Annotated in this window: 53 protein-coding genes and 1 pseudogene (1 of these 54 running past the window's edge); 17 read left to right on the plus strand and 37 right to left on the minus strand. The window is 45.5% G+C overall.

Going from position 1 to position 57671, the window contains the following annotated elements; translation table 11 throughout:
- Positions 1-73 precede the first annotated feature (73 nt).
- The 3 genes from B2739_RS11600 to B2739_RS11610 form a co-directional block, all read right to left on the minus strand.
- Positions 74-1012: a DUF4380 domain-containing protein gene (locus tag B2739_RS11600; protein ID WP_331346019.1), complete on the minus strand. Its 939-nt coding sequence runs from the start codon at positions 1010-1012 to the stop codon at positions 74-76.
- A gap of 134 nt (positions 1013-1146) precedes the next feature.
- Positions 1147-2007 carry a thioredoxin gene (gene trxA, locus B2739_RS11605; RefSeq protein WP_414633227.1) on the minus strand — a complete coding sequence of 287 codons (861 nt, stop codon included), beginning with the start codon at positions 2005-2007 and terminating at the stop codon, positions 1147-1149.
- A 5-nt stretch (positions 2008-2012) separates the two neighbouring features.
- Positions 2013-2546, minus strand: a complete 534-nt coding sequence (locus B2739_RS11610; protein ID WP_331346020.1) for a YaeQ family protein — start codon at positions 2544-2546, stop codon at positions 2013-2015.
- Positions 2547-2622: 76 nt separating this feature from the next.
- On the opposite strand from B2739_RS11610, the gene B2739_RS11615 reads away from it, so the two are divergent.
- Positions 2623-3429 (plus strand): RluA family pseudouridine synthase, encoded by an 807-nt coding sequence (locus tag B2739_RS11615; protein WP_331346021.1) that lies wholly within the window; start codon positions 2623-2625, stop codon positions 3427-3429.
- Positions 3430-3538: 109 nt separating this feature from the next.
- Positions 3539-4780, plus strand: coding sequence for a DUF418 domain-containing protein (locus B2739_RS11620; RefSeq protein ID WP_331346022.1), 1242 nt, complete (start codon positions 3539-3541; stop codon positions 4778-4780).
- Positions 4781-4875: 95 nt separating this feature from the next.
- Here the strand turns inward: B2739_RS11620 and B2739_RS11625 are convergent, their stop codons facing one another.
- The 7 genes and pseudogenes from B2739_RS11625 to B2739_RS11655 form a co-directional block, all read right to left on the minus strand.
- Positions 4876-6549: a glycosyl hydrolase family 18 protein gene (locus tag B2739_RS11625; protein WP_331346023.1), complete on the minus strand. Its 1674-nt coding sequence runs from the start codon at positions 6547-6549 to the stop codon at positions 4876-4878.
- Positions 6550-6952: 403 nt separating this feature from the next.
- Positions 6953-8449, minus strand: coding sequence for a lysine--tRNA ligase (gene lysS, locus B2739_RS11630; RefSeq protein WP_331346024.1), 1497 nt, complete (start codon positions 8447-8449; stop codon positions 6953-6955).
- A gap of 49 nt (positions 8450-8498) precedes the next feature.
- Positions 8499-9594, minus strand: a protein-coding gene (prfB, locus tag B2739_RS11635; protein ID WP_331346025.1) for a peptide chain release factor 2 whose coding sequence is annotated in 2 segments (ribosomal slippage) — positions 8499-9521 and positions 9523-9594 — 1095 coding nt in all. Because the reading frame shifts where the segments join, the coding sequence is not laid out codon by codon here.
- A 150-nt stretch (positions 9595-9744) separates the two neighbouring features.
- A pseudogene (gene apbC, locus B2739_RS11640) lies at positions 9745-10605 on the minus strand (iron-sulfur cluster carrier protein ApbC); the annotation flags it as partial.
- A gap of 109 nt (positions 10606-10714) precedes the next feature.
- On the minus strand, positions 10715-13795 hold the full coding sequence (locus B2739_RS11645) for an efflux RND transporter permease subunit (RefSeq protein WP_331346027.1): 3081 nt from the start codon (positions 13793-13795) through the stop codon (positions 10715-10717).
- A gap of 103 nt (positions 13796-13898) precedes the next feature.
- Positions 13899-15023, minus strand: a complete 1125-nt coding sequence (locus B2739_RS11650) for an efflux RND transporter periplasmic adaptor subunit (protein WP_331346028.1) — start codon at positions 15021-15023, stop codon at positions 13899-13901.
- Positions 15024-15378: 355 nt separating this feature from the next.
- On the minus strand, positions 15379-15816 hold the full coding sequence (locus B2739_RS11655; RefSeq protein ID WP_331346029.1) for a hypothetical protein: 438 nt from the start codon (positions 15814-15816) through the stop codon (positions 15379-15381).
- A 184-nt stretch (positions 15817-16000) separates the two neighbouring features.
- Here B2739_RS11655 and B2739_RS11660 point away from each other — a divergent pair, with 184 nt between their 5' ends.
- From B2739_RS11660 to B2739_RS11690, 7 genes are all read left to right on the plus strand, one after another.
- Positions 16001-16438, plus strand: a complete 438-nt coding sequence (locus B2739_RS11660) for an NUDIX hydrolase (protein WP_331346030.1) — start codon at positions 16001-16003, stop codon at positions 16436-16438.
- A gap of 87 nt (positions 16439-16525) precedes the next feature.
- The gene (gene mnmA, locus B2739_RS11665; RefSeq protein ID WP_331346031.1) at positions 16526-17641 is read left to right on the plus strand and encodes a tRNA 2-thiouridine(34) synthase MnmA; all 1116 of its coding nucleotides are present in this window, start codon (positions 16526-16528) and stop codon (positions 17639-17641) included.
- Between the two features lie 59 nt (positions 17642-17700).
- Complete coding sequence (gene hflD / locus B2739_RS11670) at positions 17701-18324, plus strand: high frequency lysogenization protein HflD (RefSeq protein ID WP_331346032.1); 624 nt, start codon at positions 17701-17703, stop codon at positions 18322-18324.
- A gap of 73 nt (positions 18325-18397) precedes the next feature.
- Complete coding sequence (purB, locus tag B2739_RS11675; RefSeq protein ID WP_331346033.1) at positions 18398-19777, plus strand: adenylosuccinate lyase; 1380 nt, start codon at positions 18398-18400, stop codon at positions 19775-19777.
- Between the two features lie 148 nt (positions 19778-19925).
- The gene (locus B2739_RS11680) at positions 19926-21080 is read left to right on the plus strand and encodes a cupin domain-containing protein (RefSeq protein ID WP_331346034.1); all 1155 of its coding nucleotides are present in this window, start codon (positions 19926-19928) and stop codon (positions 21078-21080) included.
- Between the two features lie 11 nt (positions 21081-21091).
- Positions 21092-21610 (plus strand): GNAT family N-acetyltransferase, encoded by a 519-nt coding sequence (locus B2739_RS11685; protein ID WP_331346035.1) that lies wholly within the window; start codon positions 21092-21094, stop codon positions 21608-21610.
- Positions 21611-21624: 14 nt separating this feature from the next.
- Positions 21625-22125 carry a hypothetical protein gene (locus B2739_RS11690; RefSeq protein ID WP_331346036.1) on the plus strand — a complete coding sequence of 167 codons (501 nt, stop codon included), beginning with the start codon at positions 21625-21627 and terminating at the stop codon, positions 22123-22125.
- A gap of 105 nt (positions 22126-22230) precedes the next feature.
- Here B2739_RS11690 and B2739_RS11695 read toward each other — a convergent pair whose 3' ends face one another.
- Positions 22231-22587: a hypothetical protein gene (locus B2739_RS11695; RefSeq protein WP_331346120.1), complete on the minus strand. Its 357-nt coding sequence runs from the start codon at positions 22585-22587 to the stop codon at positions 22231-22233.
- Between B2739_RS11695 and B2739_RS11700 the strand changes: the two genes are divergently transcribed.
- Complete coding sequence (locus tag B2739_RS11700) at positions 22475-22939, plus strand: HU family DNA-binding protein (RefSeq protein ID WP_331346037.1); 465 nt, start codon at positions 22475-22477, stop codon at positions 22937-22939. The two genes, B2739_RS11695 and B2739_RS11700, sit on opposite strands and share 113 nt — an antisense overlap.
- A gap of 66 nt (positions 22940-23005) precedes the next feature.
- On the opposite strand, the gene B2739_RS11705 is transcribed toward B2739_RS11700, so the two are convergent.
- The gene (locus tag B2739_RS11705) at positions 23006-23428 is read right to left on the minus strand and encodes an HIT family protein (protein WP_331346038.1); all 423 of its coding nucleotides are present in this window, start codon (positions 23426-23428) and stop codon (positions 23006-23008) included.
- Between the two features lie 148 nt (positions 23429-23576).
- Here B2739_RS11705 and B2739_RS11710 point away from each other — a divergent pair, with 148 nt between their 5' ends.
- From B2739_RS11710 to B2739_RS11720, 3 genes are all read left to right on the plus strand, one after another.
- Positions 23577-25304 carry a proline--tRNA ligase gene (locus B2739_RS11710; RefSeq protein WP_331346039.1) on the plus strand — a complete coding sequence of 576 codons (1728 nt, stop codon included), beginning with the start codon at positions 23577-23579 and terminating at the stop codon, positions 25302-25304.
- Positions 25305-25766: 462 nt separating this feature from the next.
- Positions 25767-27155 carry a carbohydrate-binding protein gene (locus B2739_RS11715; protein WP_331346040.1) on the plus strand — a complete coding sequence of 463 codons (1389 nt, stop codon included), beginning with the start codon at positions 25767-25769 and terminating at the stop codon, positions 27153-27155.
- Positions 27156-27302: 147 nt separating this feature from the next.
- Positions 27303-28082, plus strand: coding sequence for a hypothetical protein (locus B2739_RS11720; protein ID WP_331346041.1), 780 nt, complete (start codon positions 27303-27305; stop codon positions 28080-28082).
- A 91-nt stretch (positions 28083-28173) separates the two neighbouring features.
- Here the strand turns inward: B2739_RS11720 and B2739_RS11725 are convergent, their stop codons facing one another.
- The 3 genes from B2739_RS11725 to msrB form a co-directional block, all read right to left on the minus strand.
- Complete coding sequence (locus B2739_RS11725) at positions 28174-31290, minus strand: efflux RND transporter permease subunit (RefSeq protein WP_331346042.1); 3117 nt, start codon at positions 31288-31290, stop codon at positions 28174-28176.
- A gap of 11 nt (positions 31291-31301) precedes the next feature.
- Positions 31302-32459 carry an efflux RND transporter periplasmic adaptor subunit gene (locus B2739_RS11730; protein WP_331346043.1) on the minus strand — a complete coding sequence of 386 codons (1158 nt, stop codon included), beginning with the start codon at positions 32457-32459 and terminating at the stop codon, positions 31302-31304.
- Positions 32460-32703: 244 nt separating this feature from the next.
- Positions 32704-33099 (minus strand): peptide-methionine (R)-S-oxide reductase MsrB, encoded by a 396-nt coding sequence (msrB, locus tag B2739_RS11735; protein ID WP_331346044.1) that lies wholly within the window; start codon positions 33097-33099, stop codon positions 32704-32706.
- A 96-nt stretch (positions 33100-33195) separates the two neighbouring features.
- Between msrB and B2739_RS11740 the strand changes: the two genes are divergently transcribed.
- Positions 33196-34410, plus strand: coding sequence for a pyridoxal phosphate-dependent aminotransferase (locus B2739_RS11740; RefSeq protein WP_331346045.1), 1215 nt, complete (start codon positions 33196-33198; stop codon positions 34408-34410).
- A 60-nt stretch (positions 34411-34470) separates the two neighbouring features.
- Here the strand turns inward: B2739_RS11740 and B2739_RS11745 are convergent, their stop codons facing one another.
- From B2739_RS11745 to pdxB, 3 genes are read right to left on the minus strand one after another with little or no spacing between them, the layout of a single operon-like run.
- Positions 34471-35418 (minus strand): class I SAM-dependent methyltransferase, encoded by a 948-nt coding sequence (locus B2739_RS11745; RefSeq protein ID WP_331346046.1) that lies wholly within the window; start codon positions 35416-35418, stop codon positions 34471-34473.
- Positions 35415-36557 (minus strand): ATP-NAD kinase family protein, encoded by a 1143-nt coding sequence (locus B2739_RS11750; protein WP_331346047.1) that lies wholly within the window; start codon positions 36555-36557, stop codon positions 35415-35417. Before B2739_RS11750 ends, B2739_RS11745 begins: the two co-directional genes overlap by 4 nt.
- Entirely contained in the window at positions 36550-37695 is a 1146-nt protein-coding gene (pdxB, locus tag B2739_RS11755; protein ID WP_331346048.1) for a 4-phosphoerythronate dehydrogenase PdxB, read from the minus strand. Before pdxB ends, B2739_RS11750 begins: the two co-directional genes overlap by 8 nt.
- Before the next feature lie 215 nt (positions 37696-37910).
- Here pdxB and B2739_RS11760 point away from each other — a divergent pair, with 215 nt between their 5' ends.
- Positions 37911-38612 (plus strand): hypothetical protein, encoded by a 702-nt coding sequence (locus B2739_RS11760; protein ID WP_331346049.1) that lies wholly within the window; start codon positions 37911-37913, stop codon positions 38610-38612.
- 90 nt (positions 38613-38702) lie between these two features.
- Here B2739_RS11760 and tusA read toward each other — a convergent pair whose 3' ends face one another.
- On the minus strand, positions 38703-38936 hold the full coding sequence (tusA, locus tag B2739_RS11765) for a sulfurtransferase TusA (RefSeq protein WP_331346050.1): 234 nt from the start codon (positions 38934-38936) through the stop codon (positions 38703-38705).
- 110 nt (positions 38937-39046) lie between these two features.
- Between tusA and B2739_RS11770 the strand changes: the two genes are divergently transcribed.
- Positions 39047-39448, plus strand: coding sequence for a hypothetical protein (locus tag B2739_RS11770; protein ID WP_331346051.1), 402 nt, complete (start codon positions 39047-39049; stop codon positions 39446-39448).
- 22 nt (positions 39449-39470) lie between these two features.
- Here the strand turns inward: B2739_RS11770 and rlmM are convergent, their stop codons facing one another.
- Both rlmM and B2739_RS11780 read right to left on the minus strand, forming a co-directional pair.
- Positions 39471-40535, minus strand: coding sequence for a 23S rRNA (cytidine(2498)-2'-O)-methyltransferase RlmM (gene rlmM / locus B2739_RS11775; protein ID WP_331346052.1), 1065 nt, complete (start codon positions 40533-40535; stop codon positions 39471-39473).
- Positions 40536-40577: 42 nt separating this feature from the next.
- Positions 40578-40817, minus strand: coding sequence for a YheU family protein (locus tag B2739_RS11780; RefSeq protein WP_331346053.1), 240 nt, complete (start codon positions 40815-40817; stop codon positions 40578-40580).
- A 143-nt stretch (positions 40818-40960) separates the two neighbouring features.
- Between B2739_RS11780 and B2739_RS11785 the strand changes: the two genes are divergently transcribed.
- Complete coding sequence (locus tag B2739_RS11785; protein WP_331346054.1) at positions 40961-41494, plus strand: glycine cleavage system protein R; 534 nt, start codon at positions 40961-40963, stop codon at positions 41492-41494.
- A gap of 82 nt (positions 41495-41576) precedes the next feature.
- Here the strand turns inward: B2739_RS11785 and B2739_RS11790 are convergent, their stop codons facing one another.
- The 16 genes from B2739_RS11790 to B2739_RS11865 all read right to left on the minus strand — a co-directional run.
- Complete coding sequence (locus B2739_RS11790; protein WP_049629557.1) at positions 41577-41987, minus strand: DUF2721 domain-containing protein; 411 nt, start codon at positions 41985-41987, stop codon at positions 41577-41579.
- A 30-nt stretch (positions 41988-42017) separates the two neighbouring features.
- Positions 42018-46001: a DUF6701 domain-containing protein gene (locus B2739_RS11795; protein WP_331346055.1), complete on the minus strand. Its 3984-nt coding sequence runs from the start codon at positions 45999-46001 to the stop codon at positions 42018-42020.
- Positions 46002-46427: an MSHA biogenesis protein MshP gene (locus B2739_RS11800; RefSeq protein WP_331346056.1), complete on the minus strand. Its 426-nt coding sequence runs from the start codon at positions 46425-46427 to the stop codon at positions 46002-46004.
- Between the two features lie 73 nt (positions 46428-46500).
- Complete coding sequence (locus B2739_RS11805; RefSeq protein ID WP_331346057.1) at positions 46501-47298, minus strand: type II secretion system protein; 798 nt, start codon at positions 47296-47298, stop codon at positions 46501-46503.
- The gene (locus B2739_RS11810) at positions 47298-47771 is read right to left on the minus strand and encodes an MSHA biogenesis protein MshD (protein WP_331346058.1); all 474 of its coding nucleotides are present in this window, start codon (positions 47769-47771) and stop codon (positions 47298-47300) included. Before B2739_RS11810 ends, B2739_RS11805 begins: the two co-directional genes overlap by 1 nt.
- Positions 47755-48183, minus strand: coding sequence for a type II secretion system protein (locus tag B2739_RS11815; RefSeq protein ID WP_331346059.1), 429 nt, complete (start codon positions 48181-48183; stop codon positions 47755-47757). Before B2739_RS11815 ends, B2739_RS11810 begins: the two co-directional genes overlap by 17 nt.
- A gap of 18 nt (positions 48184-48201) precedes the next feature.
- Positions 48202-48693 (minus strand): type II secretion system protein, encoded by a 492-nt coding sequence (locus B2739_RS11820; RefSeq protein WP_331346060.1) that lies wholly within the window; start codon positions 48691-48693, stop codon positions 48202-48204.
- Between the two features lie 144 nt (positions 48694-48837).
- Entirely contained in the window at positions 48838-49353 is a 516-nt protein-coding gene (locus tag B2739_RS11825; protein ID WP_331346061.1) for a hypothetical protein, read from the minus strand.
- A 7-nt stretch (positions 49354-49360) separates the two neighbouring features.
- The gene (locus B2739_RS11830; protein ID WP_331346062.1) at positions 49361-50581 is read right to left on the minus strand and encodes a type II secretion system F family protein; all 1221 of its coding nucleotides are present in this window, start codon (positions 50579-50581) and stop codon (positions 49361-49363) included.
- A gap of 36 nt (positions 50582-50617) precedes the next feature.
- A complete protein-coding gene (locus B2739_RS11835; protein ID WP_331346063.1) occupies positions 50618-52333 on the minus strand; it encodes a GspE/PulE family protein in 1716 nt (571 codons plus the stop codon).
- 31 nt (positions 52334-52364) lie between these two features.
- Entirely contained in the window at positions 52365-53645 is a 1281-nt protein-coding gene (locus B2739_RS11840) for a hypothetical protein (protein ID WP_331346064.1), read from the minus strand.
- The gene (locus B2739_RS11845; RefSeq protein WP_049629548.1) at positions 53645-54574 is read right to left on the minus strand and encodes an ExeA family protein; all 930 of its coding nucleotides are present in this window, start codon (positions 54572-54574) and stop codon (positions 53645-53647) included. The genes B2739_RS11840 and B2739_RS11845 overlap by 1 nt, the downstream gene beginning before the upstream one ends.
- Before the next feature lie 39 nt (positions 54575-54613).
- Positions 54614-56443, minus strand: coding sequence for a pilus (MSHA type) biogenesis protein MshL (mshL, locus tag B2739_RS11850; protein WP_331346065.1), 1830 nt, complete (start codon positions 56441-56443; stop codon positions 54614-54616).
- A 10-nt stretch (positions 56444-56453) separates the two neighbouring features.
- Positions 56454-56819 carry a hypothetical protein gene (locus B2739_RS11855; RefSeq protein ID WP_331346066.1) on the minus strand — a complete coding sequence of 122 codons (366 nt, stop codon included), beginning with the start codon at positions 56817-56819 and terminating at the stop codon, positions 56454-56456.
- Positions 56812-57510, minus strand: coding sequence for an MSHA biogenesis protein MshJ (locus B2739_RS11860; protein WP_331346067.1), 699 nt, complete (start codon positions 57508-57510; stop codon positions 56812-56814). Before B2739_RS11860 ends, B2739_RS11855 begins: the two co-directional genes overlap by 8 nt.
- Positions 57510-57671: the final stretch of an MSHA biogenesis protein MshI gene (locus tag B2739_RS11865; RefSeq protein ID WP_331346068.1), read on the minus strand. Its footprint extends 501 nt past the window's final position; the window shows 162 of its 663 coding nt (coding positions 502-663); its start codon lies off the right edge, out of view; the stop codon is at positions 57510-57512. Before B2739_RS11865 ends, B2739_RS11860 begins: the two co-directional genes overlap by 1 nt.

Consider the following 57671-nt stretch of genomic DNA (forward strand, 5'->3'; position numbering starts at 1 on the left):
AGGGTGGGGTTTGTCAGCAATCTGTCGCCGTTAAACGGCGATTTTTTATTTCATGTATGCACAAACAAATTCGTTACAACAATTCTCGTACATAAGTCGCTAATACCTGTGGATTAGGATTACCGGCAAGCTCTTCCGGCAACTTCTTCACATGCCAAATCACAGTCCAATCCAAAGACTCACCAGGTGCCAAGGACACCGAGGCTCCCTGTTGCTTCATCTCAATAAAAATATGCTCAACATGAGTAAATATCTCAACCTCACGCTCACCATCTGCGATAGCGGCTGGAGGGTTATCCGCAAATTCTTTTACCAATAGATAACCGTCATCAATATATGCCACCCATCCTTCTTTACCATCCTGCATGGCTTTGTGATGATCAGTACGGATTTTTTTTGCATCGTAGTCATACCAGGTCAGATCACCAATACTTTGCACATCCAACGGATAAAAAATCCCACTGATAACATCCGTCTCACCGCGAGGATAAAACAGACTACCCGATGGAGGTAAACGGGTGACTTCAAGAGGAGCAACATGCTTTGCTTTTGTGCTGTGATTGGTAATGCGATAGGTCACCGCAATACGATCAACGCCGCTGGGCAAATAGGTTTTGGTAAATTGATAGCCGGTTTTTGGATCAACCTCGCTGGTGAGGACAATACGATCATCATCAGCACTCAATTTATAAGGTTTGCTATCAAGAACATCTATGGGTGGCCAACCCCACTCAGTTTGAGGGCTTGACCAAAAGACAGTACCCCAATCGGTAATCCGATCAAGATCTGCAATTTGCACTAAAAGCTCATGACCATCATATTTGAGCGAAGAAACACGTCCAGCGACTTTGGGCATAATTTCCATACGGATTTTGCCCTGCTTGATATAAATCCGCGAACCGTCCTGTTTGCAAAACTCAGGCAACGAAGCCGCATCCTGACTGCTTTTGCCACATCCGGACAACATCATCACAATGGTCAGGAATGCGATCAGGGAATAGCGTTTACTCATTGTCTATCATAATCCTCTAGCAGCTTTACGCCGCCATTAAGGCCAAGCCCTTACGGGCGCTTGTTACGGCTTTTTTACAGATCCTCAAGTGTACCCACTTTTGTTCGCATCGACTATTTAACATCGGGTAAAGCCTAGTAAAGCAAGGTAAATAACTTGCGCTGATATTCAATTGCCAAAGGATCAGCCTTCCCTAATGCAGCAATAATGGACGTAAAAGTTTTGCGCGCCTCGCCCTCTGTAAAGCTGCGGTCTTTGCGCAACACTTCCAACAAATGTTCCAATGCAGGGCGATACTGGGACTCTTGGTGGTATTGCAATGCAAGTTGATAACGCACCGATAAATCATGGGGAGCCTTGATATAGGCAGCCTCAAGTGCCGCTAACTCCGGTGTTTTAGCCGCCTGTTTTTTCAGGATAATCTGCGCTATCAGCTGTTCATACCGTGCATCCCGATCGGCCATTTTGATGCTGGATAATAGCGTTTCTGCTTCATCAAACCGATTTAACTCGATATGGCACTGGGCAATCAGTAACGCGATTGCCGGTAACTGTTTTGATGCATCATAAGCCTGGCGCAACAATGGCAACGCCTCCGCAAACTGCGCCATCGCCATCAATTCCTGAGCTTGCTGAAGCGGTGCCTCCCAAGGCTTAGGCAAATATTTTGCCAACACTTCCCGTACCTGCACTTCAGGCAGCGCACCGGTAAAACCATCAACTGGCTGACCATTTTGCATAATCATTACTGTAGGCAAACTACGCACACCGAACTGTGAAGAAATCATTTGTTGGTCATCCGCATTGACTCTGGCAAGTAAAAACGCACCCGTATATTCAGTGGCAAGTTTTTCCAATATCGGCATTAAATTTTTACAGGGACCACACCATTCAGCCCAAAAATCAATCACAACAGGGCGCTGAAAAGACTCATCAATCAGATATTGTTGGGCGTTGTCCAGGGTGATATCGACAACCGCTAACGGCATAGTCATGTCATTTACTCCAGTTCACGCAAGCTGATCGTCACAGCAGTTGTTGCGTTTGAAACATAAGCGATAGATTCAGTAATAGTGACGCTGAGGTTCATCGTTTTATCAACCAGCGCGACCAACTGTTGCAACTCGTCAGGGGAAAAACAATGTATTTCCACTTTGGGTAATGCACCGATAGCAGCGGAATTGGTTTTCCACCATACGTCCATACCACGCCCATAGCTGAATACTTTTACTTTTTGCGCTTGGCTGGATGCTTTTTTCAAACGATCCGGGGATGGCTGCCCTACTTCGATCCATTCGAGAATAGTGCCGTTATCGTGTTTTAACCACAAATCCGGCTCATCCATAGAAGACAAGCCCTTGGTAAAGGTTAAATTTTCCGCGGCCCGGAAACAAAAGGCTAGAATACGCACCATCATACGTTCGATGGTTTCTGACGGATGCAAAGCGATTGTTAAATTAAAATCACTGAACACTGAGCGATCTACATCTGACAGTGTCAGATTCGCCTTATAAATAGTTGCTTTTTCAGCCACAGATACCTCACCTCAATACCCAGGTTTTTAGCCTGGCTTTTTAATCCAGCTTTACATGAGAACGCAGTTTACCAAAATGCCGAACACTTTTGATTTCACCACCACATCAAACCAAACCGCTGTGGATTTCCTTGCCGAAAAAACCGGACTGCCCAAAGCACGCATCAAAGATGCAATGAATAAAGGTGCTTGTTGGTGGAAAATAAAAGGCAAATTGCTGCGTTTACGCCGTGCCAGTAAAGATTTGCCCGCTGGCACCCGGATCCAGCTTTACTATGACGAACAAGTCCTCAGCCGTCTTCCCTCTGCAGGACAATTGATGCTTGATAAAGGCCGCTACAGCATTTGGTACAAACCTCATGGAATGCTGGCACAAGGGTCGCAATGGGGGGATCATTGCAGCTTACTGCGCTGGGTGGAGGTCGAATACAAACGCGAATGTTTTTTAATCCATCGCCTTGATGCTGATGCTGCGGGGCTGATGATGATTGCACACGATTCAAAAGCCGCCGCCCTACTCTCCCAATTATTTCAAAGCCGCGATTTAAAAAAATATTACTTTGCACAAGTCACAGGTGAACTCAAAACCGCACACTTACGCATTGATCAACCGCTGGACGGTAAAGAATCCATCAGTATCGTAAATACGCTTAGGGTGAACGACGATCACCTATCGACACTAGTGGAAGTATTAATTGAAACCGGGCGTAAACACCAAATACGCCGTCACCTATCGGGTATTGGCCACCCGATTGTAGGAGACCGTGTATACGGCACCCCAAGTAAAACCCCTTTGCAACTTCTTGCTTATAAAATTGAATTTCGCTGCCCAATCAGCAAACAACTGATCCAATTAGAACTCCCCAAGCACTTACATTTGTAACAAGACGTTGTTGTCAAAAAAATATAGGCTGAGCTGAATCCAATAATGGGATTATTGAATCAAAACTAACAATAACGACTCATCACTAATATTGATCAAAGGATTATCTATGAGCTTACCCTTCACTCCTGATTCAGATCGAATCATCACGCTGGATGTGCTCAGAGGGATTGCGCTATTTGGCATCCTCTACGCCCATATGATTTTTTGGTACGCCGGCGGCCCCCTGCCAGAAGAAACCTATCAACTTTATAAAGACATTGGCAGCGGCCTTGCCATTGGCACTTACATGATTTTTATCATCAGTAAATTTTTTGCCATCTTTTCATTTTTATTTGGCCTGAGTTTTTATATCCAAATAGACAAACTGGCACAACGTCACCAACCGATTGTCACGCGCTTTGCCTGGCGGCTCACCATACTGGGAGTAATTGGTATTTTGCATCACATTTTTTGGCGCGCCGATATTTTAACAATTTATGTTCCCCTTGGCTTTTTACTGTTGTTTTTCCGTAACCTTAGCAATAAAACGCTGCTTATTATTGGATCGCTTTTGGTATTGAATATCCCTACCAAATGCGCAGAATTAATTTCCATTGTGGTGCGCGATCAATTACAACTCATTCAAGAAGATCACAAAGCAGCGGGGGCTGCTTATTATGAAATCATCAAAAACGGCAGTTTCACCCAAATGCTTCAACACAATATCTATGCCGTATCGGAGAAATTTAATTATCAAATCAATAGCGGCCGCGGATTTATTACATTTGGTTTCTTTTTACTGGGAATGTTGGCTGGACGTATGCAGTGGTTTTCACATATAGAACAGCATCGCTCATTGTTCGTATCAGTACTAAAAAGAAGTGCCTGGGTATTGTTAATCGCTCTTTTGGTGGGCTTGGCATTTAGCGCAAGCAGTTTCATTCTGAAAGTAGATTTTGAAAAAGCACCGCTTGCAGGATGGGCAGGAGGTTTCATTTTGGAATTTTTTAATGCCAGCCTGACTCTCATTTATATCACCGGAATCAGCCTGTTAATGCTAAAACCAAAATGGGAAAGCCGTTTAAAACCATTAGCCAGCGTTGGAAAAATGGCATTAACTACTTACTTATCCCAATCGGTTATCGGCGTTTTCCTATTTTTTAATATAGGCTTTGGATTATTCACGCTCACAAGCCCAGGTCAAAATGCACTTTTATGCATTATTATTTTTACGCTACAAATTGTGATTTGCCGTTGGTGGCTGAAGCACTTTAATTACGGCCCGATAGAATGGCTCTGGCGATCCGCAACAGACCTAAAGTGGAAGCCATTAATGAAACAGCAATTACCCGGATTAAAGACTGAATAAACACAGTGCCGAACAATGATCTATACCCAATAAAAAATCCCCATCGATCAGTTCGATGGGGATTTTTTATTTACGCAACAATGAATTAACAGGCACTAGTTACATTGGTTATCCAATGCGCAAGCTCTGACAGCATTGGAGAAGGAATAGCCCGTAACATAATCTTCCCATGTGGACCACGCCATAATGCCGCGCAAATCCGGATAGGTTTTTGCTGGTTTATAACCAGAGCCGCAATCACCTGAGCGCAAGCAACGCATAGCTGCTTTTACAACCATTGGATTGGTATAACCACTACCGGCCGCGGTGGGTGCAGTCGATGCAGGTAATCCGATAATCACTTTGTTTGCGGGCAAGCCCAGATAGCTCACACCTGTGCTTCCAATTTGGAAACCTTCAATCAACGCCTCCGCCCATGCAACCAACCCATCTTGGGTTGCAGAGTTATAGAACTGTCCATTTTTACCTGGCATTGAACCAGTATTGTAATACTGCATTTGGATCCAACTGATGTCATCGCGCAATGCGTTGATTAATGGCAAGTAAACACCCCAGTTGTATTGACCTAACCAATTGCCTGGTAAATTCGCACCAATGGTGTGTGCTGTTTCTGGAGCCATAGTCAATAAGAAGTTGGAACCATAACGTGCTTTCAGGCGCTTGATTGCACGAACCAAATAATCAGCAGAATATTGCGGATTAGTGAGATTAATTTGTGCATTAGGATTAGTGTGCAGGCCTTTTTCGGTATCGATATCAATACCGTCCAAACCAAATTGGTCTTTGATCGCGATAAAGGAATTTACAAAATTGTCTTCCTGCGTTTGCGTGGTCAAAACAAATGTTGCGTTAGCGCCACCAATCGACAATAACACTTTTTTGCCTTGTGCTTTTGCTGCGGCAATTTGCTGAGCGGTTGGATTGTTTTGATATCCACCTTCATTACCCAAAAACAGCGAACCATCTGAATTGATACGCGGGAATGAAATATTTAATACAGTGTAGTTAGGAATTGAGGTCATTTCTTCCAGGGGCCAATGCCAGTTTTCCCAATAACCGACAAGATCCCTACCATTATTAGTAATTACAGAACTTGCACTGGATGATGACAGGCTGGAACGTGAAGAACTGGATGGCGCAATAGAAGAGCTTGAAGGTGTTACAGAAGAGCTGGAAACACTGGAAGCGCTGGCACCAGAACAGTTTCCACCCGCAGTCCATGCATCTTGCCAGTACATACCAGTCCCCGGAGCATAAGCCCAGGTTGCTGTCGATGTACACCACCCTGGAATTTTACACGTGTATGTTCCACCCGCATTTGTCACTACCGCACCCAAACTGTAATTGGTACCAGCCGCATACGTCGGACAAAAGCCAATTGAACTGCTTGACACTGAACTGGATGAACGACTTGAACATACAGAAGGATTACCTTCCGAACAGTTAACACCAGAACTGCTGACAGAAGAACGTGAGCTCGATGAGCGGGAACTGGGTGCAACACTTGAACTTGGAACAACACTTGATGCAGTGGTATCGCATACCCCATTGTCAGCCCAATGCTGCCATTGGCCTGACGAAGTTGTAGGGTCATTACCCTGTGTCCAGTAATTTGCAGTGTAAGCACGACCAGAATGTTGGACTTTATTGCCTTGGTTATAAACCGTATTACTTGCCCAGGAAGACAAACCAGCGCAGCTAACTGCCAGTACATCACTCGATATCAATGATGCTCCGACTAAAGCACCTGTGAGAAATAAAGATTTCATCGACGTTACCTATCCTTTCATTATCGTTAGTTGAGGAAATACACATTGGCGAATGCAGCCATAGCGTCATCATCTTTACCCCAGAAAATTCACCGCAATATCCCCCTTGCTGCACACTTCTTCATATCGAAAATGTCAACGTTGTCTATCATGTGGGCAAAACTACAGAGGATGCACACGGGAAAATAATGCATGTGATTTAAAATAAGATGATAAATGGAAAAGCTGGAAGAGCGCGCAAAAGACAACGTTGCCAGAGAATAAGTACATCTTTTGATCAAGGCAAGCACTTTGGATATAAAAACATGAAAATAATGTTTTTTAAGTTATTTTAAGCGCCATTGAGGTAAAACCCAGATAAAAAAATGCCCCGTTGTCCGGGGCATTTTTTTGAAGGCAGAGATTATTCAGGACGCATGTGAGGGAACAACAAAACATCCCTGATGGAAGGTGCATTAGCAAAAAGCATGATCAAACGGTCGATACCGATGCCCTCTCCTGCCGTTGGCGGCAAGCCATACTCAAGCGCGCGGACAAAGTCTGCATCGTAGTGCATAGCCTCGTCATCGCCCGCATCTTTCTCTCGCACCTGTTGCATGAAACGCTCAGCCTGGTCTTCTGCATCGTTCAACTCCGAGAACCCATTCGCCAATTCACGACCACCGATAAAAAACTCAAATCGATCAGTTACAGCAGGATTTTCATCGTTGCGGCGCGCCAAGGGCGACACTTCAATTGGATACTCAGTGATAAATGTTGGCTGATCCAATTTGTGCTCGACAGTTTCCTCGAAAATCTCGATATGGATTTTGCCAAGGCCATAAGAATCTTTTACTTCAATACCCAAATCTTTGGCGGCTTTAGTGGCGCCCTCCATAGTGCTCAATTGTTCGCGGGTAATTTGTGGATTGTAATGGAGAACCGAATCAAATACAGACATGCGAGTAAATGGTTTACCAAAATCGTATTCGCTGGTTTGGTATTTCAATACCGTTCCACCCGTCACTTCAATGCATAATTTACGCAACAAGTCTTCGGTCAAGTCCATCAAGTCTTTGTAATCTGCATAGGCTTGATAGAATTCCATCATAGTGAATTCAGGATTGTGACGAGTAGAAACACCTTCATTGCGGAAGTTACGGTTGATTTCAAATACACGCTCGAAACCACCGACAACCAAACGCTTCAAATATAATTCTGGCGCGATACGTAAAAACATCTCCATATCTAACGCATTGTGATGTGTAATAAATGGCTTAGCTGACGCACCGCCAGGAATAACATGCAGCATCGGTGTTTCAACTTCCATGAAACCACAACCGCTCATGTAATTGCGGATAAAACTGATGCACTGCGAACGCAAACGGAAAGTGTCACGCACTTCAGGGTTCACAATCAAATCAACATAACGTTGGCGGTAACGAATTTCCTGATCGCTCAAACCGTGGTATTTATCGGGCAACGGCCGCAGCGATTTGGTGAGTAGCTGGTACTCTTCAAGGTTTACATATAAGTCACCTTTACCCGATTTATGCAACGCACCTTTTACACCAACAATATCGCCAATGTCCCACAAGCCCCATGTATCTTTAATCACTTCTTGTGCAGCTTTATCAGCATATAACTGAATCGAACCATCACCATCTTGCAGCACCATAAATGGACCGCGCTTGGCCATAATACGCCCGGCAACACTCACCACGTGGTTTAATGCTTCCAACTCTTCTTTGGTTTTTTCACCAAAAGCAGCCTGCAAATCTACACTCTTATCAGCACGACGAAAATCATTCGGGAAGGCATTACCCTTCTCGCGAATGGCAGCCAACTTATGACGGCGCTCGGCAATCAGTTTGTTTTCATCCTGTGCTTCTACTTGTGGTGATTGGGTTTCGTTGCTCATAGTGTTCACTAAAGTTGAATTAAAAATATAAGATTAAGGCCAGTAAAAATTAAAGACCCGCTTTTAAACTTTCGACAATAAATTGATCCAAGTCGCCATCCAATACCGCTTGGGTATTAGAGGTCTGCACACCCGTACGCAGATCTTTGATGCGCGAATCATCTAATACGTAAGAACGAATTTGGCTGCCCCAGCCGATATCGGATTTGTTATCTTCCATCGCTTGTTTTTCGGCATTACGCTTTTGTATTTCCTGCTCGTACATTTTTGCACGTAGCATTTTATACGCTTTATCGCGGTTGGCATGTTGCGAGCGCTCGTTCTGGCACTGCACAACAATTCCTGTTGGAATGTGGGTGATACGAATCGCAGAATCCGTTTTGTTAACGTGTTGACCACCGGCACCGCTTGCACGGTATGTATCAATACGCAAATCAGCAGGATTGATTTCAATTTCAATGTTATCGTCGATTTCAGGCGATACAAAAACGGAACAAAAAGATGTGTGACGACGATTGCCAGAATCGAAAGGTGATTTACGCACTAAACGATGCACCCCTGTTTCTGTACGCAACCAGCCGAAAGCATATTCGCCTTCAAAATAAATCGTGGCACTTTTAATACCGGCAACATCGCCAGCAGAGACCTCTTCAAGTGTCACCTTGAAACCTTTGGCCTCACCCCAACGCAAATACATACGCAAGACAATTTCAGCCCAATCCTGAGCTTCTGTCCCACCGGAACCCGATTGAATATCAAGATAAGCATTATTGGGATCTGTCTCACCTGAGAACATGCGGCGAAACTCAAGTACAGCGAGTTGTTTCTCCAGACGGTCAAGCTCGGCTTGCACATCACTCACCATCGACTCATCATCTTCTTCAACTGCCATATCCAGCAATTCACGTGAGTCGGCAATTCCGCTATCCAACTCATCAATGGTCTTCACTACCATTTCAAGCGATGATCGTTCACGACCCAACGCTTGGGCGCGTTCAGGGTTTTCCCATACGCTAGCCTCAGCAAGATCAAGTTCGACTTCAGCCAGGCGCTCTTTTTTCAGATCGTAGTCAAAGATACCCCCTGAGCACATCGGTGCGCTCGGTGAGGTCTTTTAGGCTATTTAATAAAGGGTTAATTTCCATAAATCAGCGCAGTTTTCTCTGTAATTGGGGCTAAAAAGCCGGAAAAAGCGAGGCGCGCATTCTACATGAGATGACGCATCAGGCCAAACAGCCATAGGATGATAAATTTCTGCTGTTCAATGTTGTCAAATATTAATCGGTTGCCAGATATCAATCGTCAGAGATCTCAATATTCGGCATGGCCTGAGCGTGCTGCTGCACTTTTTCCATCAGTTTGCAGGCAATAGAGCGATACCTCTGACTAATAGCGGATTCAGGATCAGCAACAACCGAAGGTATCCCATCATCTGTACCTGTACGAATTGATAAATTCAGAGGTAATGCACCCAATAATTCCGACTGATAGCTACGGGCAATACGCTCCCCGCCGCCCTCACCAAAAATATGCTCTTCATGACCACAGTTAGAACACACATGAATCGCCATATTTTCAATCACACCCAGCACAGGCACATTCACTTTGCGAAACATTTCTATGGCCTTTTTAGCATCCAGCAATGCAATATCCTGCGGCGTAGTCACTATCACCGCGCCTGTTACCGGCACTTTTTGTGCAAGGGTTATTTGGATATCTCCTGTGCCCGGCGGCATATCGATAATTAGATAATCCAGATTATCCCAACGGGTCTGCATAAGTAGCTGCTGTAATGCGCCGGTCGCCATAGGGCCGCGCCACAACATGGGAGTATCTTCTGTAACCAGATAGCCCATCGAAATAGATTGAATGCCATGCGCCATAACAGGCAACATTTGTTGTTTACCTTGCTCACCAACTACATCCGGACGACGCTGCCCTACACCTAACATGTGCGGCTGGCTTGGACCATAAATATCCGCATCCAAAATACCAACACGCGCCCCTTCTGCCGCTAACGCCAAGGCCAAATTGACTGAGGTCGTTGATTTGCCTACACCGCCCTTGCCTGATGCAACGGCAATAATATGTTTTACATTCGGGATCGATTGGGAATGTGCCGTTTGAACCGTCGCCATTTTTAAACCTCTCACTTCACTTTCAATGCCAGAACACCCCACAAAAGAGATGCCAATTTGGATGAGACGCACCCTAACAAAAAAAGGGTGCCTGGTGGCACCCTTTTTTTGTTGCATCGCGTGTTGATTAAATGGCTTCGGCCATTTCCTCTTGCTCATCCCGATCGTGTTGATGGTCTTTGGCGAGCAACATATAAACTGAAGGCAATACAAACAAGGTAAAGAAGGTTCCGATTGTCATCCCCAAAACCAACACAATACCAATTGCATTACGTGCTTCGGCTCCTGCACCAGCGGCAAAAATCAGCGGCGTATGGCCAGCAATTGTTGCAACGCTGGTCATCATAACCGGACGTAAACGCAGCAGGGATGCCTCGCGGATAGCATCCAGCTTAGCCTTACCTTCTTCCTGTAATTTATTGGCAAATTCCACTACCAAAATACCATTACGTGCGATCAGTCCCATTAGCGTTACCAGCCCCACCTGAGAGTAAATATTAAGTGTGGTAGTGAACCCGTTGGTAAAAAATGGAATTGGCATTGGTATTTTCCAGAAGGTAAACAACAAAGCACCAAACATCGCCAGAGGTACCGAGCCAGCCAAAATAACCAATGGATCACGGAAACTGTTATATTGGGCAGCTAACACTAGGAAAATCATCAATATCGCCATCAAGAAAGCGGGTAAAAAAGTATTCCCTTCGCGGATCAATTGACGGGACTCACCAGTGTAATCAATCGTATAGCTCGTGGGTAATATTTTCCTCGCTTCAGATTCTACATACGCCAAAGTTTCACCCAAAGGCTTACCAGAAACACCACTGATTTTAACTGCATTTAATTGTTGCATGCGGTTGATCGTTCGCGGCTCCGTTGTATGACTGATACTGGCGACTTGATCCAAGCGAATCAACTGATTATCGGGTCCAGTGACATAAAGATTTGATAAATCATCAGGATTTAAACGCTCAGCACGCTTAACCTGCGGTATGACCTTGTAACTCTGCCCGGCCATATTAAAACGGTTAACATAGCCACCACCTAACAAGGTACCCACATCATTAGTGACTGTTTGCAAATCCAATCCGAGATCCGCGACCTTTTCACGATCAATACTTAATTTGTAGTCTGGTTGATCTACTTTCACATCCAGCGTTGAGAAATAAAACATACCAGACTTAGTCATGATCTCTTGTACTTTTAATGCATGGTCATAAATTTCTTTAATATCTGCAGTAGATGCAATCACAATTTCAAACGGAAATTGCCCACCACCAGGAAGCGCAGGAGGGGTGATTGGAAGAATTTTAACTCCTGCTATAGCCGACAACTTCTGCTGAACTTCAGGCATGATTTCAAATACATCTCGATCACGCTCTTCCCAAGGTTTTGTCACCATACCTGAGAATCCACCTGTCGGCAGTGTTAACTGAAAAGTAAAGTCCGTTTCTGGAACACTCATAAACGCTTCATTAACCTGCTTACCGTAGTGAGATGACTGGTCAACAGTAGAGTTGGCTTGAGCATCGACAATACCGAAGATCACACCCTGATCTTCGGTTGGAGCTAACTCCTTTGGTGACATACTGTAAAGTGGAAAACATGACACTGTGATGCCAATCCAAAAAATGTATATCCCAATGCGATTCTGCAAACTTGCTTGCAACTTATTGCCATACCAATCACGGAAACGTTCAAAGGGTTTTTCCAGAGGAGCTTTCAAACCTGTGTGAGGTTTCAGCATACGCGACCCCAACATGGGCGACAGAGTAATAGCAACAATTGCCGAAATTGTTACCGCCCCTGCAAGCGTAATAGCAAATTCTCTGAACAAGGAACCAATCAAACCACCCTGTAAACCAATCGGTACATACACTGAAGCCAAGGTCACTGTCATGGCCAGAATCGGCCCCGCTAATTCACGGGCAGATATAATTGCCGCAGCGAATGGTTTCATCCCATCCTGTATATGACGCTCGATGTTTTCCACCATAACGATAGCATCATCCACAACAAGGCCAACACACAACACGATGGACAACAGCGTCAGCAAATTCAATGAGAATCCGCATACTTGCATAATAAATAGCGCGCCTATCAGTGACAGCGGAATTGCCAGCACAGGAATAATCACAGAACGACTAAAGCCCAGGAACAAGAAAATAACAATGACGATGATCAATAAGGTTTCGGTCAGCGTTTTGATAACTTCATGGATAGCAGCATCAATATATTCTGTAGAGTCATAAGCTACCGTTCCCGATAATCCCGTAGGCAATTCGGCTTTGATTGCTTCCATCTCTTTATTTACTGCCTTCATGACATCGAGCGCGTTGGCGTTGGGCGCAACCCAAACCCCCATAAATACAGCAGTATCACCCGAGTAGTTAACAATGGTGTCGTAATTCTCCGCACCGAGTACGACGTCGGCGATATCACTTAAACGGATAATTCCATCGGCCGAATTGCGAATCACGAGCTGTTTAAATTCTTCCACACTTTTTAAATCCGTGTCTGCACGCAAATTCACTTGTGTGTAGGAACCACGCGTTTGACCGACAGCTGCTTGAACGTTATTCGCCGCCAAGGCGGCACGCACTTGCACGGGTGTTACATTTAATGCTGCCATACGCTCTGGTTTTAACCAGATGCGCATTGCGAAAGTCCTACCACCAAGCACATCCGCTTTTTGCACACCTGCAACAGCAGTTAAACGCGGCTGGATAGAACGCGTTAAAAAATCCGTAATCTGGTTCTGCTCCAGAATTTCTGAACTGAAGCTTATATACGCCGCCGCAAATTGAGAATCTGCTGCCTCAATACGAATGGCGGGCACCTCTGCTTCTGGCGGTAGATCTCCACGCACCTGGTTTACCTTGGCTGAAATTTCAGTCATGGCTTTCAGCGGATCATAATTCAAACGTAAATGTGCAGTAACGGTAGACATACCCATCGCACTTTGCGATTCGATGTAATCAATGCCGCCAGCTGAAGCAATTGCACGCTCAATTGGTGTTGTAATAAATCCGCGTACTAATTCCGCGTTTGCACCAACATATACGGTGTTAATAATGATTACAGAGATGTCACTACGGGGATATTGGCGCACAGTCAGGTTTGACCCTGCCTGTATCCCCAAAATCAAAATAAGCAGGCTGACAACAATAGAGACAACCGGACGCTTAATAAAAATATCGGTAAATTTCATAAGTTAGGCTCAATTGGCTTTGTGGCTTATGGAGTAAATCAATTTGATCAATATCTCCCCTCTACCGAGGGGAGAGTAAAAATCGAAACAGGGATTAGAAAAATTAACTATCTGATGGAGTAGGTTCAAGCTTGAACTCTGGTGTAGGCAACGTACTTACGGTAACCGCCTGACCATTCAACAATTTAAATGCGCCAGCACTGGCCACCACATCACCAGCTTTAATGCCATCTACAATTTCCACAAAATCACCACGTGCCTTACCCAAGCGGACAAATTGTTGGCGTGCCTTAAAGGTTCCTGCCTTTTCTCCTTCTTCGATGACAAAAACCGTATCACCGAAGGGAGCATAAATCACCGCTGTGCTAGGAACGGCTAATACATCCCGCGGGTCAGAGAGAGTGACTTGGGTTTCAACTGCCATACCTGGAATCAGCAGACTTTTTTCATTGTTGAGATACGACTGCACAATTGCATTGCGAGTAACTGGACTAATTTCTGCACCGATCGCGGTTATTTCTCCGCTGATTGTTGCATCAGAACCATCGCCCACACTCACCTCAACAGGTAAGCCACGGTTCATTTGAACCAGCCAAAATTGCGGGACAGGAAAATTCACTCGCACGCTGTTGGTTGCTTGCAGCGAAACAATTTCCGTACCCACTAATAAGTCTTCACCCAAATCTACTTTGCGGATACCTAGACGGCCATCAAACGGAGCTCGAACCACTTTTTTATCAAGCGTTGTTTTTAAATCCGCCACGTCTCCCTGAGCTGACTCCATTTGCTGCACAGCCATATCCAGCTCGCTTTGGGAAACCGTGTTGCGTTTACGCAACTCAACCAAACGTTCATGGTTAGATTTGGCCAAGCGCAAACGCGCCTCTGCTGCGCTCAACTGAGCCTGTTCATTGCCAGACTCCTGCACCAAAATTACCGTGCCTTTTTTGATCTGTTCGCCGGACTTAAAACGGATCTCTTTCACTTTGCCAGCCACTTCTGCTGCAATGACGATCCCCTCAGATGCCTCTACTGTACCCATCGCCCTGTATGTATTGGGCCATTGCTGAATTTCAGCAGTATATGTACTGACTGTCTCTGAGGGCGGCGGTGTGTTTTCGCCTGCATTTACCATAGCGACAATTTGGCCAGCTTTAATGCCGCCAATAACCAGCACTATTCCGAATAGGCTTGCAACTGCAATGCCGATTGATTTCACATTGTTCATAAAAGAAGAACCAATTAGAGGGGGAAATATCACTAACACGGAGCTACGCAATATCATGCGGGAGGGAGGCGATAAACCGTCGGTATCCCAACCAAAATTGCGGCTTTTTCAGCCGAAGATTTTTGCATAGCCATCACTAAAACCAAAACGAACAAGTGTCACAAAATGTAAAGCCCAAGCGTTCACTTTGGAGATCAAACAAAACCAGCCGACCATCTGGTCGGTTGGCGAATAATATTCTCTTTTTAACGATTTTCCAACGAATTGTTAGGTGCAGCACAAAGTGATGACATTCATCACTCGATGCTATTTTGCTGATTATTATGTCAACTAATGTCAGGAGACTTATGCGCTATTAACCTTCAATGGCATAGACCAGACGGGGCTCAGCGATACCCGAGCCTTCGCCAAATGCCGGGAGGGATGCAACCAAATACACATCTCCGGTGATGCATTTCAACAGCCCGCACATCACATCAAGGGATTTATCAGAAGCAACCTTTATGTCGCCTTCTATTAATAGAGTATTCGTTCGCTCCAAAATGGCCAGCCTGTCAGATTGAGCCCATACGCTCACCGACTGGATAGAGATACGAGGAATGGTAGTGGAAGATTTTTGCAAATTAATGTCTTTAAGGATAAGACGCCAAAACTGTGGCCCCGCATTAAATGCGGATGAAAATTCCATTTTTGACCCCAGAATACCTTCAGCCAACAACCTTCGTTCCAGAAGACGGGTTTTGTTAAAGCCAACGTAGTTTTCCGGATAAAAAATAAGTGATGTAGATGCCATATACGTCCCTGTCGTTGTTTTGATTAGTGATCCATCCTTAACTTTCAAGCCGGATTCAAACAAAGTATCTGCCAGAAATCAACGCACCAACTGCTGTTCTTTGAAGTAGGTCTGTTAGCATCTGCGCTTCTATTATTTTTATACTTCACTTTTATCTTTTACCCCATCTAAACAGGACTCAACTATGACTTGGGCACCCCACGTAACTGTCGCCACTATTACTGAACGCGACAATCGTTTTCTTATGGTCTATGAAGAGGCCGACGGCAAAAAAGTCTACAACCAGCCCGCAGGCCATTTAGACCCTAATGAGACATTAGCAGAGGCGGCGATCCGCGAAACGCTGGAGGAGACGGGCTGGACTGTGGAGTTGACCGGAGTGGTTGGCGTAAATTTGTATACCGCCCCCAGTAATGGCATTACTTACTTCCGCACCACTTTCATTGCACACCCCATTAGCCACGACCAAACCCGATCACTGGATACCGGTATTATCGAAGCAGTTTGGTTGAGCTACGATGAAATCCTTGCGATTAAGGATCAACTGCGAAGCCCAATGACCCTCCAAATCATTGAAGAATATCGCTCAGGACGACGTTTTCCGTTGAGCGTGGTCGGTTAGCGCCACACCCATTTTCCCACCAAGGTGGCAGTACGCTGCTCAGGCGGGTAAAATGCCCGCCTTTCCTTATTCCAGCAGTTGCTCCCTATGCCCGAAACAAATCTCCCCGCCAGTTCAGGCAAAAGAGTCATCGTCGGTATGTCCGGCGGTGTAGATTCATCCGTTTCCGCCCTACTTCTTAAACAGCAAGGCTACCAAGTCGAAGGCCTGTTCATGAAAAACTGGGATGAGGATGACGGTACCGAGTATTGCACGGCCAAGGCAGATCTTGCCGACGCCGAAATGGTCTGTGAACGCATCGGCATAAAGCTACACACTGCCAATTTCGCTGCCGAATACTGGGATAACGTGTTCGAACACTTTCTCGATGAATACAAAGCAGGCCGCACTCCCAACCCCGATATTCTGTGCAACCGCGAAATCAAGTTCAAAGTATTTATGGAATACGCGCGCATGCTGGGCGGCGAACTGATTGCCACCGGTCATTATGTCCGTCGCGCCGATATTGATGGCCATGCGCATCTGTTAAAAGGTTTGGATCCCAACAAAGACCAAAGCTATTTTCTGCATGCAGTAGGTGAAGCTGAGTTCGCAAAATCCCTGTTTCCGGTCGGCGAACTTGAAAAACCTGAAGTGCGCCGGATAGCAGAAGAACATGGCCTGATCACCCACAACAAAAAAGACAGCACCGGGATTTGTTTTATTGGGGAGCGCCGCTTTAAAGATTTTTTGCAGCAATACCTGCCCGCTCAACCCGGTGAGATACAAACGCCCGATGGCAAAGTCATTGGTGAGCATATGGGCTTGATGTATCACACGATTGGCCAACGCCAAGGGTTGGGCATCGGCGGCGTGAAAGGTGCCAATGAGGAGCCGTGGTTCGTTGCACAAAAAGATTTGGAACGAAATGTTTTAGTCGTTGTACAGGGCACCGATCACCCGTTGCTCTTCACAAATCACTTAATTGCCCAGCAAGCCCATTGGATTAATGGTACACCGCCCTCATCTGACTTCAGGTGCATGGCAAAAACCCGTTATCGTCAACCGGATCAAGCCTGCACCGTACAAGTCCAGGAAAACGGTTCGCTCGATGTACATTTCGACCAACCTCAACGCGCTGTCACACCCGGTCAATCTGTCGTCTTTTATAAAGAAGATATTTGTTTGGGCGGAGCCGTTATCGAATTGGCTGACAATCGCTAATCCACTAATTGTTTTTAATCACAGGCTAATCACCTGGATATTTACAAAGAGAGTTTCGCGTGAGTAAAAACTGGCAAGACATCACCATCGCCCTTGCGGGCATATTTCAGGCAACAGCAATGGTAGAGCAAGTTGCCAAAACCGGTTATGTACCACCAGACACTTTCAAGTGCAGTATTGAGAGTGTGCTGGACCTCAACCCTGAATCAACCTTGGCTGTCTATGGCGGCAATATTGAAAATCTACGCAGCGGGCTTGAAGTTATGCGCGAGTTACTTCGCCCGGGAGCGCAGAAATATCGAGAGACATTGCGCTATGGACTCGGTGTACTTCATTTGCAGAAAAAACTGGCTGGCCGCCCCGACATGCTGAAAGTCATTGGCAGCCGCTTGGAGCAAGCGAAACAACAGGCCCAACATTTTTCGCCAACACATGACAATGTTATTGCCAATTTAGGAACCCTCTACACCGAAACCTTAAGCACTTTCCAATTCCGCATTCAGGTCAATGGTGACTACAATTATTTACAACAGCAGCGTATCGCCAATCAAATACGCGCGCTTTTACTTGCAGCAGTACGTTCAGCAATTCTGTGGCGACAAGTAGGCGGTAATCGTTTGCAATTATTATTTTACCGCAAACATATCGCGCGACAGGTAGATGATCTTTTGCGTCGCATCTGATTTACCATCCATCGCAAACCTACAACACAGCAACCAGATTTATTTTCTTTTTTATTTTTTGCAGAGATCTACCATGGATAATTCATTTACCTCACTTAGCGCCCTCAATGCTGTTTCCCCGGTTGATGGCCGCTATGGCAGTAAAACTATTGCGTTGCGCAGCATTTTCAGCGAATTCGGTTTAATCCGTTTTCGTGTCGAAGTAGAAGTTCGCTGGTTGCAGCAATTGAGCAAGCATGCAGGCATTCCTGAAGTACCCGCATTCAGCTCTGCAACCAATGCATTACTGGATTCAATTATCACCAATTTCAACGAGGCTGATGCACAAGCCGTTAAAGATATTGAGCGCACCACCAACCACGACGTAAAAGCGGTTGAATATTTTTTGAAAAAAAAATTCAAAGACAACACTGAGCTGGAAGCCGTGTTGGAGTTTGTGCACTTTGCTTGCACTTCAGAGGATATTAATAACCTCTCCCACGCATTGATGCTGCGCGAAGGCCGCAAAGTATTTATTAATGATGCTGAAGCAATTATCGATGGCATTGTAAAACTCGCACACGATTACGCAGCAGATTCCATGTTATCGCGCACACACGGTCAAACCGCTTCACCCACTACTGTCGGTAAAGAAATGGCCAACGTAGCAGCACGCTTGCGTCGTCAATTAAAAACAGTTAAAGACGTTGAATTATTAGGGAAGATCAATGGTGCTGTCGGCAACTACAATGCCCACCTGTCTGCTTATCCACAAGTCGATTGGCAAACCAATGCCAAAGAGTTTGTTGAAAGCCTCGGATTGGCATGGAATCCTTATACAACCCAAATTGAGCCTCATGATTACATCGCCGAATTGTTTGATGCAATCGCACGCTTTAACACTATTGTGATCGACTTTAACCGCGACATTTGGGGCTACATCTCCCTTGGTTATTTCAAACAAAAAACGATTGTTGGCGAAGTAGGCTCATCGACCATGCCGCACAAAGTCAATCCGATTGATTTTGAAAACTCCGAAGGTAACCTCGGAATTGCAAATGCAATTTTCACTCACCTTGCGCAAAAATTACCGATTTCACGCTGGCAGCGCGATCTGACTGACTCCACTGTACTTCGCAATATGGGCGTTGGTTTTGGTTACGGCATGATTGCTTACGCATCTACCCTTAAAGGTATAAGCAAACTGGAAATTAACCGCACGCGCCTTGCAGAAGATCTGGATAATTCCTGGGAAGTATTGGCAGAACCTATCCAAACGATCATGCGTCGTTACAACGTGCCCGAGCCTTACGAAAAATTAAAAGCATTGACTCGCGGACAAGCAATTACCCGCGAAGTATTGGCCGCCTTTGTGGAAACTCTGGATATTCCGGAACATGCCAAACAAACTATGCGCGACCTCACCCCAGCCAATTACATCGGCAATGCGATAGATCAAGCCAAAGCAATCTGAATTGTGAAAAAATAAGGGCTCTATAGAGCCCTTATTTTTGAGATGTATTTTGTTTATCTTTATCCGACACCATCGTGAAATCTTGAGATGGTCGTGTTGGGGTTCGCAAGCTCACTCCAACCTACATATCACTTTCCAGGTATTGAAAATGACAACACCACTCACCCATCTTGGCGATATGCCCATCGAAGAATTCCTGCGCGATTATTGGCAAAAAAAACCACTGCTTATTCGCAATGCATTTCCCGGTTTTGAGTCACCAATCTCTCCAGATGAATTGGCAGGTCTGGCGCTGGAGGAAGAAGTTGAATCGCGTATCGTATTAGAAAATGGCACTACCCCCTGGGAATTGCGCAATGGCCCATTTGATGAAAAAACCTTTGAACAATTACCCGAAACAGAATGGACCTTATTGGTTCAAGCCGTCGATCAATGGGTACCAGAAGCCAATCAACTGCTGGATCATTTTCGTTTTATCCCAAATTGGCGACTGGATGATTTAATGATTAGCTACGCTCCAGATAAAGGTGGTGTTGGCCCACACTTTGACTACTACGATGTGTTTTTGCTGCAAGGTTTGGGCAAACGCCATTGGAAAATCGGCCAGATGTGCGACAGCAATTCACCGCGTGTTGAAGGCACACGCCTGAAAATTCTCAGCGAATTTCACACCACCGATGAGTGGGTATTGGAACCAGGCGACATGCTTTATATTCCCCCTGGCATTGCTCACTGGGGTAACGCGCAGGGAGACGATTGCATGACCTACTCTATCGGTTTTCGCGCGCCCAGCCATGCCGATATTATTTCCGAAATCGGTCAGGAAATTGCGCTGTCTGTTGAAGACGATTTGCGCTATACCGACCCCGATTTAACACTGCAAGATAACCCCGGGGAAATCAGCGCAAAAGCGATTGATCAAGTCCGCGATATTGTTCTTCAGCATCTCACCCAAGAAAAAATTGCGTTCTGGTTTGGGAAGTTTATGACCGAGCGCAAATACCTTGAGCACACGCAGGAAGAGCCGTTGGATATAGATGCCGATGAATGGCAGGCTGCACTGGCTGATGGTGAATTGCTTTGGCGTCATCCATCTGCACGACTTGCGTTTCACAGCGATGAAAAAGGCACCTTGCTGTTTGCTGATGGCGAAGCAATTTGCTGTTCGCGCCAACTGGCTGAGCTAGTATGTAAAGAGGTGGAAATTAGCTGGAACGATATCAAAGCACTGGTACAAGATGCCGTTGACCGTGCTGCGATTACCCAGCTGATCAATCAGGAAACCCTGTTAGTTGACGAATAGGGAAATCCAGGGTGGGTAACGCGTCCGCATACCCACCTATCCCTGAATATGGCCGTACGTTTATGCATGAAATAATAGTCACCGACTGGCATACACATTCAAGGGAACTGGCTGATATACGAATTGACGTTTTTATAAAAGAGCAACAAATAACAGCTGAAGATGAATGGGACGAGCTGGATGAAACCGCCACCCATTTTCTGGTTTACAAAGATTCCATCCCTATTGCCTGTGCCCGCCTGTTTATTGATGAACACAATGGACAACCGTGTTTCCATATAGGGCGTGTAGCTGTATTAAAATCATTTCGGAAACAGGGAATTGGGCATCAATTAATGGAGTTTATTGTGGCGCACTGCGTTAAAACAGCGCCTCACCCTATTCATTTAAATGCTCAACTTGAGCGCTGCACATTTTATCAGCATCTTGGCTTTATTGCACAAGGCGATATATTCATCGATGCAGGAATCCCACATGTCAGTATGTTTTTACACATACCTGCCCTGTTGACTCCTGAATCTTCATCGTAATAGGACGCTTGGATATGGCTGAACAATCTACTGTCAGTGATCAACTCTGGCTATTGGAAGGGATCGCGGATTTTCGCGAGCATAGCTTGAAAATTGTTGCACAAAGCAGGCGCAGCATTGCCATACTGACCTATGATGTGGACTCACAAGTCTATGGCACTAATGATTTTGTCCAGATGCTATCAACGTTTGTCCGTTCAAGCCGCAATGCCCAGGTACAAATTCTGGTAAAAGATACCAAAATAGCGATTGAGACAAGCCATCCACTGATACGTTTAGCACAACGCCTCTCATCCAAAATTATCGTGCGTAAAATGACCGTAGAGCCCAACAATAAAGAGATGGGTTTTCTACTCGCCGATAACGATAAATTGCTTTATAAAAACGATGATTTGTTACATCGCGGCTTTGCTAATTACGCCGCTATCCGTGAAGTTAAGCCATTACGTGAAGAGTTTAATTATCTATGGCAGTACGGTGAGCCGGAGCCAGAATTTCAGGTTCTGCATATCTAAGTATCAAATGCCACTTAAAAACGGTGGCGAAACTTCACAAGACGCAAAAAAAGCGTTTTTTCCCCGAAAGCCCCGCTGTTTTTTGTTGCCGATTGGTTTTTTATCCTATATATATAGCGTCAATCCGTATTTGAAGGTGTTTAAACCTGTAAATACAGGGGTTTTTCGATACTTAAGAAGTTCGTTAATGCTACATGCAGTATTGTCTGGATTTGCCAAACCCTGACGTCCGTGTTGGTTGCTGTTTATATTCTGCTGTTTGTATAAGTAATCTACATAAATTGTTACACGAGCATCTTTGTTTAAAAGATAAGCATACCCACTGTTAATTAAAAAGAAGGAATCCAAAATGGCCGCAAAAAAACCTGCCGCTCCTAAAGCTGCTGCTAAAAAAGCGCCTGCCGCTAAAGCTGCTCCGAAAGCCGTTGCAAAGAAAGCACCAGCACCAAAAGCTGCTGCCAAAAAAGCACCCGCTGCAAAAGCTGCACCTGCTGTTGTTAAACCAATTGCTGAACGTCAAAACAAAACTCAAATGTTGCAACAAATTTCCGATGCAACTGCACTGAACAAAAAACAAGTTCAGGCTGTACTGGATGAGCTGACTAACATCATCGAAGGCCACATCAAAAAGAAAGGTGTTGGTGAGTTCGTGCTGCCAGGCCTGCTAAAAATCACCACAGTGAAAAAGCCTGCCACCAAGGCACGTAAAGGTATCAATCCTTTCACTGGTGAAGAAGTGATGTTCAAAGCTAAACCAGCTAGCACTTCTGTAAAAGTGCGCCCACTGAAAAAGCTGAAAGAATTCGCTGTTTAACTGAACGGCAATTCATCTATATAAAAAACCCCGCGCTGCGGGGTTTTTTATGCGCAGTGATTTCATCTACAAGATCGTAAAACCCTCTCCCACCAACGCATTTTGTAACCGCTTGATGCGCTCTGAAAGCTCTTCCGGATCATAATCCTTTGCTGGTAATTTTCCCCATATCGGTTGCGGCCAAGCCGGATCATCGGTAAACCGTGCGATATGATGCACATGCAATTGACGAACAACATTCCCCAGTGCCGCGACGTTCATTTTGTCCGCATCAAACAAGCTCGTCATAACCTCTGACAAACGGCACGACTCGCGGATCAATTGCAGCTGCTCATCTTCAGTTAAATGGTGGATTTCGTAGATGTCCTCCCGCTTGGGCACCAGAATGCACCAAGGGTAATTGGCATCCCGGCTAAGCAGTAATAATGAAAGATCGAACTCACCAATGACGGTGGAATCCTGGGCGAGACGTGGATGTAATTCAAACATGGTTGTTATCCTTTTGGTTAACGCAAAGTTGCCAGTACTGGGACTCAAAAACACACAGGAAATTCACTTTCCCGATGCTATACCAATACTCTTAACCACCGTAGAATAGGCAGCTTTCAACCATTATAGCCACCAAGAAGTCATCACTATGCGTTCCAGCCGATTTTTAATTGCTACTCTCAAGGAAACACCCGCGGATGCGGAAGTTATCAGCCATAAATTGATGTTACGTGCGGGCATGATCCGCAAGATGGCCTCCGGCCTCTACAACTGGCTCCCGCTTGGTCTTCGCGTGTTGCGTAAAGTGGAAAAAATCGTGCGCGAGGAAATGGACAAATCCGGTGCACAGGAAGTGTTGATGCCCGTGGTACAACCTGCAGAATTGTGGGAAGAATCTGGCCGCTGGCAGCAATATGGCCCCGAACTATTGCGTATGAGTGATCGCCATGAGCGCCCTTTTTGCTTGGGACCAACCCATGAAGAAGTGATTACCGATTTGATCCGCAACGAAATCAAAAGCTACAAACAATTACCCGCTAATTTTTATCAAATCCAAACTAAATTCCGCGATGAAATTCGCCCGCGTTTTGGGGTAATGCGTTCACGTGAATTTATCATGAAAGATGCCTACTCCTTTCACACCAGCCACGAGTCCCTGCAACAAACTTACGATGTAATGCACGCTACCTATTGCAGCATTTTCACGCGCTTGGGCTTGCAGTTCCGTCCGGTACTGGCCGATACAGGCTCCATCGGTGGCGCATTCTCTCATGAGTTCCATGTGCTGGCCGAGAGCGGTGAAGATGACATTGCTTTCAGTAACGGTAGCGATTATGCAGCAAACATTGAAAAAGCAGAGGCATTGCCACCAACCACACCACGCCCTGCGCCACAGCATCTGATGCAAGAGGTCGCAACGCCTGGTAAACATTCTATTGATGATGTTGCTGAATTCCTGAAAGTGTCACCGCAACAAACGGTCAAAACCCTGATTGTGCTGGGCGAGGTACGCGCAGACAAAACCCAACCTCTGGTTGCATTAGTCCTGCGCGGCGATCACGAGCTCAATGAAATCAAGGCAGAAAAATTAACAGGTATTGCATCACCACTGACACTCGCTCCCGAGGCTCGTATCAAAGCAGAATTGGGTGTTGGCATAGGATCGATTGGCCCTGTCGGACTCACAATTCCTGTGATTGTTGACCACGCAGCGGCTCATCTTGCTGATTTCGTCTGCGGAGCAAACAAAGATGGTTTCCATTTAACCGGTGTTAATTGGGAGCGCGATGCACAAGCGCCATTGGTGGCAGATATCCGTAACGTTGTTACTGGGGACCCGAGCCCCTGTGGCAAAGGCTCATTGGAAATTAAACGCGGTATTGAAGTCGGTCATATTTTCCAATTGGGCACCAAATACTCTGAAGCCATGAAAGCCAGAGTGCTTGATGAAAATGGCAAAGAGCAAACCATGATTATGGGTTGTTATGGTATCGGTGTTACTCGCGTCGTCGCGTCTGCGATAGAACAAAACTTTGATGAAAACGGCATTATCTGGCCAGATTCAATTGCGCCTTTCCATGTAGCAATTGTGCCGATCAATATCGGTAAATCTGAAGTGGTAGCGAGTAAAAGCGAGGAGCTTTATGCCGAGTTGACAAAAGCCGGTTTCGACGTTTTGTTTATGGACGATGAAAAAGCGCGTCTGGGTGGAATGCTGGCTGATACAGACCTCATGGGCATCCCACATCGCATCGTGATCGGCGATCGCGGTCTCGAGGCGGGAACGATTGAATATAAAGGCCGCCGCGATGCAGAAAAACAGGAAATCGCCATTAACGATATCCTAGCCTTCTTGCGGAATCGTATTACGGTCTAATTCATCTGATTTCCCGCATCGATAAAAAGGCGATTACCGTGTGGTAATCGCCTTTTTATTTTTAAAAGAGCACCGCTCTTTTGCTCGCAAGTATAACTGCGGCTTGAAACTTGCCTCTTTTCCAAAAGTCGAACAACGCAACGCTTTAACGTTTCACATCTTCCATAAAAAATGGGACTGTCCTACTCAGGATAATTATCCAAACTTCACCGCTATAAAATTCCCACTTTACGCAAACCACTGGCACCCTTTAAAGCCTGTGACGCAGCCTGCAATTATCAAATTCACCGAATGATAACGTTGTCATCCGCTTGGTTAGCAACACTAATCGATTTGCCATAAACGAAATCGGCAGCTGTTGCCTGTTGTCCCTCGCACAACCGGCATCCAATCCTTGGGCGATTGGAATCGCCGTCTTTTCGCATTCAAAGACTCATCACACAATAATTAAGAGGAAATGCAATGAACCTTCATCGCGCCAAAAAAGCCGCCAAACACCTGCTTCTGGCAGGAATCACCAGCTGCACACTCAACACTACCGCACAGGCAGCTACTGTCGATTTGCTTGTGCTCTATGACAACTTCACCAAAAACTATTTTGGCGGCGATCCTCAAACCGCTATGAATAACTGGGTCAACCAAATCAATGCAGCCTACGCCGATAGCCAAATAGATGTGCAATTGCGTTTAGTGGGGGTACGTGAAATGGAACAAGCAGGCGCAGACATGGGCGCAGTGCTTGGCAATTTACGTGTTAATAACGCAGCGATTGCCTTACGCGACCAATTGGGAGCTGACTTTGTTACCCAGCTCCATCAAAAAGGGGCTTGCGGTGTTGGATATGTTGCGGTGGATAAAAACTGGACATGGAATGTCAGTGCTCCCGGGTGCGGCCCTATGGTGGTTGCGCATGAATTGGGGCATAACATGGGACTGAACCACTCACGCAAACAGGGAGATACTTCTGGTGCTCGTTTTCGCTACGGTGTTGGTTATGGTGTCGATAACGTATTCGTAGACATCATGGCCTATGAAGGCGTGTTTAACACAACGCGCGTCAATCGTTTCTCTAACCCCAACCTCACTTGTCGCGGACTTCCATGCGGAATACCTGTGGGTCAAGCAAATGAAGCTTATGGCGCACTCGCGATTCACAATGTCCGCGACGAAATCGCTGCATTCAGGCCAACTATGGGGTCATCTGGTCCAGTGCAAGTTTCACAACACTGTGATTACGGTGGTTACACCATTGGTCTTCCGGTAGGCCGCTATACATTGAGTCAACTACAAACGCGCGGAATTGCTAACGACGATATTTCATCACTGCGGGTACAAGCAGGCCACAGCGTCACTCTCTATCAGCACGACAACTTCACGGGTAATGCGTTGACCAAAACCGGCGATGATAATTGTCTTGTCAATGAAGGTTTTAATGATAGCGCCAGCTCAATTGTGATCGAAAGCACGGGAAATTTTAATACGCTGATCCAAGCAGAAAATTATTTCGCCAACAATGGCGTGCAAACTGAAACCACCACAGATACTGGTGGCGGGTTGAATGTTGGCTGGATCGAAACCAATGATTGGATGGCTTACAACAATGTTGTAATTCCAACATCTGGTACTTACACAATTGAGTACCGTGTTGCGAGCCCCAGTGGCGGAAGGCTCTCAGCCGATTTAAATGGTGGTGGCATTTTATTGGGGGAACTCGCTATTCCGGCAACGGGTGGTTGGCAAACCTGGACAACCATTTCCCACAACGTACAAATCAATGCAGGCACTTATAATTTTGGTGTTTTTGCCAAAGCCGGCGGCTGGAATATTAACTGGATACGCATCAAGCGTTAATGAATAGCGCACAGGAGCCTGCGATTAACTATGCAGAAACAGGCTCCTGTTCACCAATATTCATCTATTGAATTGCACTATAAAAATACTGCAATGTAAAAAATACTGCGATGTGAAAACACAATACTGATAACAACGGGATGTCTTATGAAAACCCAGCAGCGCTTATGGCTAAGAACAATCATGATCGGCACCGTGGTTATCGCCACTTTTTATTTTCTTACCAAACCCGAGCAAAAAATTGCGCCTGTAAAAGTTGAACCGTCATCGATAAAAAATGAAAATGCCATTTCCATCACTCAAGTTTCCAATACTTCGCCACACCATATGAGTTCTGAAAAAATCGGCAGCGAATCGATCAATCAACCAGATGTAAACACAGAGCTAAAAAAACGCTTAACTACAATGCATGCACGACGGCCTAATCAACACTTTAATTCTGAAGATGTTGCCGCAGCAGCTAAACGCACAACCACCTGGACTGCAACCGACACCATCCATCGTGAACTGCCCTTGGCAGAAGAAGAATTTAATGACGGCAGACAATTTATTGAGCTGGATAGTTTAAAAATTGAAACTTTGATGCCGGGAGATCAAGTCAACATGCGTGTCGATGAAAAATCCAACGAGTATAAAGTCACTATCGATAGGATTGAAAAACACGATTACAACAGTATTAGCTGGTATGGACATATTGAAGGCAATGATGGGCAACGCTATCAGGTGAGCTTTACACGAGGAGAACATTTAACGGTTGGCGGAATGGATACGCCTGATGGACACTTTGTTATTCAGGCTCACGGGAACAAAGGTTGGATTGCATCGAGTCAATTATTATTTAAGCAAGATACATCAGTGACCGATGCAATTCATCCTGCGGATGTTGATCCTAACTATCAAAATCAGCACAGTGACCACACGCATTAAACAACACGTCAGGTCTCATTCTTCATAGTAGGATGAGTGGAAATTCCAACATAATTAGGATTTCCACTCACCTGATTATGAATAAAAAATATTAGTCCTCATCACCCGCATAGCGCGCTTGCTCTTGCAACAATCTACGCTCTACATCACCTGGTGAACCTGTATTACGAGCCAATAAGCTATAAGCAACAGGCACTAAAAATAGCGTTAACACAGTAGCAACCAATACGCCGGAAATAACAACAATACCGATAACAAACCGTGTTTCTGCACCGGCACCCGATGAAATCACCAATGGTATAGCACCCGCTACCGCAGTCAGGCTAGTCATCAAAATGGGACGCAAACGTGCAGACGATGCCTCCAGTAACGCATCCGTAAATACCACTCCACGGTCACGCAACTGATTGGCAAACTCGACAATTAAAATTCCGTTTTTAGCAGCCAATCCAATCAACATAATCAAACCAATCTGGGAGTAGAGATTAAAACTACTATCAGACAAATATAGGCCTAACATCCCACCTAGAATTGCTAGTGGTACTGTCAGCATGATCACAAATGGATGAATATAACTTTCAAACTGCGCAGCCAATACCAGAAAAGTAATTAAAATCCCGAGCAGGAAAATAAACATTACCGAGCTGCCTGCGGATTGGAAATCACGTGAAAGCCCTTTGTAATCAACCATCGCTGTAGACGGCAAATGCTCACGCACAAGACCATTTAAATGTGCAAGCGCATCACCTAGTGCAAGGTTATCAGCAAGGTTAGCTTCAATAGTCAATGAACGCATACGATTGTAGCGATTCAAGCGACTCGCATCGGCCACTTCTTTTAATGTAACCAAATTGGACAAAGGAATTAATTCACCAGAGCGCTCGGAGCGAACGTACATATTTTGTAAACTGGTCGTGGTGCGTTGCTCATCCCGCTCCCCTTGCAAAATAACATCGTACTCTTCACCATCATCGATATAGGTTGTTGCACGGCGGGAACCTAACATCGCCTCAAGCGTACGACCGATGTTATTGACGCTCACACCCAAATCAGCGGCGCGATTGGTATCAATCATCACTTCAACTTGTGGCTTGGTTTCTTTGTAATCCCAATCGATACCTACCAAGCCAGGATTATTCTGCTCCAATTTTTCCAACAGAATATCGCGCCACTGCGCCAGTTCTTCGTAGGTGCCGCCACCCAATACAAACTGCACTGGTTTGGTCGCTTGTGAGCCAAAACCCTGACGCATCACCGGCGCTGCAGTCACGCCCGGTAAATCAGCAAGTTTCTGGCGGATCTCATCCATCACCACAAATGCTCCACGGCGTTCGCTCCAGTCATTCATCACGGCGATAATCATGCCGGAGTTAAAACTTTCAATTGCGCCAAAACCACGCGGAGCACGCACCATTAACCGGCTGATATCACCTTTGTCCACATATTGCATCATGCGGTTTTCAATTTCCGTCATGTATTCTTCCATATAAGCGTAACTGGCACCTTCGGGGCCATTTACCATGACAAAGAATGTTCCCCTGTCTTCACGCGGTGCATATTCAGACGGAATTTGCTGCGCAAGAAAAAAACATCCCAGCAATAATAATGAAAAGCTTGTAATGACCAACTTTGAGCGACGCAAACACGCGCGAATTCCATTTTGGTATTTCACGCGCAGGCGCAACATCCAGCGATTAATATGCTCAACAAAACTGTTTTTATTTTCATTGCGCACCAATACTTTTGAAGCAAGCATTGGCGATAGTGTTAACGCAATCAGCGATGAAAAGCCCACGGCAGCCGCCATCGTAATGGCAAACTCAGAGAACAATCTACCAACATCACCTTTCAAAAATACGATAGGCACAAAAATCGCAATCAACACCAAGGTGGTCGCGATCACGGCAAAACCAACTTCACGTGTACCATCAAAGGCAGCGAGCAGAGGCGATTTACCTTTCTCTTCAACGTGCCGGACAATATTTTCAAGCACGACAATCGCATCATCCACAACCAACCCAATGGCCAGCACCAACGCCAACAATGTCAGCATATTGACCGAAAACCCAAGCACAGCCAGAACAGTAAAAGTTGCAATAATTGAAACAGGCACAGCGACCGCAGGCACCAACATTGCGCGAATGCTGCCAAGAAATAAATAAATGACTAATACAACCAACGCAATCGCAATGCCCAAGGTGATATACACCTCGTGAATAGCGCGTTCAACAAATACCGAGCTATCGTAACTATCTTCCAGTTTCATGCCCTTAGGCAAAATTTCATTGATTTTATCGCGTTCCAGTTTTGCACCGCGCGCAACATCAATTGTATTAGCAGTGGATTGTTTAACAATTCCTATGCCCACCTGAGTGACACCATTACCGCGAAATAAGTTGCGATCTTCTTCAGTGCCTTTTTCTACTTTTGCAATATCACCCAATCGAATTAGATGCCCATCAGATCCGCGCTTGACGGCCAACTGATTAAATTGCTCCACTGTGCGATATGAACGCGCCATTCGCACAGTAAATTGCCGCTCAAGTGATTCAATACTGCCCGCTGGCAATTCAATATTTTCTGCGCGCAAAGCCGATTCAACATCATTTACGGTGAGATCCCGCGCAGCTAATTCGCGCCTGTCCAGCCAGATACGCATGGCATAGCGCTGCTCACCTCCGATGCGCACACGTGCAACACCATCAATTACCGAGAAGCGATCAATTAAATAACGCTGCGCGTAGTCGGACAGCTCCGGCATCGTCATATTTTCGCCAGCTAAATTAAACCAAAGAATGACATCTTCATCAGAGCTGACTTTTTGTACTTCGGGCGGTTCTGCTTCTATCGGTAAATTTCCCAGTGCACCATTGACGCGGTCACGAATATCATTCGCGGCAGAATCCATATCGTGGCCTGTATCAAATTGCACCACAATGTTGGATATTCCGTTTTCACTGGAAGACTCAATAAAACGAATGCCTTCAACACCGGATATACGATCTTCAATCACTTTGGTAATACGGGTTTCAACAATAGTCGCTGCTGCACCAGGATAGCTAGTGCGAATGGAAACAACGGGCGGATCTATATTGGGGTATTCACGCAAAGTCAGACGCTCAAATGCAACAAGACCAAACGCGATTAGCAAAATAGAAATAACCGATGCAAACACCGGTCGTTTGATGGACAAATCCGAGAGCATCATTGGTCATACCCTCAGTTATTTTCAGATGTAATCAAGTCAGACAAATGCTTTTCACCCTGAGCGTGTTCAGCAACGGGTTTTTCTTCTGCCATTACCGATACTTTTTGTCCCGGGCGGATTTTTTGCAATCCGTGTGTCACTACTTTATCCCCAACAGCCAAACCTTTCAGCACTTCTACAGCGCCGGGTAAACGCTCGCCAATTGAAATTTGGCGACGCTCAACAATACTGCTGCCCTGATCTTGCTTAAGCACAAACACAAAATTATTACTGCCCAATGGCACCAATGCCGATTCGGAAATAACAAGCGCATCACGCGCGCCCGCCTTTAGATCTACCAACATCAACATACCCTGTTTTAATTCGTGCTCTTCGTTGCTTAACAGCGCACGAACTTTTATTGAGCGAGTCACATTATCAATCTGGTTATCGATACTAAATACTTCGCCATTGAATAACTTATCCCCCAGGTCACGGCTCTTCGCCACAATAGGCAAGCCCACTGACAGACTGCGCAAATAAACAGCGGGTACGGTGAAATCCAATTTCATTTTGGAATCATCATTCAGCGTAGTGATTTGGTCACCGGGAGACACTAGAGCGCCTACGCTCACTTCACGCAAACCGACAACACCGGAAAAAGGCGCGAGTAAAATCAGATCTTTTAACCGCGACTCAGTCGCATTGTAACGCGCTCGCGCTGCTTCAAATTCTCGTATCCGTTGATCAAGCAATGATTGGGCTGCAGCGCCACGTTTGGCCAACTCGCGCACGCGATCCAACTGCTTTTTTGCTTCATCGGCATTAAAACGAGCCTCCTCCAACAATGCGGACTCTTCCCGGCTGGTCATTTCTACCAAGACTTGCCCTTTGGCCACACGCTGGCCGTCCTCAAAGTTGATCCGCGTTACCTTTTTAGTTTCGTTAGATGTTAAGGAAATCGACTCATTTGCTTTTAACGTGCCCAAGGCTTCTATATTGGTCGTTAAACTTTTAACGCTAACCCCTTGGACAATGACTTCAACTGCAGCAGGCGCTTGTGCGTTAGCAACGCTGGAAAACCATCCAACCAATACACAACCAATAAAAATACTGCCTTGAACAACACCACGATGAACAACACCACCTTGAACAATGCCTCTTCGGGCAAAGTACGGTAACAACGACATAGATTTCTCCCTGGAAATTGGCAAAAGTTGAGCGGGTATCCGTGTCTGCCACAGATACCAAATAAGTTTTATGAATAAGAGATTACGCGAGTAAACGCATTTAAGGTCAGGCATTACCTGCTAGCAGAGAACATTTAACACTTGTTTACAAATTCCAACTCAACCCTGCAATTGTGCAAAAAAAGAGGCGATTAAAAAGGCAACCAGCAGTGAACAAAATATGCCGGTGCTAACCGGCATTGGTTTATTTTTTATCAAATAAAATGGACGCTGAATTAATGCAGTAACGTAAGCCGGTGGGCTCAGGACCATCGGTAAATAAGTGCCCCAAATGACAATCACATTTTCGGCACAACACCTCCGTCCGATACATGCCGTGGCTGGTATCCAATTGTTCCTTAATCGCCGTTTTCTCGGCAGGAGCATAAAAACTTGGCCAACCACAACCAGCATCAAACTTGGTATCAGCGTCAAATAACAATTCACCGCAGCATCGGCAGCGATAATCGCCCGGGCTAAACTCCTGCCAATATTCCCCCGTGAAAGGGCGTTCGGTGCCCTTTTCCCGGCAAATCCGGTACTGCTCAGGCGTTAGTTTTTCACGCCAATAGGCATCGTTAAATTTTTCGTTATCAGCCATAAGGATTTCCTTGACAGATCAACTAGTTAAGGTCGATTATTCGGTTGTTTTTCAACCGCAATCACGCGTTACCGCAATCAAGGCATCTTACTGCAAATGAACCCGATTAAGAAATCCGACAAACTCAATGGAGTTTGCTATGACATTCGCGGCCCGGTACTCGAGCATGCTAACCGTCTCGAAGAAGAAGGCCACCGTATTTTTAAACTGAACATCGGCAACCCTGCCCCGTTCGGTTTTTCTGCGCCGGATGAAATCATCCAGGACGTCATCCATAACTTGGCCAACGCCGAGGGCTACACCGCATCCAAAGGACTGTTTGCCGCACGCAAAGCCATCATGCACGAATGTCAGCGCCTGGACATTCCTGGCGTTGATATTGAAGATATTTTTCTCGGGAACGGTGCCAGTGAGCTGATTGTTATGGCCATGCAAGCGCTGTTGAATAATGGCGATGAAGTATTGGTTCCTGCACCGGATTATCCACTGTGGACAGCCGCAGTTAATTTGGCTGGCGGCAAGGCTCGCCACTATTTATGTGACGAGCAATCGGACTGGTTTCCTGACCTTGCTGATCTTGAAAGCAAAATTACCGATAGAACCCGCGGTATTGTGGTTATAAACCCGAACAACCCTACCGGCGCTGTATACAGCGAAGAATTGTTGGAAGCGATCGTTGAACTCGCCCGTCGTCACAACCTGATTATTTTTGCCGACGAAATTTACAGCAAGATTTTGTACGACGATGCGCAATTCATTCCGATGGGCCGCCTTGCGCAAGATGTGTTGTGTGTGAGCTTCAATGGTCTGTCAAAAGCTTACCGCTTGGCAGGCTTCCGTTCCGGTTGGATGGTCATCAGCGGTGCAAAACATCGCGCACGCAGTTACATCGAAGGTTTGGAAATGTTGTCGTCCATGCGCCTGTGCGCAAACGTGCCAGCCATGTATGCAGTCCAGACCGCATTGGGTGGCTACCAAAGTATTAATGAACTGATTGTGCCCGGCGGCCGCTTGCGTGACCAACGCGATACCGCCTTAAAAGCTATCGCGGAAATTCCAGGCCTTTCTTGCGTAAAACCCAAAGGCGCTATGTATCTGTTCCCGAAATTGGATTTGAGCATGTACAAAATTAAAGATGACCAACAGATGATTCTGGACTTCTTGCTGCAGGAAAAAGTCTTGCTGGTTCAAGGCACTGCATTTAACTGGCCTAATCGCGATCACTTCCGTATTGTATTTTTACCGCGTGAAGATGATTTGACCAAAGCAATCCATCGATTCGGCAATTTCTTATCGCGCTATTCGCAATAATATGAATATTACTTCCATATAAAAAACCAGCTTCGCGCTGGTTTTTTTATATCTGTTTCTTTATATCTGCTCCGGCACTTGAGACACTGCAGGTGGTAAACGGTATACCAATAATTTTAATTGCTGTTCGGGGTCGACATCAGGAAAGTCACTGTGCGGATGTAAGCGCTCGATGAATTCTGCATAAGCACAATTTTCCAAAAATAGTTGCCTCAAAAAACCATCACTTAATTCAGGTGCATTTAAGCAAGCGAGTACCATCCCCCCCTCTGGCATTAACTCAGGTAAACGGCGGATCACTTTGGCATAATCTTTTTCTGCAATAAAACTGCCTTTTTGATAAGAGGGAGGATCAATTACCACCACATCGTAAGGGCCACGTTTTTTAATTCGGCTCCAGGATTTAAGAATATTTTCGGCAAGAAATTCGCTACGGGATTTATCCAGACCATTGCGTAAATGATTGCTCCGCCCCAGATTAAGCGCGGCGCTGCTCATATCCACATTCACCACACATGCTGCGCCTGCCGCAACAGCAACGACCGAGAATGCGCAGGTATAGGCAAATAAATTAAGTATGCGTTTGTTCCGGCCATTTTGCTCAATCCACGCCCTGCCTGGTTCCATATCCAAAAAGAAACCGCTGTTTTGTTGTTGCGCCAAATGCAAAGCAAATTGCAAATGCCGCCGGCGAGCCACGCAATACTCTGGTAAAGCACCCCAGACAAGTTCACTTGGTGCACCGGCCAAATAACGACGCTGAATCAAAAACGCAGTTTTGTTTGCTTCAAACAATAAACGTGATTTATTTATCAACTGTATTAGGAAATCATGTGGTGGTTCAGCAAACAAGGTCACCAATATGACTGGCTGAAAAAAATCAACTGTCACAAATTCCAATCCGGGAAATGTGTGTCCACGGCCATGAAATACACGATAACTATCGATCAACTCACTTACCGCTATTTTTTCTGCGAGCAGTTCAAGGCGTTCAACAAGCATATTCATATTTGGTTACCCATAGCGGCATAACCCACTTGGTACATAACAGATTCATTGTATCCGGTAATCACACGCATATAACCGCAGAAAGACTGATCCAGTGTTGGATCATTAGTGTCCACCAATAAAGGTCTACCATTTAGCGCGAGTATTTTTCCGCGCGCAGCGATGATAACAATATTATCCCTACCAACGCGCTTTATAATATCTGGTGTAAATTGCTGATTGCCCCGCCCAAGAATATGCCCCTGACCACCAATTGCAGTAATGATCATTCTTACCGGCCCGTTGAATTTCTCAAGCTGGGCAAGAATTTGTGGAGCGGTTACATCAAGCGCGATCAACTCGTTATTGAATAAAATATCTACACCTAACAAACTGCCTTCAAGACCTAACTCTTGTAAAAATAAATGCGTCGTTGATCCAGGACCAACTAAATACAAGGTATCTGACTGTAACTGTTGGATCATTTCTTGTGCGACATCCAATTGCGCCAATTCATCGCGCTCTGTACCCGCATTTTTGACTTGCTGCAGAAATTGCGAATCCTCCGGCACTAGTAAAGTGCCGTAAAAGCGCGCGCGCACCTGACCATTGCGAAATGCGTCTTCATCTATATCTTTAACATCGCGCTCGGCAATATTTACCAATTGTCCCGTTAGTAATTGTTTGACGATTTCACCCGCAGCTTCCGGCGAGATAGCATAAACACCCGAATGCATTTTCACACCGGAAGGAACACCCAACACGGGTTGGCGAACACCAACAATATCTGCGATCAAGCGCGCAGTGCCATCACCGCCTGCAAACAAAATTAAATCCACTGATTGATCCATCAATGCAGATGCTGCTGCACATGTATCGGATGCTTCACTGGGAAGTTGTTGTGCAGCGCCAATCACGTGAGTTGTGAAGCCCTGCTCGCGGGCGACAAACTCACCCATATCGCCAGCAAAGCAATAAATTTCAATGTGATTGGCGAACTCCACTAAAAATTGAAGTGCGCGAGCCATACGTTGCGGCGCGCGCATTTCAGCACCGCGCGCAAGCGCTTCCATACGAATGGATTCACCATCCGAACCTTTTAAACCGACACTGCCGCCCAAACCTGCATAGGGGTTAATAATCAAGCCCAATTTAAACACAGCAAAAACCCAATACTTGCAGCCATTGTTTATCGGCTTGCGTTACTGATTCCAGATGCACCTGATAATTATGAAACTCGCGGCGTTTTGGATAAAATTTTCGTAGACCATCAAAGCCTTCACCAAAATGAATTCGGCCTGCTATCGCATCCCTTGCGATATCGCGCAAGCGCGCATCATCAGCTTCGATATCGTATACCTGACGAATTAATTGCTTTGCAATTTCAAAAATATCGCCCGCTGATTTTTTTTCATCAATCCGCAATTGATTGTTTTCAAGAGGAGGCACCAACTCTGCGAGCGATGCCTGTGGAGCAATATTCAGATGCTGACAGAGTGATTGATAAATCATCTCCGTACCGTTGAGCTTTCCATCGTAACTGTAACCGGCGATATGTGGGCTGCCGAGCAATACTTTATCCAACAACTCCAATGAAATATCAGGCTCAGGCTCCCACACATCCAACACCACACGTAAATCAGTGCGCGACTGCAGCACCTCAAGCAAGGCCTGATTATCGATAACGGCACCGCGTCCACAGTTAATTAGCACAGCACCTTTTTTCAATTGTTGCAGTTCACGGTGGCCAATCAAATGAAAACTGGGGTGATCACCTGTCGTAACCAGCGGTGTATGCATGCTTATCACATCACATGCCAATACATCGTCCAACGAGGTGAGGTCAGGGTTTTGTGCCGACGTCAAATTAGGGTCATAGCAGCGGACATCGACCCCCTGCGCCTTGAGGCGTTGACACAACAAACCGCCGACGTTACCGCAACCGATAATCCCGAATTTCACGGGAAGCCAATTAATATTCAGGTGGCAGAGTGCCGCATAAACATACTCGACAACTGAATTCGCATTGCAGCCCGGCGCACTCGCCCAGCGGATAGACTTTGAATCCAGATAGGCTTGGTCAAGGTGATCGACCCCGATGGTACAGGTACCAACAAACTTCACGTTACTACCGTCTAGTAGTGTCGGGTTTACTTTGGTTACTGAACGCACAATCAAAGCATCTGCGTCGCGTACATCTGCGGCCGTCATCACCCGGCCAGGCAAACGCACAACTTCACCCAACCGACTAAAAAATGCCTCTACCAGCGGGATGTTTTCATCCGCAACTATCTTCATATAAGACTCTCTTATGCACTAAGGCTTGTATATGTTCTATTTGTAGTAAAAGTAGGCACCCAAGGTGCACGAGGAATAAAAATCAACCATAGCAGTTGTGCTTTTTTGAATTAGCATATACTTTATATAGTGATGGTGACGTTAAAACCATCAGTCGGAGCCCGCTGGACCCTCTGCTCCTGCGGGATCTACCTCAAATAAAGGGGGGTGGTATTATGAAGATCTCGGATACTGGCCACAACATGGATAATGTGGTTGATCTCTTCACCAGGAAAACCTATTCGGCCCTTCACGATGAGCGCTTCATCCGCCTTGCTCCTGAACTGGACGGGCTGGAAATGCTTTACTCTAACGATACCAGCTCCGACAAACTCTACAGCCTTAAAATTCTTTGCTGGGGACTTCGCGCTAATGGCGATGTGGTCGGCTTGGTGCCTTGGCTGAACGATATAGTTCCCTGCCCCGATTTGTGTGACCCCCTCAATGGGCACTGGGAAGGTTATTACGACCCTGGTATTGATGAGCTCTTTTTTGAAGCGCCGATGCACAAGGTTATCGAACTTGAAACAGCAGCAGAATATTACGAAGTGCAATGCGATAGCGGTGACGATGTAATTCAGGAGCTACCTGACACCATCGGTACTCATGCCGTATTGGCCATCCCTGACAGCAAGCGACTATCACTGGTGGAAGTCGTGAGCTGGAGCCTTCATTTTGATGGCAGTGTCTACGCGATGATTAGCGACCCCGCCAAGGTTGTCAGCACACCAGTATTACCGGGTGACGATTCTTTATATGAAGCGCAATCGAATGAAAACTTCCGCTACTTTTTCCAACATCAAATTGCCAACAAAATCAAAGCCGAAGATCCTGAAGCTATGGCTGCGATATCAATGCTGGTGGATGGAATCCAATAAGCTCCATACGTGTTATGACAAAAAATAACGCCGCTATTGCGGCGTTATTTTTAATCAGCTGTATAACTAAAAGTTTCAAAAAATAAAAACCTAGTTTTTCCTGATATAAAAAAAATACTGATCGCCCTGTTCTTTCTGGCTAACCAATTCGTGACCAAGAAATAAACAAAATTTAGGGATATCCCTTAATGTCGATGGATCAGTTGCAATCACTTCGATCAAATTTCCCTCAGCCGTTTCACGCATAATCTTATGCAGCATCATCACAGGCTCTGGGCACATTAAACCCGATGCATCCAAACTTTTATCAATTGTTTCATTCATAGTTTTAAATCGTCTATAAACTTTTCAGCAAATAGCTACAAGATTGCTATTCTTAGCTCAATGGAAAAAAACATCCTGGAGAAGATTTAACCTCCCGAGGAATCCCGTTGATGTCTCGGATACCGATAAGCGATTATATGCCTTCTGATTTTTTTAGTCGCCAAGCATTGGAGCTCAGCTTTCGCCTGCTTCGAAATAACCATCCTCTACTGGCGCATGCAATAAAACAAACTATCGACAACACTACAGCGGTTTCTTATGAAGAACTGCAATCAGCCTATACAGGCGAAATGCTACTCAACACTGACGTACTGACATCACTCAAAGCACACACAATTGGAAAAATAGTGTCTGCATTAACCGATATTGGCGAAGCGGCATTACGTCAAAATGATTTACCGCCGAATCATATGGCACTGATGCGCACGCTGATTGAAGATTGGGTGCAACTCACCGAATGGGTATTGCAACACAGCGCGAGTGACCATAACGATAAAACCGCTTATCACTAGGCGGTTTTATCGTCTCAAAAAATTAGTTCCCGTTTTGAAAAACACGCAAATGCCCCGTGACTTCCTCACGGTCGTGGAAGAGTTGCTTGAATTGAATTTCAACTCCAAACCCTGCTTTTTCCAATTCTGCACGTATGCGCTCTTCGCATTTTTTAACTTCGAGGTAGCGCTGTTTCATTGGTAATTTCAAATTAAAAATGGCTTCACGGCAATATTTTTTGGTAAACCAACGAATGACCATACTGGTCACGCGCGCGGGTTTATCAACAATATCGCATACCAACCAATGCACAGGTTTTTTTGGCTCATACAAAAAACCATCGGTAAGAATATGCAGTACCTGGCCTGTCTCCAGTAAATTTTTATCCATCGGGCCATTATCAACAGCCTCTACGTACATACCGCGCTGCACCAATTGCCATGTCCAACCACCGGGTGCTGCACCTAAATCTACTGCGCGCATGCCTGATGCCAAACGCACATCCCAATCATTTGCAGGAATAAAATGATGCCACGCCTCTTCCAGCTTCAAGGTCGCTCGACTCGGCGCTTCTTTTGGCAAACGCAAGCGTGCGATCCCCATTGGCCACGGCGATGAGTTATGTATCGAACTAATTCCCAAATAAGCCTGGGTTCCTGAAATAAAAACCAGATGTAACCGCAACTGGCTACTCGGTTGAAATAATTTATTCGCCTTCAATGCTTTTTCAAAAGGTGCAGTAAATTTTTTACCCAAACCCGATAATTCTTTACCTTCATTAGTATCGACAGTTTCAATGACCAACTCACTTGTACGCGGTAATTTTTCTGTTGCAGCAAGTAAAGGAGTTACACGGTCAGTCACAGGCAAATCATCAACCAAACCATCACTTGCAAACCATTGACGCGCGAAAATCAGTTGCGTAAAACGCAGTTGTTTGATCAATACTTCAGCGCCATTAGGCATCTGGGTGATAAAAACAACATAGGCACTGTTATCTTTGGTTTTACTGTAACCATAGATACCAATTTCACCAGCCAAATCGGTAATTTCGGCGGCGCATTCTTTTTCAAAACCTGCGCGGCAATGTAAAAATAAATGATTCACAATTTTCTCTTTAATCGAATAAATATTACGTGTAATAACGGATTAACTTGATGCGCCCTGCTCCAGCAATTCCGCATCACGCCTGGGCAACAAAGTCACCGATTCATAAGCAGGATCAAATACAACAACTACTTCGCGGCGCTTTAATAACTGTTTGACTTGCTCAACCTTGATGCTGAGCGGCACTTCTTCAAAACCATAATCAGTTCCATCGCGAGTAATAAACTCTTCAATCAATCCCTTCAATGCGTCCTCTGATATTTGATCATAGGGAACAATCATGAGAATTCTCACTGGTTTCAATCAGATTAAAAAGCACATCAGCTTCGCTTGTCCTGTTGCAGCAAGCGGAGTATCTTTGTCCAATCAATCTTTGCTGTTAATTACTATTTTTTGACACTGTTTCTTTACAATAAGGATCTATCGTGAATACACAATTAGTTTTAACTGTCCTTTGCGACGACCGTCCGGGTGTTGTAGAACAACTTGCACAAACAATCAGCACTCACCATGGTAACTGGCTGGAAAGCCGCATGGCTCAACTTGCAGGTAAATTTGCTGGAATCCTTCAGGTAGCAGTAGCCGACGAACATCAGCAGGAACTGCGCAACGCCCTGTCCAACCTCGCTGCCCTGGGTTTTAAGATTGTTGTAGATACCGCCACCACGATAAACAAACCAGAGTGCCGGGAATTCAGTTTTAGTGTGGTAGGCAATGACCGGCCAGGCATTGTACGGGAAATCGCCCAAGCTTTTGCTGCCCGTCATATTAACATGGGCGAGCTGGAAACGGCGTGCTCCAGTATGCCTTGGTCAGGTGAGCCACTTTTTGAAGCAACAGGGGTTATCGAAGTACCCAAATCGGTTGATATGAACGAGCTCTATGATCACTTGGACATAATTGCCGATGAACTGGCCGTGGATATTCGGTTGGAGTCATCAACAGAACGTAGCAATTAACCTACCGTTCAAACAAAAAGAGCCACATAAGTGGCTCTTTTTGTTTAATACTCTTTTATATCAGCAAACCTTTACTGGTCGATCAAGGTTTACGCTTTTTCAATTCCTCATCAAATTTTTCCAACTCAATATTAATGGCTGTTGTTGAAATATTGACTTCATAAAATGAAAACAGCAGTGATAAAACCAGCAACAATAAACTCGCCGCAAACAAATACATACCTGCCACATAAAAACCCAGCAATAACGAAAACATCGACAGTGTACAAAATACAAATGATAAAACCCCAAAGGCCTGCATAAGCCGTATTACTGTCATGCGAGTACGCAAATTTTCAATTTGACGAATAACAATGTCACGACTGGGTGCATTCTCTAAATTACTTAACTGGCGAATCACATTCGCCAATGTAACAAACCGGTTAGTGTAAGCCAGCATCAATAGTGAAATTGCCGGGAACAATAAACTGGGAGTGGTAATGGTCATTTCCATAAAATTGTCTTTTGGTTACACAAAAAGTGTTTAGTTAAAACGTTCACGCCAATAAATAACACGATCATGGCCGCGGTAGCTGCCAAAGCCAAATCGTGCTGTTGGTGTATCATCATAAGTGCCGTCCTGACTCCAATCGTAGCGAAGCCACGAATAGTCCGAAAGATTTATATCCACAGAGAACTCGCCAGTAGCTTTATTTGTAGGCGCTGTAAAATAATGTCCAGCATCACCACCACTAAAAGATATGAAATCATCTGTTGGCGAGCCAAATGGATATGTGCCCGTCGTACTTCCTCCCGTTAATGGCATCACAAAATCACCTGGCGTCAACGCAATACCATCTCTATTTTTATAGGTGACTGCATTATGAGAAATCGTTGTACAACTATCATTTCCATTTCTTATAAAACGCCCTTCTCCAGTAGTAGTATTTGTTGTAATCCAATATTCTGTTAAAAAATTCACCGGAAGCCGAGCAGTTTCAGGACCAAAAGCATCATCTAGTCGTAATCGGCCATAACGTGCATCAAACTTGGCTAGTTGAAAAGCGTTATTTGTTAGCGCTCCACAGCTACTACCACCTGTAGTATCCAGCGTGAGGTTTTTACCTTCCAGCGAACGCCTATCCAAACAATCTTTTACCCCTACACCAATCGTGACATCTACATAAGGTCCATCTGGTGTAGCTGCTCGACCAAATTGAGCAGCTGGTTGATTAATATTAATTTCTCCATTTACCCAATTACCGGGAGTTAATACATTACCTAAGTTATCGACAAGACGTGATGAAAGATCCGTAGTATCTGAAAACGTATAAAAATCAGCGGATGCAGTATTATAACCTTTGGCTGTATCATAATTGCTTACTGCATTACCCGCCTTACCAAGTGCTTGTAATTTAAAAACAAGTCCTTTCGTTTCTGGATCATTATCTTCCTCATTAAAAATTTTTCCCATGTAATGAAATGATGAACAGGTTTTTATTGTGTCAGTATTAATGAGTTTATATTTTTCAGGATAAAAACGCCCTGCAACAATATTGCCATCACTAAAGTTAGGAATATTACCTGCTGACAAATAATCGTTATCAGTCAACGATGGAGTAATTCGAATACTGCCAGCTTGCTCCCACTTAATACCTGAATTCACATAAGTTCCCGCAGGAGTTGCGGCAGAAAAACTACCTGTATTAGTTAATGTGGTTAGTGTTCCTCCCGCAGGATGAACCAATGTTGAAGCTGACAAAGAAATTGCATCCTTTTCCGATGTTGCTTCATTACCAAAATTCGGTGTAACAGCACCGTTCGCATTTCGCGACTGAACAAATACTTTAAATTGTTCGCCCGCTGCGATAAATCCATTGCCAGTATTAGTAGTTTGTGGAGACGGCACATCAGATAAATTAGTAATACTGTTTACTGTTAATGTATGCGGTTTAACAACGAATGCATTACTACTAGCCAAAAGCGTAATTTCCGGATCATTACCTGGCTCACCAATTTTTAAGCGCCCCTGCAACGTCACCTGACCAACATCAGAATAATTAATCGTCATTGGCGCTTCGCCATTTGCATCAAACGCCAGATTGACACTGGTGTAGGTTACGGCAGCGCCATTATTGTTTTTTGCGATGGATGAACCATTTATCGATAAAGTTTGTAGTGCAATACAGTTTATTGGATTATTACAGGTAAACCCTAAATCGACGGGCAACGTTTTTGAAGCAACTTTTGCTTCACACACACCTGTTTTCGGATTAGCGCTGATTACTTTCGCAATTGCACTGCCATCAACACCAGCAACTTGAGTGGGAATTGGAGTTACAGATGAACTATGTTGAATCTTCAGCGCAGTATCCACAAATGTAATGGACGATGTAGCGAAAGCCGTTGCACTCTCTGCCCTAATAGTTAAATTACCGGGCGTTGTTTGCCGCAAATATCGGGTAAAGCTTTGCTCTCCACCAGTAAATACAAATGGATTAGTGCCGCCAACCCAAACACCGGTAGCTGGGTCTGTACTTAATGTAACCTCAGTACCTGCAGGAGGATTGTAAACAACACCCGATGAATTCAGTGCAGTAACTGTCACTGACTCTGCAGCGCAGGTAATACCCGTTGCATTGTGAGTAATTAAGTACCCAGTGGGTGTTGTCACGCACTCATACAACCCCGGTGCAGTAATAGGCGATGCATTAACCCCCGAAGGAATGGCAACGTAAGACGCACTACCCGGTATTTGCCAGCGTAATTGTGCGACTGCAAAGCCACCATTTTCATAATATTCCAATTTGATAGGATAACTGTTGCCCGCAATTAAATTCACGGCTGCAGAATTATGGGCAGTAACAGGATGGTCATTCCACTGATCAATTAATAAATCACCGTTCACTGTAAGACGTACACCATCGTCAGAATTGGTTTGGAAACGGTGCACACCTGATTGTGTTACATGTATGTACCCTTCCCATCTCACTGAGAAATTATTGTCGCCAACTCCGGCTGGGCCGGGTACTCCGGTTCCCCAATCAAAATTTATTTGACTGTCCCATCTTGTGCTAGTAACCGGATTTGTCAGCGTTTGATTATTGAAATAATTTCCGGTGATGCCCGCTGATAAATTAGTTGCACAAGAACTTACCGGTGGTTTGGCCGCAGGTGTACATTCATATAACCCTGCTCCCATTGTTGGTAAAGGGCCGCCGGGAATAGCAACATAGGTTGCAGAACCGGGTAAGCGCCAACGCAAACGAATAACAGCATCACCGCCATTTTCATAATATTCCAAACGGATTTTGTAAGTATTTCCTGCAACAAGATTGATATCACTGGAGGTATCCGTCGTTGCAGAATGATCATTCCAGCGATCGATAACCAAGGTGTCATTGATATACAAACGCACACCATCATCTGATTCTGTTTGAAAACGATAAGCGCCTGTTTGGGTTGCGCGTATAAATCCGCTCCAACGAACCGAAAAATTATCGGCATTGATACCATTTGCGCCAGGCGCTGCACCGCCCCAGCCGAAATCAATAGGCGCATCCGAACGCGATGCCGCAGAGGGCTCGGTGAGCGTGCGATTATTGTAATAATACCCCGTAATTCCACTTGACGTGCCCGAAGTACAATTCATTGGTGAAGGAGGAATTGGCGCAGCACCGCAGGCATTCGCCGGTGTGGAATTAGGCAGGCATGTACCATACACAGTGCCGCCATTGGTAAGATCAACTGTAGAATAATTTGGCGCGGTTAAATTACCGTACACCGTTGAATTAATAATGATAATAGGATTTGTATTTGTAGTAATCGTGATTGGAGATGATGCAGAACCCAATTGGCTTCCATTTTGAATCACGGCATTACTTGAACCCGAAATACTGCCGCTGGTCATTGTCACTGCAGACATCGTTAGCGGGTTATTAGATGTCATAACAAAATTGCCAGAGAGCGTGCCACCGGTAAAATTCATTCCGGAATGACCTCTTGCTCCCCCACTGAGATTAGTACCATTGGTGATAATCGTTTGGTTTTGACTGGTCACCAAACCGGAAACACTACCACCCGTTAAATTAATGGCACCACCCGTAGTAATAGTTCCTGTGAGCGCGGTGCCAACTAATGTCACATTGCCGCTTGAAGAAGTGATATTGCCAAACACGGTATTAGTGCCAGACGCATCTACATTGCCATAGGTAGATGTCAGGTTTATCCGGTTGCTAGAGGAGCCAATGGTATTGTTATTCAGTGAAAAACCATTGTTCGCTGAAATCGTAATCGTCGTATTGGCAGTAAGAATATCACCGGATGCTAATGTCACCCGGCCATTACCATTACAGGTGTAAGTTGTGCCTGAAACACTCCAACTGGTGTTACAAGGAGGATAGGAACCACTGGTGAGATTGTAAGTGGCAGCATTTGCAAAACAACAAAATCCAATCAACATGATCAGCAGTAAATGAAGGGATTTTTTTAGACGCGAACAACAGAAAAAATGAAATAAGGTTTGCATTTATTCCTGCTCCCGATATGCGCCAACTTCGATAATACGCTGGGCACGAAAGTGATCAGCCGGGCCACAAGTGCCAACACTTCTAATCGTATAAAAACTTTTTGTCACGCCAACTGGTGAGGCCGGCAAATAGTTGGCTGCTGAGCCATGAGCACATGCACTACCATCTTGATATCGGCAAGAACAACTCACTACTACGAAACACATCTGTAAACCATTCACACCCGCAAAATTGTGATTGATTGCCATATTGGCACAAGCTGCATCTGTCGCGTTACGCGTGGTCGTTGTTAAAAACAATGCTTGCATACCACGCTGCGCACCACTCTCTGCCGCATAAAATGATTGGATATTGGTTAACTCCTGAATAGTTGCCGTATTAGTTTGTGTGGCTGTGCGCGAAATCGTTAGGGCTAAAACCCCCATTACTACCAGAATAAATAACGCCAGCGGCAATAAAAACCCGCGCTGGTGGCGATGGCATCTAAAAGAAAATTGATCAGGGCACATTGCGGATGAGCACCCTCTGCGTGAAATTAATAGTTTCGCCACCGCTGGAAAAATTTAACGATATCTCTATCGCCGTATTTCGATTCTCACTACCAGCCAATAGTGTAAAAGGTGTGGTGGCACTGATATTGCGCGCAATAATGTCATGGGCACCGCCAACTGTTACATTCGCACTATTCACATCAATGCCCTGATAAAAGTGCAATTCATTCCCCACAACACAAAATGCTTGCGGATTATCCAGCAAATAATACCGCCGGTTAACGGAATTACGTTGCCATCGCGTGGCTGCCGTTAAGGTGATATTTCCACCCGCATAACCCGCTCTTGAAACAGCCGCTCCACCGTAAATTTCATCAGCGCTCATCGCACCAATCGTGACATGCACAGCAGAACCAAAATCGATTGATACAGGCGATGCAGCAATTGTTGCAGTTGGCGGCGCAAGATTTTCAGCATCTGGGACAGGATTAAAATAATTCCCCCCCGCTGCAATTGGCATAAATTCCAAACAACTACCGCCGTTAGTTGCACGAACAGAATAAGGCAGCGCAACACGCAATTGCCGTGTCATGCGCTCAAGTGCTTGACGGGATGTATTAACCAAAAGTGCACGAGTTTGGGTGCGCTGGTAAGCTTCCGTTGTTTTAACAACGAAGCCAGTGCCGATAGTGGCAAGGATGGAGAGCAGGACAATAACCGTAATTAATTCAATCAGTGTAAAACCTGATGCGCGAATTCCTGTAGCGAGTGAAAGTCCTTTTGTTTTCAGCGAATAGTGTTTCACTAAAAATTCGCTCGCTCTGCTGCAAGCAAAATTGTTTCGCCAGTGGGTGTTGTGACACTGACAGTAATCACTTTAATGTTTGTGTTGGTGGTTACATTCACACTGCGTGTATAACCCGCAGCCGGGGTATTAAGCTCGGTACGGTTATGGTAATCGTCCACATCGTTGTAGTTATCCTCGGTAATGTTGTCACATGCAACCGAACCCGCTTGTGCACTATTGCACGCTGGAATACCACCCGTTGGAGTTTGTGCATCGTATTTCAATGCAAGAATTTCATCGAGTTTGGACTGCGCCGCTTCCAACGCTTGTGTGCGGACAATTGGATCAACATTGGTGATTGTGGCCTGACGATAAACCCCCACCAATGCCAATAGCGCAATGCTGACCACCACAATAAACACAATCATCTCGATCAAGCTCACGCCTGATTCACGTTCGCAATGCAGTGTGTAGTTAGGGCGCATAAGCATAGCCGCTGGCATCCACTTGCACAGTGGCACTCACACCACTGCTATTGCCTGAACCGGTCAGGGTTATTGTTGTAGCCGTTGTACGGCCTAATTTGTCATAGCTTAACGTCAGCGCAGGAAGGGTTACACCTTTGGGCATATCCAAAGGATAAAAATCGCTACCGACTGGTATCGGGTTTCCGTCTTCATTAACACTGACCGAATTTGCTGTAAGTACTAATGTGATATTTGGCCGCATCATGGCTTGCTGCTGCGCAAAAAACAAAGCCGCGATGAGATCATCGCGGCCTGATTGTACTGGGGCTGTTCCAGCTGAACCTAAACGACTAAAAAGTGTAATCGATAAAATTCCCACCAGAATCATTACGGCAACTAATTCAATTAACGTAAAACCCCGATTTGATAAATTCATTTAGACTCGAAGAAACGATTATGGTACTACCGCAGCATCAACACCATAAGCAATAAAAGTAGGTAGAGTTGCAGGGTTTTTTGATGTATCGGTATATCCCACGGTGCAGACCGCAGTAGCCTTATCTGCAATAGCCGTGGCACTGGCAGTGATTGCCATGCCAGCAGGTAAGTCACCACCTTGCAATAAAGCCTCTACATCTTCGCATCCATCAACAGTTGTCACTCCAGTTGTGGTTAAACCAGCATCTTGGGCAATATTATTTGCATGGTTCAATGCAGACGCGCTTGCTAATGCGCCAGCCACACCTTGCAAACTTGCCTCATTTGCCGCATCTGATAAATCCACAAACTTTGGCAGCGCAGTCGCAGCCAAAATGCCTAAAATTACAATTACCGCAATCAACTCAATCAAAGTAAAACCAGACTGTTGTTTCATAACAAAGCTCCACGCCGATAAAAGAAAAGATAACTTCGAAAAAATAGCGCACTCATAACCGCCGAGTTGCACTCTGAACATCCATGATGCCGCATGCCTCACTACTTGCGGATTAAACTCAGGTTACTTATACCGAAATATAGCTAAAACTCCCAAGAATGCCAGTTTATAAGTTCACTAATGTTAAGACCCAACATTACCGGTCTGTTGAAACACTTAGGGGCTTTCGGGCATAAAAACCAAACGCCCTGTTAAGGGAGAGTAATCAAAATAAGCACTGCCATCCTCGTACTGATAACGGCAACCTCCGGCATACGCCAGTGAGCGGAATTCGCCATTGGGTTTTGTCCCCGTACCCTTAGCAATAGGAGCAGGATTTTGCAAAAGCAACTGCCACAACTGGTAACAATCCTCATCGGTTGGCTTGTAATCGTTTGCAACGCTTCCCTGTACAGAGGCAGGCCAGCCTTGTGGCGAGAAATAGAGAAATTTATCGGCGATGACCAATGGTTGTTGTGAAGCTTGATTTTTATTGGCGATACTGTCCATTAAATACTGCACACGCACATTCGCTGCGCCCGTCATAAAATGGTGTGATAGAACCTCCAGGCGCAACATGCGTGCATCTGCTGCCATAAAGGCATAACGGCCCAATGCCGCCAGCGCAATAACTGAAATAACGATTAAGCTAACAAAAAGCTCAAACCGCCCGTGATGGTAGGATTGGATCAAGTGCGCCTCACTTTTGGATGCTGTACATATCCCACATCGGCAAGAAAATACCCAGCGCCAGCACCGTTACAAATCCCGCCATAATGACGATCATGATGGGCTCGATCCGGTCGCTAAGTTGCTTTACATCGTATTCCACTTCGCTTTCATAGAAGGCAGCAACTTCGGCAAGCAGTGCATCGACCTGACCACTCTCCTCCCCTACCGAAATCATTTGCAACACCAAGGGCGTAAACATGCCGCTTACCAAATGGGTTTGAAATAATCCTTCACCCCGCTCTACACCGGTACGGATGTTGCGGATTTTGTCACCCAGATAGGGGTTATCAACCGCACGCGCACTTAACTCCAATGCGTTGGAAAGCGGCAAGCCTGCATTGAGCATTAATCCAAATGAACGCGCATAACGCGCAAGGGAGGCACGCTCAATAATATCGCCCACTACAATCAATTTGAGTTTTTTACGCCCCCATACCCGGCTGCCTTCCGGCGTATTCACATAGTGGTATACCCATGCAGTGACCGCGATAACCGCAGCGAATAAATACATCCAGTAGTTGACAAAAAAATCCGATATGCCGATCAAAATTCGTGTTGGCAATGGAAGTTGTGCGCCGAATTTTTCAAACATTCCAGCAAATGCTGGAATCACTTTGATGTTGATGATAACAATGGCGATGGAAATTGCGATCAATACAAACGAAGGGTAGCGTAACGCTGTTTTAATACTTTTCATGGTCGCTAAATCGCGTTCCATGTATTCACTGAGCTGCTTGAATACTAAATCCAAACGGCCTGAGTTTTCACCTACGCTCACCAAACTGACAAATAAATTATTGAATATTTTGGGATGCGCGCGCATGGCAGTCGATAATTCCACGCCCGCTTCCAGACGCTCGATAACATCGAGTAGCGTTTGCTGGAACGTATAATTGCGCAACGATGCCGATAACCCACGCAAGCCTTTTACCAACGGAATTCCCGCTCGCGTAATGGTATGCATTTGCCGGCAAAACATAATCAGCTCAACGGTTTCCACTTTGCCGCGGTTAGTCGCGCGGGAAAAACGCTCAGACAAACTTAATTTTTCAATAAATTCATTAACATCAACCGGTGTGATGCCACGACCTAATAATTGGTTGACGGCGGCATCCTGACTGGAGGCATCCAGCTGGCCAGTAATGAGCCGACCTTCTGCATTGCGGCCTTTAAATTCGTAGATTGCCATAATCAGTACTCATCCAACTCCTTTCAACGTTAAGGATTAGATTTCATCTATCTGTGCAGAAATACTCATCACTTCTTCGAGCGTCGTTTTGCCTTCTATCGCATAACCTAAAGCAGCTTCACTTAAGGTGACGAAATTCGGGACAGCATTAGCCGCATGGGTGAAAGCGTTAATGTCGTTCGTACGCAATGCATCAGCCATGGCATGATTCAGCTCCAGCATTTCAAAAATACCAATGCGGCCGCGATAACCTGTGTTGTGACAATGTGGGCAACCTGCCCCCTGTTTAAACGGTACGCTGCTGTAATCGCGCCCTTTGCCGATAGTTGCCAGCAACTGGCGTTCGTTTGCATCCGGTGTGTGCGGCTGGATACAGCTGTTACAAATACGGCGCACCAGGCGCTGTGCCACAATAGCTTTCAATGCTGTTGCTACCAAATAGCCATCAACACCAATATCCATTAACCGTAATGCAGATGTCACTGCATCGTTGGTGTGCAGGGTTGATAACACCATGTGGCCCGTCATAGAGGCACGCAGTGCAATCTCAGCTGATTCAGCATCGCGGATCTCGCCGACTAACAAAATATCCGGGTCTTGACGCAAGGTTGCGCGCAATACACTCGCAAAATTCAATCCGATTTTTTCGTGCAATTGCACCTGACTGATACGGGGGAGCCGATATTCTACCGGGTCTTCTACGGTAATGATTTTCTTATCCGGTTTATTTAATTCTGAAAGCGCGCCGTACAAGGTAGTGGTTTTACCGCTACCCGTTGGCCCGGTAACCAACACCAATCCGTGTGGGCGAGTAATGACTTTACGAAAACGATCAATCAAATGCGGCGGCATTCCTACATCACTCAATGGCCGCACACCATCGGTCTGATCAAGCAAACGCATGACCACAGACTCACCAAATTGCACCGGCATGGTGGAAATACGCACATCGATATTGTGATGTTTGACTTTCAAATTAAAACGGCCGTCTTGCGGCAACCGCTTTTCTGAAATATCCATGCCCGACATTAATTTCAAACGCACCACCAATGCAGAAGCAATACGTTTTTCATTCATCACTTGCTCTAACAACACACCGTCGATACGGTTGCGGATGCGCAATACTTTTTCGTCTGGCTCGATATGGATATCCGATGCTTTGGTATTGATTGCCTCTTCAAATATTTTTTGCAGGAGCTTAACAACAGGCGCTTCACTGTCGGTTGCATCGACAGCAAAGTCCGCCAAATCCAATGCAGATTCTTGCAACTCTTCATCCAGCTCACCCGCCAGCGTTGCGATTTCACTGGCTCGTGTGTAAGCGATATCGAGAATATCCAGCAACTCTGATTCACGCACTACTGCAGGCTTGAGATTTTTTTGCAAAATGCGCTGCAACTCATCCAGACAGAAAATATCGGTTGGGTCAGCCATACCCAATAACAGGCCATCAAAGTCTTCGCGCAGCAGCATTACCCGATAACGGCGAGCGCTGGTCTCGGGCAGTTTTTGTACAAGATCGCGATCAAAGCGAAATTGCTTTAATTCAACAAACGGAATATTTAATTGCGCCGATAACAAGCTGAGCAACGCATTTTCTTCTACATAACCCAGCTCCACCAAAGTGGCACCCAGTTTTCGGCCGGTGAGCTTTTGCTCTTGCAAGGCATGCTGGAGCTGTGTTTCAGAGATCATATTTTTTTCGACGAGCAAATCGCCGATACGAATACGCTTGGATGCAAATGTGCTCATAATAAAATTAACCCGTTCTTACGGTTATTAGTCACTGCTGCAGCGCAGCAAGGCGCTGTTGAATATAGGTACGCACCTGCGGTGGCAAGTCTGTATATTGATTGACACGTTGATATGCCTGCAAAGCGACTTGCGGTTGATTGAGCGCATCTTGCGACAAGGCAAACCCCAACCAATACGCAGGTTTATCGCCAAACATAGCCAGCAAGCGACGATAGTGATTGGCCGCCTCTAGCGACTTTCCATTTTTTTGATACAACCCTGCCAACAATGCACGGTAATTTTCATCTTTATCGGCATCGGCCAAATGGGTTTCCAGCAACTCTATCGCCATGTCTTCTTGTTGTTGGTTCACTAAAATTTTTGCCTGATAATACGCTTGTTCATGGCTCGATAAAAAATCCGCTTGTGCCAATATACGCTGGGTTGCAGCAATATCATTTTGCTCAACCAAAATATCCAGCAGGGTTTTGACAGATTCACGTGGCTGCTGTGCAGACGCGATGAACCCCTGTAATTTTTCTATCGCGATACTCACCTGCCCTTGCATCACCAACTCACGTGCTTCGCGCGCGTGCTCTTCATCTTTCCATTTGGGATTCGGGGCAATTTCCAGGTGTGCAGGCTCATCAGATAAAGCCTGTACAACGTGGGATTTTTTATTGTGTTGTTCAGTCGCTATATTTTCCGGGCGATTCTCCATCGGCGTTTCATCAAGCCCAAATGGATCTTTTACGCTGACAGAAACATTTTCAAGCACTGTAGGATCATCAACGGCAACAGAAGCACCAAGAGCAACAGAAGATTCGCGAACATCAGCGTTTTCAAGGGTTGCAGTTTTGTTTTCAACAACGGTATTCGTCAGTGTGTTCACTGCAGCTTCCAGTGCAGCCAAACGTGTAGCCAATTCCGGATCAGGCTGCGAGGGCGCTGCCACCGGCACCTCACTGGCAATTATTTCTTTTTGTTGGATAGCCGTTTGTGTTTCAGTGGATTCTGTTATTGGCGCATTCGCCGGTTGCACAGCATGTTGCTCCGGCAATTGTTGTGTTTCTGCACTGTCCGGTTGCTTCACGGCTATATGCTTCCCGGTTATGTACTGCCAAGCAATGGCAATAGCGAACACAACTACAAACACCAACACGCTGGGTAGAAGGCTGCGCGGCAAAGGTTTAGCAGCACTAGATTGATTAAATAATTCACGTTGCTCTTGCGCGCTCAGATCCAACGTCGGACTTGCGCCTGTCGATAACGCATCAACCGGTTTTTGCTGGTGCGAAAGATCGCGCAACATGTCATTGAGCAAACTCATCACACTGCCCCCGACAAATTACCCAAAACTACAGGCACCAAAACAATGGCTGCAGCTGCGCTGGCTGCCAGCATTGGCCATAACCAAAAATCGCGCCGCGCTAACCAACGCCCAAGCGAACGGCTTTCGGCAGTATCCATAATAGCGCGCACCATATGACTGCGGCTGACTTTATCGGCCGATTGTCCGTAGGCTGCAAGCATCGCTTTATGGGCAATCACATTAATTAACCGCGGCACGCCGCCAGACGCTTTGTATAACAAGGAAATAGCCGAACGGGAAAATAACGAAGCACCGCGATAGCCCGCGGAACTTAAACGATATGCAAGGTAATCCGGCAAACTGGCTTTGGGAATAGTTTGCAAGTATTCAGCAAATACAATGCGCTGCTTCAATTGGCGCAGATCAGGACGATCAAGCAATTCATCCAACTCCGGCTGACCGAATAAAACCACTTGAAGCAATTTACTTTTTTCAGTTTCCAAATTGGTCAGTAGACGCAATGCTTCTATTGTCTCGCGCGGCATGGCCTGCGCTTCATCCACTACCAAAACGACTTGGCACTTTTGTTGTGCCAACTCGACCAAGCGCAAATTAATATCTTTTAATAATTGATACGAAGGTACATCCGGTGAATAAGGAATGCCTATTTCTTCAGCAAGAAACCATTTCAGTTCATCGGGTGTGAGATACGGGTTGGGAATATAAGCGGTGATGTAATTATCGCCCAAGCTAGCTAATAGCTTACGGCTAAGCAAGGTTTTACCTGTACCCACTTCGCCCACAATTTTGATAAAGCCTTCGCTGTGTTTTAACGCGAGTAAGAGTGTGCTCAATACTTCACGATGACTTTGGCTATTAAAATAAAATTGGGTATCAGGCGTTAATGAAAAAGGATGCTCCTTTAATCCAAAATGTTGCCGGTACATAAGGAACCTCGCGAGCGCAGATAATTATCTGCGCACCATTTATTTCTGGTTATTGCGGTAGGCATCGCCCATGCGCTGCATTCTGTCTTGCGCTTCGGTGAGCTGCGTATCCCAGGTTTTATCATCCACTACTATAGGGCGCAACAAAATCACCAATTCGGTTTTGGATTTGGCTTTATTTTTAGTGCGGAACAACGCATTGACGCCGGGAATATCGCCCAGCACCGGGCGCTTGCCGTCGCGATTATTGTTTGATTCGGTCATTAACCCACCCAACACAATCACTTGGCCATTAGCCGCTTTTACAATGCTGTCTGACTCGCGCACACCACGCAATGCGAGAGGCAATGCAAACTCTTCACTACCCACGGTAAATACTTTTTGCTGGTCAGTGACTTCACTGACTACCGGATGGATGTGCAATATCACTTCGCCATTTTCAGCAATTTGCGGGGTTACATCCAACGAGATGCCACTAAAAAATGACGACAATTCGATATTGGGTGTACTGGTTGTAGTGGCGGCATTTTGTGTTTGGTTACTGGAAATACCCGTGACAAAATATTCATCTGAACCCACACGAATAACTGCTTTCTGGTTATTCACAGTAGATACGCGAGGACTGGACAGCACTTGCACACTGCCCTGGGTTTCCAACAATGATAATAATTTGGTGATGTCTGTTACTTGAATTAAACCAGCAACGGTTCCACCAATTGCCTCCCTTGATGGAATTTCCCGATATTGCAACACACCATCTGCATCATAGTAAGGCTGACTAACCGTAATCGGCCGAAATTCATCAACCAATGCGTTGCTTCCATCGGTATTAACCGGAAACCCATCCTGAATATTTTTCGCTGCAGAGATTTGCCCGCTAATTGCTCCCCAATTAACACCAGCTTCAAACCCTTCGCTTAAACGCACTTCAAGAATTTTTGCTTCCAAAATAACCTGGCGTTTGATGCTCAATTCAGAGCGCTCAAGGAAATTACGTACCGCGCTCAATTCATGCGGCATGGCTTTTACCACGATCATACCCGCTTGTGGCGTTACCATAACGGAACGATCATCGCCTACACCGCCGATAATCGATACTACGGTTTTTTCCAGCGATGCCCAAAAGTCAGTGCGGTTTAATGTTTGAACGCGAGAACCTGGCGTGAGTGCTGAACCGCCACCGCGACTGCCCTGTTGTTGATTTTGTGAGGCACTTTCAATCATGCCCAATAAATTGGAATTTTCATTTGCGGAATTATTATTTCCCCCGCCAGAATTATTACCGCTATTACCACCAGAACTTTGCGCGCGCCCAATCATTACGCTGGTATCGGACACACCAACGCGCTGCACATCCAAATAATTAATCTGGAACACTTCGGTGCGCAAGGCATTGGCGTAAATGGTGTAAATGTTGCGGTCTCTTTTGTATTCGTAGCCGTATATGTCACGCGTTACACGCAAAACATCTTCCACTGTTACATTCTTCAGATCGAGCGTTACTGCGCCATCAACATCAGGGTGCACCACGATATTGATACCTGTTCCGTTCACCAAACCAAGAAAAAAATCACGCGCCGCAACATTGCGCACCGACACATCGAACCGCTCATTATTCGCCTTTGCCATACTGCCGGTTAACGACGAATTATTTAACAAGGCTTTATTCACTTCCGGAGGAACAGCTTTGCTTGCGGCGCCTTGTTCACGCTGCTGCTCAACGGCTTTATCCATTGCATCTTCAGTAATCAAACGTTGGTTATCGGTGGAGCTACAGGCACCCACTAACATAAGCACCAACACAAGCGGCATACGCGCCCAAGGTGTGTGGCATGGTTTGCCAAATTGTTTTTCAGGGTTGGTGAACATTGTCACTGCCTCAATTATTTTGCTTAATCGATGAATGCTTTTTTACAACACTGGGTGATAGTGTTAACACCCAGGTACGGCTGCCCTGTTGCAGCACCACGGTCTGCGCCAAAATACGCTGCACTTTAATGCCGTTAGATTCGGGAATCGTTTGGCCTTCGCGTAGGGTATTACCATTAACCACAGCCAGCTTGCGCCCCGGGCTAACCAACACCGCATCCAGCACCCAGTTATTGCCGCTTGCAGCATTTGTGCTCGCAACGTGCCCCAATGGAGCAGTAGGATCGCGGACGTCTTGTGCATTGAGTTTTTGTGTATTGAATAAAGCAGCACACAGTATGAAAAAAAAACAATAATTGCCAAGAGTGTTACACACCGAGTAGGCCCTCCTCTGAACTCAGAGTAAAAACCCTGATATCAATCGTGGCATTAGGATATTGCTCAACGGTGTAATCCAACGACTCCCAATAAAATTTCCATTCAAGATTTTCTATTTCTTTCATCAATTGAATAAGCTGCGGGTAACTACCTGCTACACGGATCAGCACACCGTGTTTATAAACGCCGGTACCACCGGTATTGTTACCGGTACTATTAGCTGCACTATTTTGTGAATTTTGAACTGCAAGGTTCTCCACCAATTGCAATTCTGTCACAGCCAGCGTGCGCACTTGCAATAACGTCACGTTGTTGGTGCGCAGCAATACTTCTTGCAACACTTTGGGTAATTGTTCTGCACTGATTAAACCCTGCGATAAACCCGATAATTGCGACTCGATACTTTCAATATTGCTGGTGAGCCGATTGATTTCATTTTTCTTGGCGATAGCAGGATCACTTGCCATTGTTTGGGAAAGGGTTGCAATCTGGCTTTCCTGACTTTTTTGTTCGGTAGCTATTTGCGTTAACTGGCTATTTAAGTCAGCGCGTTCACGGTCAAACTTTGCTTGAACCAGAAAATTCCACAATAAAAAGATCACGGCCAATGAGGTCAAAAAAATCAATACCCGCTCACGCAGTATGCGGCTATCGATTTTCTCCATAAGTTGGGTGATGGCTGGTGACATCAGTTTTCACCTCGCACTTTTTGGTTCATCTCCAACAGCATTTGTACTGCGGTTTTAGTTTCAGGCTCATTATTTTCCACTTGTTTTGCCAGGGAAAACTCAAATACTCCTTGATTGTTTTTAAGTGGTGCCACATTCAAAACGCCAAAAGCAGATTGCGC

Origin of the sequence: Cellvibrio sp. UBA7661 (assembly GCA_002483365.1) — a bacterium.
GTDB lineage: Bacteria > Pseudomonadota > Gammaproteobacteria > Pseudomonadales > Cellvibrionaceae > Cellvibrio.

Excerpts from the sequence above, each read along its gene's own strand:
- B2739_RS11600 (WP_331346019.1), bottom strand. The coding sequence starts at position 1,012 with ATGAGTAAACGCTATTCCCTGATCGCATTCCTGACCATTGTGATGATG.
- trxA (WP_414633227.1), bottom strand. The coding sequence starts at position 2,007 with ATGACTATGCCGTTAGCGGTTGTCGATATCACCCTGGACAACGCCCAA.
- B2739_RS11615 (WP_331346021.1), top strand. The coding sequence starts at position 2,623 with ATGCCGAACACTTTTGATTTCACCACCACATCAAACCAAACCGCTGTG.
- B2739_RS11620 (WP_331346022.1), top strand. The coding sequence starts at position 3,539 with ATGAGCTTACCCTTCACTCCTGATTCAGATCGAATCATCACGCTGGAT.
- B2739_RS11625 (WP_331346023.1), bottom strand. The coding sequence starts at position 6,549 with ATGAAATCTTTATTTCTCACAGGTGCTTTAGTCGGAGCATCATTGATA.
- lysS (WP_331346024.1), bottom strand. The coding sequence starts at position 8,449 with ATGAGCAACGAAACCCAATCACCACAAGTAGAAGCACAGGATGAAAAC.
- B2739_RS11645 (WP_331346027.1), bottom strand. The coding sequence starts at position 13,795 with ATGAAATTTACCGATATTTTTATTAAGCGTCCGGTTGTCTCTATTGTT.
- B2739_RS11650 (WP_331346028.1), bottom strand. The coding sequence starts at position 15,023 with ATGAACAATGTGAAATCAATCGGCATTGCAGTTGCAAGCCTATTCGGA.
- B2739_RS11655 (WP_331346029.1), bottom strand. The coding sequence starts at position 15,816 with ATGGCATCTACATCACTTATTTTTTATCCGGAAAACTACGTTGGCTTT.
- B2739_RS11660 (WP_331346030.1), top strand. The coding sequence starts at position 16,001 with ATGACTTGGGCACCCCACGTAACTGTCGCCACTATTACTGAACGCGAC.
- mnmA (WP_331346031.1), top strand. The coding sequence starts at position 16,526 with ATGCCCGAAACAAATCTCCCCGCCAGTTCAGGCAAAAGAGTCATCGTC.
- purB (WP_331346033.1), top strand. The coding sequence starts at position 18,398 with ATGGATAATTCATTTACCTCACTTAGCGCCCTCAATGCTGTTTCCCCG.
- B2739_RS11680 (WP_331346034.1), top strand. The coding sequence starts at position 19,926 with ATGACAACACCACTCACCCATCTTGGCGATATGCCCATCGAAGAATTC.
- B2739_RS11690 (WP_331346036.1), top strand. The coding sequence starts at position 21,625 with ATGGCTGAACAATCTACTGTCAGTGATCAACTCTGGCTATTGGAAGGG.
- B2739_RS11700 (WP_331346037.1), top strand. The coding sequence starts at position 22,475 with ATGGCCGCAAAAAAACCTGCCGCTCCTAAAGCTGCTGCTAAAAAAGCG.
- B2739_RS11705 (WP_331346038.1), bottom strand. The coding sequence starts at position 23,428 with ATGTTTGAATTACATCCACGTCTCGCCCAGGATTCCACCGTCATTGGT.
- B2739_RS11710 (WP_331346039.1), top strand. The coding sequence starts at position 23,577 with ATGCGTTCCAGCCGATTTTTAATTGCTACTCTCAAGGAAACACCCGCG.
- B2739_RS11715 (WP_331346040.1), top strand. The coding sequence starts at position 25,767 with ATGAACCTTCATCGCGCCAAAAAAGCCGCCAAACACCTGCTTCTGGCA.
- B2739_RS11720 (WP_331346041.1), top strand. The coding sequence starts at position 27,303 with ATGAAAACCCAGCAGCGCTTATGGCTAAGAACAATCATGATCGGCACC.
- B2739_RS11725 (WP_331346042.1), bottom strand. The coding sequence starts at position 31,290 with ATGATGCTCTCGGATTTGTCCATCAAACGACCGGTGTTTGCATCGGTT.
- B2739_RS11730 (WP_331346043.1), bottom strand. The coding sequence starts at position 32,459 with ATGTCGTTGTTACCGTACTTTGCCCGAAGAGGCATTGTTCAAGGTGGT.
- msrB (WP_331346044.1), bottom strand. The coding sequence starts at position 33,099 with ATGGCTGATAACGAAAAATTTAACGATGCCTATTGGCGTGAAAAACTA.
- B2739_RS11740 (WP_331346045.1), top strand. The coding sequence starts at position 33,196 with ATGAACCCGATTAAGAAATCCGACAAACTCAATGGAGTTTGCTATGAC.
- B2739_RS11745 (WP_331346046.1), bottom strand. The coding sequence starts at position 35,418 with ATGAATATGCTTGTTGAACGCCTTGAACTGCTCGCAGAAAAAATAGCG.
- pdxB (WP_331346048.1), bottom strand. The coding sequence starts at position 37,695 with ATGAAGATAGTTGCGGATGAAAACATCCCGCTGGTAGAGGCATTTTTT.
- B2739_RS11760 (WP_331346049.1), top strand. The coding sequence starts at position 37,911 with ATGAAGATCTCGGATACTGGCCACAACATGGATAATGTGGTTGATCTC.
- tusA (WP_331346050.1), bottom strand. The coding sequence starts at position 38,936 with ATGAATGAAACAATTGATAAAAGTTTGGATGCATCGGGTTTAATGTGC.
- B2739_RS11770 (WP_331346051.1), top strand. The coding sequence starts at position 39,047 with ATGTCTCGGATACCGATAAGCGATTATATGCCTTCTGATTTTTTTAGT.
- B2739_RS11780 (WP_331346053.1), bottom strand. The coding sequence starts at position 40,817 with ATGATTGTTCCCTATGATCAAATATCAGAGGACGCATTGAAGGGATTG.
- B2739_RS11790 (WP_049629557.1), bottom strand. The coding sequence starts at position 41,987 with ATGGAAATGACCATTACCACTCCCAGTTTATTGTTCCCGGCAATTTCA.
- B2739_RS11795 (WP_331346055.1), bottom strand. The coding sequence starts at position 46,001 with ATGCAAACCTTATTTCATTTTTTCTGTTGTTCGCGTCTAAAAAAATCC.
- B2739_RS11800 (WP_331346056.1), bottom strand. The coding sequence starts at position 46,427 with ATGGGGGTTTTAGCCCTAACGATTTCGCGCACAGCCACACAAACTAAT.
- B2739_RS11810 (WP_331346058.1), bottom strand. The coding sequence starts at position 47,771 with ATGCTTATGCGCCCTAACTACACACTGCATTGCGAACGTGAATCAGGC.
- B2739_RS11815 (WP_331346059.1), bottom strand. The coding sequence starts at position 48,183 with ATGAATTTATCAAATCGGGGTTTTACGTTAATTGAATTAGTTGCCGTA.
- B2739_RS11830 (WP_331346062.1), bottom strand. The coding sequence starts at position 50,581 with ATGGCAATCTACGAATTTAAAGGCCGCAATGCAGAAGGTCGGCTCATT.
- B2739_RS11835 (WP_331346063.1), bottom strand. The coding sequence starts at position 52,333 with ATGAGCACATTTGCATCCAAGCGTATTCGTATCGGCGATTTGCTCGTC.
- B2739_RS11840 (WP_331346064.1), bottom strand. The coding sequence starts at position 53,645 with ATGAGTTTGCTCAATGACATGTTGCGCGATCTTTCGCACCAGCAAAAA.
- B2739_RS11845 (WP_049629548.1), bottom strand. The coding sequence starts at position 54,574 with ATGTACCGGCAACATTTTGGATTAAAGGAGCATCCTTTTTCATTAACG.
- mshL (WP_331346065.1), bottom strand. The coding sequence starts at position 56,443 with ATGTTCACCAACCCTGAAAAACAATTTGGCAAACCATGCCACACACCT.
- B2739_RS11860 (WP_331346067.1), bottom strand. The coding sequence starts at position 57,510 with ATGTCACCAGCCATCACCCAACTTATGGAGAAAATCGATAGCCGCATA.